We start from the raw sequence: 53,905 nt of genomic DNA, 5'->3' as shown, positions 1-53,905 counted from the left end.
GCGGTGTGTCAGTCGACATTTGCATCGTCTGACACACCGCTTTCGCGAGCAAGCCCGCTCCCACAGGGGGGGTTACTTGCAGACTGCGGCAATCGCCTCGGCCAGCAGATCCAGACGCGTGGCATCAATCCCCGCCACGTTGGCGCGGCCGGAGTTGACCATGTACACGCTGTGATGATCCCGCAGGTTCTTCACTTGCTCTGGCGACAGGCCTGTGTAGGAAAACATCCCGCGTTGCACGCCAATGTGCGCAAACCGCTCGCGCAAACCGTGAGGCTCCAGTGCTTCCACCAGACCGCTGCGCAGTTGGGCGATACGCAAGCGCATGCCTTCCACTTCGTCAGCCCAGAGATTTTTCAACTCCGGGTCGCCGAGGATGGTCGCGACCACGGCCGCACCGTGATCCGGCGGTGTCGACCACAGGTTGCGGGCGATGTTGGCCAGCTGGCTGCGGATATCGGTGAGCTTGTCGGCGCTTTTCGCACAGACAATCAGCGCGCCGGTGCGGTCGCGGTACAGGCCGAAGTTCTTCGAGCAAGAGCTGGTGATCAGCAGTTCCGGCAACTCGGCGGCGAACAGCCGGGTCGACCAGGCATCCTGCTCCAGGCCATCGCCGAATCCTTGATACGCGAAGTCGATCAGTGGCAGCAGTTCGCGCTTGCGTACTACCTCCAGCACCCGCTGCCAGTCATCCTGGGACAGGTCGAAACCGGTCGGGTTGTGGCAGCAGGCATGCAGCAACACCACGTCACCCTTGGGCGCTTCGTTGAGCACTGCCAGCATGCCATCGACATCCAGTCGGTTGTCGCTGCCGACGTAGGGGTAATGGCTGACCTTGACCTTGGCGGCGGCGAAAATGCTTTCATGGATCGGCCAGGTCGGGTTGCTCAACCAGACACCGCGCCCCGGCAGGCACTGGGCGATGAAGTCAGCGCTCAGGCGCAAGGCCCCGGTTCCGCCCGGAGTCTGGGTGGCGCCGGCGCGTTGTGCGCTGATCAGCTTCGAGTCGGCGCCCAGCACCAGCTCATTGATCGCCTTGCCGAACGCCGGTTCGCCGTGACCACCGATGTAGGTCTTGGTGGACTGGCCGTCCACCAGGCGCTGCTCGGCAAGTTTCACCGACTCGAGAATCGGCGTCAGGCCTTGGGCGTCTTTATAGACACCCACGCCCAAATCGAACTTGCGCGGGTTCGGGTCCTGCGCGTAGGCCTCCATCAGGCCCAGAATCGGGTCGCCGGGCACTCGGCCGATGGCGTCGAAGTGCATTACTTGCGCCCCTCGGCGTCCTTCGCTACTTCGTCAGTGCGCGCGGCCATGATGAAGTCGTTGCGGTGCAGGCCCTTGATCGAGTGGCTCCACCAGGTCACGGTCACTTTGCCCCACTCGGTCAGCAGGCCCGGGTGATGGCCTTCAGCCTCGGAGATTTCACCGACGGCGTTGGTGAAGGCCAGTGCATGTTTGAAGTTCTTGAACAGGAAGACCTTTTCCAGCTGCATGATGCTGTCACGTACTTCGATGTTCCAGTCCGGGATCTGCTTGATCAGGATCGGCAGTTCTTCGTCGCTGACTTGTGGGGCGTCGGCGCGGCAGGCTTCGCAATGGGCTTGGTTCAAGGTGGACATGGTGTGTTTCCTGTAATCGAGTGTTTTTATATCGGTCGACAGTGCCGTCACGCTAAACCAAAGCGACGGTGACTGACAGACTCACTTGTCAGCAAAAGTCGCGGTTCACGCGGCCTTTGGGGGGAATTTCGGCGTGTGCAGACCCATCTGCATCGCTTGCTTGACCATGCCCATGATGTCTTCGTGGGCCAGGTCGAACAGGCGCTTGAGGTTCGGCAGAACGAAATACAGGGGTTGCAGGATGTCGATGCGGTAAGGCGTGCGCATGCATTCCAACGGGTTGAAGGCTTGATGTTCAGGCTCGTTCGACAGGCTGTAGACGGTCTCTTTCGGTGAAGACAGGATGCCGCCGCCGTAGATGCGCTGGCCTTGCGGGGTGTCGACCAGGCCGAACTCGATGGTCATCCAGTACAGGCGCGCCAGGTACACGCGTTCTTCCTTGGACGCCTTGAGGCCGAGCTTGCCGTAGGTGTGGGTGAATTCAGCGAACCAGGGGTTGGTCAGTAGCGGGCAGTGACCGAAGATCTCGTGGAAAATGTCCGGCTCCTGCAAGTAATCAAGCTCTTCGCGGGTCCGAATAAAGGTCGCCACCGGAAACTGCTTGCTGGCCAGCAATTCGAAAAAGGTCTGGAAGGGAATCAGTGCGGGAACCCGGGCAACCTGCCAGCCGGTGGTTTCACCGAGGACCTTGTTGATTTCGCCGAGTTGAGGAATGCGGTCGTGGGGCAGACCGAGTTTTTCGATACCGTCCAGGTACTCCTGGCACGCACGCCCTTCGATCACTTTCAGTTGGCGAGTGATCAGCGTGTTCCACACCGCGTGTTCTTCGGCGGGGTAGTCGATAAAACCTTGCGCATCGGGCTCGCGAGCCACGTATTGCGTCTGCTTCATACTGCTCTCCTGCTAGGGGATTTCGTTCTTGTTATGTACTGCTATGGACCTAGAAATACCCCAAGGATTGCACTGTTGCAGCAGGTGATCGGCGTCACGCGTAGGAAAATCCATCGATATTCGTAAAGTTTTCGTTACAAAGTGATCGTGACCGCGCAGGTATTGAGATTTCTCGGTTTGAAAAACGCTTTGCCTGTCACATAATCTTGACGACTATCTGAGCGCCTCGAAAGAAAAATGCGATCGAGCGCGCACCGCAATACCCCTGTGGGAGCGGGCTTGCTCGCGAAAGCGGTCTGTCTGATACATCAATGTTGGCTATGCCGACGCCTTCGCGAGCAAGCCCGCTCCCACAGGTTGCGCGCCAGGCGTCACAACCTCAATCACTGCTTTTTCAGGCCTTTTTCATGCGTATCAAAGTCCACTGCCAGAACCGCATCGGCATCCTGCGCGACATTCTCAACCTGCTGGTGGAGTACGGGATCAACGTGGCCCGTGGTGAAGTGGGGGGTGAGCACGGCAACGCCATCTACCTGCATTGCCCGAACCTGATCAACATTCAGTTCCAGGCCTTGCGTCCGAAATTCGAAGCGATTGCCGGGGTCTTCGGTGTCAAGCGTGTAGGGCTGATGCCCAGCGAGCGTCGGCACATGGAGCTCAATGCCCTGCTCGGTGCGCTGGAGTTTCCGGTGCTGTCGATCGACATGGGCGGTTCCATCGTCGCGGCCAACCGGGCAGCGGCGCAGTTACTGGGTGTACGGGTCGACGAGGTGCCGGGTATTCCCCTGTCGCGCTACGCCGAAGACTTCGATTTGCCGGAACTGGTGCGCGCCAACAAATCGCGAATCAACGGGCTGCGGGTCAAGGTCAAGGGTGACGTGTTCCTGGCCGACATCGCGCCGTTGCAGTCGGAGCACGACGACAGCGAGGCCATGGCCGGTGCCGTGCTGACGCTGCACCGCGCCGACCGGGTGGGAGAGCGCATCTATAACGTGCGCAAGCAGGAATTGCGTGGCTTCGACAGCATCTTCCAGAGCTCGAAAGTGATGGCCGCGGTGGTGCGCGAAGCACGGCGCATGGCACCGCTGGATGCGCCGCTATTGATAGAAGGCGAAACCGGTACCGGCAAAGAGTTGCTGGCGCGGGCCTGCCACCTGGCCAGTCCGCGCGGGCAGTCGCCGTTGATGGCGCTCAATTGTGCCGGGCTGCCGGAGTCCATGGCCGAGACGGAATTGTTCGGTTATGGCCCCGGTGCCTTTGAAGGGGCGCGGGCCGAAGGCAAGCTCGGGCTGTTGGAACTGACGGCGGGCGGTACGCTGTTTCTCGATGGCGTTGGGGAAATGAGCCCGCGCTTGCAGGTGAAATTGCTGCGCTTTTTGCAGGACGGCTGCTTCCGTCGTGTCGGCAGCGACGAGGAGGTTTACCTCGACGTGCGAGTGATCTGCGCGACCCAGGTCGACCTGTCCGAATTGTGCGCGCGCGGCGAATTCCGCCAGGACCTCTATCACCGCTTGAACGTGTTGTCGCTGCACATCCCGCCGCTGCGCGAATGCCTCGACGGTTTGACGCCGCTGGTGGAGCACTTCCTTGATCAGGCCAGTCGGCAGATCGGTTGCCCGTTGCCCAAGCTCGCCCCGGCGGCCATGGAGCGGCTCAGCCACTACCATTGGCCGGGCAACGTGCGGCAACTGGAGAACGTGCTGTTCCAGGCGGTTTCCCTGTGCGACGGCGGCATGGTCAAGGCCGAGCATATTCGCCTGCCGGATTATGGCGTGCGTCAGCCCCTTGGCGATTTTTCGCTGGAGGGTGGGCTGGACGAGATTGTCGGGCGTTTCGAAAAGGCGGTGCTGGAACGGTTGTATTCCGAGCATCCGAGCAGTCGGCAGCTGGGTAAGCGGTTGGGGGTTTCGCATACCACCATTGCCAACAAGTTGCGTGAGTATGAGGTGGGCAAGAACGAGTCCTGACTCAAGCTTGCTGTGTTTGTGCCGGCCTCTTCGCGAGCAAGCCCGCTCCCACAGGTTTTGTGAACGCCGCAGATCACTGTGGGAGCGGGCTTGCCCGCGAAGGCGACAGATCAGTCACTCAAGAGGCCGGCACTTGCCACCCACCGGCATGACACCGCCGGTTTTTCGTCTTTGACACAAATCACCAATCCCCTTTGATCTCCTCAAGTCCCCTGTTTGCCGGGCCTCGCGCCGCCAAAAACAAGTTGGTCTGCAAATTGCTTATGGCTCAGCAACACAGCAGTGGGCGGCAAACGTCCGGCAGGCAGAGGAAAGAGTGTGGACAAGTACCTTTATGTGGCAATGACCGGCGCCAGCCAGAATGCACTGGCGCAAAAGGCGCATGCCAACAACCTCGCGAACATCTCCACCAACGGCTTCCAGAAAGACCTGGAGCAGGCCCGTTCGATGCCGGTGTTCGGTGACAGCTTTCCGGCGCGTGCGTTTGCCATGTCCGAACGCCCGGCCACGGATTTCTCCCCGGGTTCACTGGTGGAAACCGGCCGGGACCTGGACGTTGCCGTGCAGGGCGGCGGCTGGATTGCCGTACAGAATCCCGATGGTGGTGAAAGCTACGTGCGCACCGGCAGCCTGAATGTTGACGCCCTGGGCGTTCTGCGTGCCGGCAACGGTATGCCGGTCATGGGCAATGGCGGGCCGATTGCCGTGCCGCCGGAGCAGCAGATCGAAGTCGGCGAGGACGGCACCATCAGCATCCGCGCGATGGGCGAAGGTCCGCGGGTGATGGCTGAAGTGGACCGCATCAAGCTGGTCAACCCGGACCTGAAGAACATGACCAAGGGCCTGGATGGATCGATCCACACCAAGGACGGCCAGCCGGCGCAGGCCGATGCCGGCGTCAAGCTGGTGTCCGGGTTCCTCGAGTCGAGCAACGTCAATGCCGTGGAAGAGATGACCTCGGTACTGGCCTTGTCCAAGCAGTTCGAGCTGCACATCAAGATGATGAACACCGCCAAAGACGATGACCAGGCCATGGCTCGGGTCTTGCAGATCAGCTAATTACCAGAACGTCGCGCCGTAAAACAGGCACACGAGGAGAATCGAATGCTTCCGGCTCTATGGGTTGCCAAAACAGGCCTGTCCGCCCAGGACACCAACCTGACCACCATTTCCAACAACCTGGCGAACGTGTCGACCACGGGTTTCAAACGTGACCGCGCCGAGTTCCAGGACCTGCTCTACCAGATCAAGCGTCAGCCAGGCGCCCAGTCGACCCAGGACAGCGAACTGCCGTCGGGTCTGCAACTGGGTACCGGTGTGCGCATCGTCGGCACCCAGAAGAACTTCACCGCCGGCAGCCTGCAAACCACCGAGCAGCCACTGGACATGGCCATCGACGGTCGCGGTTTCTTCCAGATCCTGCAACCGGACGGCACCACGTCCTACACCCGTGACGGCACCTTCCACCTGGACTCCAACGGCCAGATCGTCAACGCCAGCGGCTTTGCCCTGGAGCCGGCGATTGTCATTCCGAACGATGCGCAGACCTTCACTGTCGGCCGCGACGGCACCGTGTCCATCACCGTTGCCGGCAACCCGGCTGCCCAGGTGATCGGCAACCTGCAGACCGCCGACTTCATCAACCCGGCCGGCCTGCAGGCAGTGGGCAACAACCTGTTCCTGGAAACCGCCGCCAGTGGTGCGCCGCAAGTCGGCACACCGGGCCTGAACGGTTTCGGCACCACGCTGCAGAACACCCTGGAAACGTCCAACGTCAGCACCGTTGAGGAGATGGTCAACATGATCACCACCCAGCGCGCCTACGAGATGAACTCCAAGGTGATCTCCACCGCCGACCAGATGCTCTCGTTCGTAACGCAGAACCTGTAATCAAGTCTATGTGGCGGCCTTGAGGCTGCCTGCAACACCGTGAGGTAGGGTCATGAATCGCTATGTATCTGTTCTGGCACTGAGTGGGATCGCCGCGCTCGCAGGTTGCGTGCCTGCGACGCCCAAACCCAATGACCCTTACTACGCCCCGGTGTTGCCGCGCACGCCGTTGCCGGCGGCCGCCAACAACGGCTCGATCTATCAGGCCGGTTTCGAACAGAACCTCTACAGCGACCGCAAGGCGTTCCGGGTCGGTGACGTCATCACCATCACCCTGAACGAAAGGACCCAGGCCAGCAAAAACGCCAACTCGCAAATTGGCAAGAACAGCAAGGCCAACATCGGCCTGAGTTCGCTGTTCGGCAGCAGCGCCACCACCAACAACCCGTTCGGCGATGGCGACCTGAGCCTGAGTGCCAGCTACGAAGGTGACCGCGCGACCAAGGGCGACAGCAAGGCGGCGCAGGGCAATACCCTGACCGGCTCGATCACCGTGACCGTTGCCGATGTGTTGCCCAACGGCATCATCGCGGTGCGCGGCGAGAAGTGGATGACCCTCAACACCGGCGATGAGCTGGTGCGGATTGCCGGCCTGGTTCGCGCCGATGACATCTCGACCGACAACACCGTGTCGTCGACCCGTGTCGCCGATGCGCGCATCACCTACTCGGGCACCGGTTCGTTTGCCGATGCGAGTCAGCCAGGCTGGTTCGACCGTTTCTTCCTCAGCCCGCTGTTCCCTTTCTAGGTGGCTTTCCAGTTGAGCATGTTGAACTTCAAACACCTTATGGTGGCCGCCCTGATGCTGTCGGCAGCCTTCAATGCTCAAGCCGAGCGCCTCAAGGACATCGCCAGCATTTCCGGCGTGCGTTCCAACCAGTTGATCGGCTACGGCCTGGTGGTCGGGCTTAACGGCACCGGCGACCAGACGACGCAGACACCGTTCACCCTGCAGACCTTCAACAACATGCTCTCGCAGTTCGGCATCAAGGTGCCGCCGGGTTCGGGCAACGTGCAGCTGAAGAACGTGGCGGCCGTGTCGATCAGCGCCGACCTGCCGGCGTTTGCCAAGCCGGGTCAGCAGGTCGACATCACTGTTTCCTCCATCGGCAACTCCAAGAGCTTGCGCGGCGGCACTTTGCTGCTGACGCCACTCAAGGGGATCGACGGCAACGTCTATGCGGTGGCCCAGGGCAACCTGGTGGTCGGCGGTTTCGATGCGGAAGGGCGCGATGGCTCGAAGATCACCGTCAACGTTCCGTCGGCCGGTCGCATCCCAGGCGGTGCCTCGGTTGAGCGCGCGGTGCCGAGCGGTTTCAACCAGGGCAACAGCCTGACGCTGAACCTCAACCGTTCCGACTTCACCACGGCCAAGCGCATCGTCGACAAGATCAACAACATGCTCGGCCCCGGCGTGGCCCAGGCCATCGACGGCGGTTCGATTCGCGTCACCGCGCCGCTCGATCCAAGCCAGCGGGTCGACTACCTGTCGATCCTGGAAAACCTCGAGATCGATCCGGGCCAGGCGGTGGCGAAAGTCATCATCAACTCCCGTACCGGCACCATAGTGATCGGCCAGAACGTCAAGGTTTCTCCGGCCGCCGTGACCCACGGCAGCCTGACCGTGACCATCACCGAAGACCCGATCGTCAGTCAGCCCGGCCCTCTGTCCAACGGCACGACGGCGGTGGTGCCGCGTTCGAAGGTCAATGCCCAGCAGGAAGCCAAGCCGATGTTCAAGTTCGGCCCTGGCACCACCCTCGACGAGATCGTGCGGGCGGTGAATCAGGTCGGCGCGGCACCGGGTGACCTGATGGCCATCCTCGAAGCGCTGAAGCAGGCCGGCGCCCTGCAAGCCGACCTGATCGTGATCTGAGGACGGCCATCGTGGATATGCGCAAGAGCGGTCTGGTCAGCAGCAGCGATTCGGGTTCCTACTCGGACCTCAATCGTCTGAATCAGCTCAAGGTCGGCGACAAGAACAGCGACGGCAACCTGCGCAAGGTGGCTCAGGAGTTCGAGTCGCTGTTCATCGGGGAAATGCTCAAGTCCATGCGTTCGGCCACTGACGCGCTGGGCCAGGACAATCCGATGAACACCCCGGCGGCCAAGCAATATCAGGAAATGTACGACCAGCAACTGGCCGTTTCCATGTCCCGCGAGGGCGGTGGTATCGGCCTGGCTGACGTGCTGATGCGCCAGATGTCGAAGAACAAACCGCTGGCGCCGGGTGAAGCCGCCGCCGCGTCTCTGGCCAGGCAAGAGGCCGCGAAAGCAGCCGTGCAAACGCCGGTGGCGGCCGGCACGGTGGCCATCAACGGACCGCTGTCGCGGGTCAATGGCCAGCGTCCGTTGTGGGCTTCGCGCTCGGTCCATGCGCCGCAGGAGGCGGGTGAGGGTGGTCATCGCAATGACATGGCGCTGATCAATCAGCGACGCCTGGCATTGCCGCCGAAGCTGGCTGATCGTCTGTTGGCAGGGCTGGTGCCTTCGGCGACGCCCGCTGCCACGACGATCAACAAGACCCCGTTGCCTGAGCGCGCGACAAACACCGGTACGGGACCGCTGTACAACGGTGACTGGCTGGCGACTGCGCAGCAATCCTCCTCTGGCGGCATGCAGATCTACGGTCGCGCCATGGCGCAGATTCCTCTGGCGCCAGCGAAGAAAGCCTTCGGTTCCGCCGACCAGTTCGTCAACACCATGTTGCCGATGGCCAGGGAAGCAGCGGCGCGGATTGGTGTCGATCCGCGTTACCTGGTGGCCCAGGCGGCCCTGGAAACCGGCTGGGGCAAGTCGGTCATGCGTGCTCAGGACGGCAGCAGCAGTCACAACCTGTTCGGCATCAAGGCCGGCAACAGTTGGCAGGGCAATTCGGCGCGAGCGATCACCAGCGAATTCCGAAACGGGCAGATGGTCAAGGAGACGGCCGAGTTCCGTTCCTACGACTCCTACAAGGACAGTTTCCATGACCTTGTAACTTTGCTGCAGACCAATAATCGCTATCAAGATGTCGTGAAGTCGGCCGATAACCCGGAACAGTTTGTACGCGAGTTGCAGAAGGCCGGTTACGCAACCGACCCGAACTACGCGAGCAAGATTTCGCAGATAGCCAAGCAGATGACGAGTTACCAGAACTACGCTGCGGCGGGCGTTTCCACTACGCCTTTATAGGCACAAGGTATAAGGTCTGAAACATGAGTTTGCTCAATATCGGGATGTCGGGGCTGAACGCCAGTCAAGTGTCGTTGGCGACTGTCGGCAACAACATTGCCAACGCCAACACGGCCGGCTACTCACGTCAGCAAACCATTCAGGGCAGTAATTCCTCGCACCTGAGCGGTGGCGTGTTTATCGGTAGCGGTACGACCCTGGCCGATGTGCGTCGGGTCTATAACGCTTATCTCGATAACCAACTGCAAACCAGCACCTCGCTGAGCAACGATGCCAATGCCTACCTTGATCAGGTGAATCCGCTCGACAAGCTCTTCTCCGACAAGACCACGGGGATCAGTGCGGTGTTGAGCAGCTTCTTCTCCTCGGTCCAGACATCCGCCGGTACACCGAGCGACACGGCCGCCCGGCAACTGCTGCTGACCAATGCGCAAACACTGAGTAATCGCTTCAACGCCCTGGCGTCGCAGATGACGCAACAGAACGAAGGGATCAACAGTCAGTTGACGACCTTGACCGGGCAGGTCAACCAACTGACGTCTTCGATTGCCTCGTTGAACCAGCAGATTTCCCAGGCCAGCACCTCGACAGGTAGTGGCCCGAGCAACTTGCTCGATGCGCGAAATGAAGCGGTTCGCTCACTCAATGAACTGGTCGGCGTCACGGTCCAGGAGCAAAACGGTAGTTACAACATCTCCCTGGGGAACGGCCAGACCCTGGTGTTGGGCAACACATCGAACACCCTTTCGACCGCCCGAACCGGGATCGACAAAAGCCAGCTGAATATTCAGGTCAACTCGCCGTCTTCAAACAGTGACATCACCTCTGTCATCAGCGGCGGCAAGATTGGCGGCCTGCTGCGTTATCGCGAAGACGTACTGGTGCCAGCGCAGAACGACCTGGGCCGCACAGCCCTGGTGATGGCCGACAAGATCAATAGTCAGTTGGGGCAAGGGCTGGATGCCAATGGCGAGTTTGGTGCTTCGCTGTTTTCCAACATCAACAGTGCGACCGCGATCAGCCAGCGCAGCCTGGCGTCGTCGAACAACAGTACCGGCTCGGGCAATCTGAATGTCACGATCACCAATTCCAGTGCGCTGACTACCTTCGATTATTCGGTCACCTTTACCGCTGCCGACAAGTACACAGTCAAGCGTTCCGACGGCAAGGATATGGGCGCTTTCGATCTGTCGCCGGCAGCCGAAATCGATGGTTTCAAGCTTGATCTGAATGGCGGCGCCCTCCAGGCCGGCGACACGTTCAAGGTGACGCCGACCCGCAACGCCGCGAGTTCCATCACCACCCAGATGACCGACTCGAACAAGCTCGCGTTTGCCGGCCCGCTGGTTGCGACCGGCAGCACGAGCAATGGCGGAACCGGTGCATTGACCCCTCCGGCGCTGTCCACTCCGTTGGATATCTATGGCGGTGCCGATCTGGCCACCCTGCAGGCGGGCATCAAGGATTCCACGCCGGTGACGCTGGCCTTCAAGGAGGCGGCGGGCGGCAGTCAAGCCTATGAAGTATTCAACTCGAAAGGGCAGAGCATCGGCACGGGCACCATCGTCCCCGGCCAAAGCAATGACCTGACCATCAATGTGCCGATGCTCGACGCCTCAGGCGCGCCGATCCCGGGCAAGTCGTTTTCTTTCAACACGACGGTCAGTGGCTCGCCGTCGAAGAATGACAAGTACGAAGTCGCGTTCAACGTCGACGGCAAGAAGGACAACAGCAACGCCAACCAACTGTTGGCGCTGCAAACCAAGGCGACGGTGGGTGTGACGGGCGGCAACGCCGGGATGAGCCTGACCACCTCCTACAGCCGTCTGGTCGAACAGGTGGGCGCCAAGGCCAGCCAGGCCCTGGGTGACAGCACCGCCAGTGGCGCGATTCTGTCCCGGGCCAAATCCGAAGTCGCGTCGGTGTCCCAGGTCAACCTGGACGATGAAGCCGCCGACCTGGTCAAGTTTCAGCAGTACTACACCGCGTCGTCGCAGATTATCAAGGCCGCGCAAGAAACGTTCAGCACGCTGATCAACAGTCTTTAAGGGAGTCTTCGACGATGCGAATTTCTACAGCCCAGTACTTTGAGGCAAGTGCGGCCAAGTACCAGAACAACTTCTCCTCGATTGTGAAGACTCAGGAGCAGATCACTTCGGGCGTGCGGATTCAGAGTGCCGGTGATGATCCTGTGGGGGCTGCGCAGTTGCTGATGTTGCAGCAGCAGAGGGAGATGTTGGGGCAGTACAGCAACAACATGGGCAGTATCAAGAATTCGCTGATGAACGAAGAGAGTGTACTCGATGCCGTCAATACGGCATTGCAGCGTGCTCGCGAGTTGGCCCTGAGTGCCGGTGATGGCAGCAAGAGCGACGCGGACCGCCAGTCGATTGCCGAAGAGTTGGGTGAGATTGAAGCCAACGTGTTGAGTTTGCTCAACAGCAAGGATTCGGCAGGCAATTACATGTTCTCCGGCTCGAAAACCTCGACGCCGCCTTACGTGCGCAACAACGACGGCACCTACTCTTATCAGGGTGACGATACCCAGTTGAGTCTGCAGGTGTCGGATACCTTGTCCATTGCCACCAATGACACCGGTAAAAGTGTCCTCGAATCGGCGATCAACTCTGGACGTACCCAGGCCGTACTCGATCCGTCGAAACCTAACGACGGGACTGTTTCGGTATCTGCAGGGTTGTTGAAATCGAGCGCGGCGTACACCAAGAACTTTGCTGCCGGAGAGCCCTACGAACTGAAGTTCGTGGACAGTACGCACTACACCATCGCGGATAAAGACGGTAATGACGTCACTGCCGAGGTGTCTGGTAACGGTACTTTCGATTCGAAGAAAGAAGGTGGATCGACCATCAGTCTGCGCGGTGTGGAGTTCGATATCACTCTGCGACTCAAAGCACCTGTCGATCCGGTGACCAACCTGCCAATGACGCCTGACGCAGAGGTCAAGGACCATATTTTCTCATTGGGCACCAAGCCCGACACCTTCAATGCTTCCCGGACCCCGAGCAATGGTTCAACGGCGCAGATCACGGGTTCTGGTGTGACTGACCAGGCCGCCTACGTCAGCGGATTCCCCAACAGTGGCGTGGTCATAAAATTTACCGACGCCACCAATTACAAAGTGTATGCCCAGCCTATGGGGGCAGACAGCAAGTCGATCGCCGATGGTGTGTTGGCGGGGGGATCTATCATGGTAGCGGGTGTGAAGCTTGATTTCACCGGAGCCCCAGGGGCGGACGATCAGTTCGTGGTGGGTGCCAGCAGCCATCAGACCCAGAGTGCCCTCGACACATTGAGTCAATTGCGCCAGACGCTGGAAACGCCTTCTGATGGCAACGACCTGGCTCAGATCAAGCTCAAGGATGCATTGAATTCGGCTGTCAGCAACCTGGCCAATGCCAGCGAACAGGTCCTGACAGTGCGTGGAGCGATAGGCGCGCGTCTGAATTCGGTTGATATCCAGACCTCGGAAAACATTAGTCTGGGGCTTTCGAACAACAGTACCCAGGCCGCTATTGGTAACACCGATGTGGCGACTGCCTCCATTGATCTGGCGTTTCAGCAATCCTTGCTGCAAGCCTCGCAACTGGCATTCGTCAAGATTGCCCAGTTGAGCCTGTTCAACAAGCTTTGATCCCCTTCGATTGCCGGCATCTTTGATGCCGGCAGCGCCTCGCCTGTCCGTAATTTGCTTTTCGACTCACTCACTGGTGTATTTTTCGTCATCCTCCAGGCGGATGATCGCTTGTTTGTGGCTGGATGTTTTGCGCAAGGCACGCATAATGCGTGACCTGCGAGTCATGAAGTGCATCTTCACTGTATTGTGTCAAAAAGGATGGGCAGGGGGTCGCCCCTTGCCAGGCGTGTTTTCAGGGTTTCTGGAGCGTCTGTGCCGTATTTTTTTCGCTCGGTGAAATCCAGTATTGTCGTACCGCTCGGTCATGCGAGCGGTGATCTCCAGCTATCTAGTATTGGGAAGCCACAATGATTGGCATAAAAAGCATTGCCAGCTACGTGCCAGCGAGTGGGCTGGATAACTATGCGCAGGGTGCGAAGTTCGAGAAGGATGAAGAGTTCATCCTCGGGAAAATCGGTTCGGCGTTCCTGCCGCGCAAGGATGCTGATCAGGAAACCTCCGACCTGTGTGTCGAAGCGGCCAATGCGTTGTTCGCCAACAACCCTCAGCTCGACCGTCAATCCATCGACGTGCTGATCGTCGTCACCCAGAACGGCGACGAAGAGGGCCTGCCGCACACCTCGGCCATCGTCCAGGACAAGCTCGGCCTGTCGACCAATGTCGCCGCTTTCGACATCTCCCTGGGTTGCTCCGGTTACGTCTACGGCATCTATGCGATCAAGGGTTTCATGGAAGCTGCCGGGTTGAAGAATGGCCTGCTGATCACCGCAGACCCGTATTCGAAGATCGTCGACCCGGAAGACCGCAACACCACCATGCTGTTCGGCGATGCCGCCACCGCCACCTGGATGGGTGAAGATGCAGTCTGGCAGCTGGGCAAGGCCAAGTTCGGCACCGACGGCTCCGGCGCTCCGCATCTGAAGGTGACCGACGGCGTGTTCTTCATGAACGGACGCCAGGTGTTCAACTTCGCCTTGCTCAAGGTACCGGCGCATTTGCATGAATTGCTCAATCAGTCAGGTCTTACGTCCCAGGACATCGATGCCTTCTGCATTCACCAGGGCAGCGCGGCCATCGTCGATGCAGTGGCACGTCGATTTGAAAACGAGCCGGAGAAGTTCATCAAGGACATGGTCGAGACCGGCAATACCGTCTCTTCGAGCATCCCCTTGCTGCTGGAAAAGCACATGTTCGACTCCAGCTGGAAACGTGTAGCGATCAGTGGTTTCGGCGTAGGCCTGTCCTGGGGCTCGGCGCTGATCCATCGCACCTGACGCGCCAGTTTAATAACGCCAAAAAAACGCCCATGGCCGCAAGTTCATGGGCGTTTTTGCGTTCAGGTGGCTAATCCAAGCCCTTGAAAACACAAGGGGTGGCACGGTGCTAGCAAAAAAAATGAAAAAAGCCCTCAAGCAACCTGCTTTCACGACGATAACCATTACGAAGGTTCTCTAGGCCATACCCGGCGGTTGCCAGGGCCGGAAGCCGCAGCACCCAACCAACGAGGAATTCGTCATGGCTTTATCTGTTAATACCAACATCACCTCCCTGGGCGTTCAGAAAAACCTGAACAAGGCTTCCGATGCCCTGAGCAACTCGATGAACCGTCTGTCTTCCGGCCTGAAAATCAACAGCGCCAAGGACGACGCAGCTGGCATGCAGATCGCCAACCGTCTGGGCAACCAGGTTAAAGGCTTGAACGTTGCCATCGCCAACGCCAACAACGGTGTATCGATCGCGCAGACCGCTGAAGGCGCGATGCAAGAATCCACCAACCTGCTGCAACGTCTGCGTGAGCTGGCCCTGCAGTCTGCGAACGGTGATAAAAGCGACGCTGACCGTGTTTCCCTGCAGCAGGAATTCACCGCCAAAGTGGGTGAGCTGACCCGTATTTCCAACACCACCACCTTCGGTGGCCGTAACCTGCTGGACGGTTCGTTCAGCAACGTAGGTTTCCAGATCGGCGCCAACGCCAACGAAACCATTTCGTTTGGCATGACCGACATCAGCGCTACTGGCCTGAAAGGTACCTACAGCGAAGCGAGCGTTAACAGCACTGCATTGGCTGGCTTGAGCGCTACCGCAACTGGTTCGGTTCTGGATAAAAAAGCTACCGTAACAGGTGCCGCGAACACTGCCACTCTTGCTACTGACGCGTTCACTATCAATGGTGTGGAGATCACTCTGACTGGTGCTGCTATTGGTGCTCCTGCAGGTGCGGATGGTGTGGCCGCAATTAACGCAAAAACTGCCCAAACCGGCGTTACAGCGACTGCCGGTGCTGGCGGCGTCCTGACCTTGACTTCGAAGTCGGACTTCACTCTTGGTGCTTCTTCTAACGGTGCTGCCACTGATGGTTTGGCCAGCCTGGGCTTGACGGCGGCTACGACTACTGCGGCAACTAAAACAAACGCGACCACCATGGATGCTGTTGGTGGTATCACGGTAAATGGCGCGGCAGTGTCGTGGACCGCAACCGACACACTGGGAACTGTCCTGACCGCTATTGCTGCACAGGCAGGCACGGGCGCTACAGCCGCTATCGTTGACGGCCGTGTGAAAGTGACCTCGGGTGACGGCGAAGACATCAAGCTGGCCAACACCGCTAGCGGCTCGCTGTCCCAGCTGGGTCTGTCGGCTGGCACTTCCCAGGCCAAGCTGACTGCTGATACTTCCATCGACCTGAACGGCGTAGAAGTTAAGTTCAAGAAAGGCGACACCAGCGACGCGATCGTTGCGTCGATCAACAGCGCCAGCACCGGCGTGAACGCCAGCAAAAACGCTGACGGCACCCTGAATCTGTTCGCTGACAAAGACATCACCGTCAAGGACGGCAGCGCGGGTACCGGTCTGGCCGCGCTGGGTCTGACCACTGTTTCCGCTGCTGGTACCAAGGCTGCAGTGACCATGGAAACCACCGTTTCCGATCTGAGCATCCTGACCAATGCCTCTTCGCAGCAAGCAGTTCAAGCTCTCGACGGCGCCCTGCAGCAGATCGACAGCCAGCGCTCCCAGCTGGGTGCGGTACAAAACCGTTTCGCCAGCACCGTGGCCAACCTGCAGAGCATTTCGCAGAACTCCACCGCCGCCAAAGGCCGTGTAGAAGACGCTGACTTCGCTTCTGAAGCGGCTGAGCTGACCAAGCAACAAACTCTGCAACAGGCTTCCACCGCGATCCTGTCCCAGGCCAACCAACTGCCATCCGCTGTTCTGAAGCTGCTTCAGTAATCTCGGTATCGGTTGAATAACGGAAGGGCGCGTTTACGTGCCCTTTCGTTTTTTTCAGTTTTGAGGTGATGACATGGACATGAGCATTAAGCTGAACGCGCATTACCCTGCCGGTACAACCCAGGCCACCAATGCCTCTGCCACTCAGGCGCCGCCTGTGGTTAAGAAAGAGCCGGCGGCGGCTGAAGAAAGCCAACGTGTGGCACTGGAAAAAGCGGTAACCGATATTCGCGAGTTCATTCAATCGACTCAGCGCAACCTCGACTTCTCCATCGATGACTCGACCGGCATGGTCGTGGTCAAGGTGGTTGCCACGGAAAGTGGCGAAGTGATCCGACAGATTCCATCAGAGACGGCGCTCAAGCTGGCGCAAAACCTGAGTGATGCCAGCAGCCTGTTGTTCGATTCCAAGGCCTGAGCTGGCATGAAATGTGTTTCTGGCTGCAGCTACGGCAGTATTCGCCAATAAAGCGGCAGCCACAGGACAAGGAGAATACCCATGGCGAGTTCAACGATTTCCGGCCCCGGTTCGGGCTACGACACCCAAGCCATCGTCAAGGCATTGGTAGGGGCTGAAAAGGCGCCTAAACAAGCGCAGATCACCAGTCAGCAAAAAGACACGACCATCCAGTTGTCGGGCGTCGGCTCGGTGAAAAGCGCGCTGGAAGCCTACCGGGCGGCAATCGCGAAGTTGAACAACGTGGCCGCGTTCAACGGCCTGGCTGCTACCTCGTCCGAAGAAAAGAACGTCAAGGTCACCCTGGGCGATGGCGCCTCCAGTGGCAAGTACGTGGTGGTCGTCAACGATCTGGCGACATCGTCGAAAGTCACCAGCAAGGTGTTCGAAGGTGGGGCTTCGGGTTCTGCCAACTCCACCGATGAAGCCCAGACACTGACCATCACCCAGTCGGGCAAGAGCTACGACGTGCTGGTGCCTGGCGGCGCAACCCTGCAAGAAGTGCGTGAGTCGATCAATACCCAGCTCTCGGCCCAGGGTATCAGCGCCAACGTCTTGAGCGATGCGAACGGCGCGCGCCTGGTGATCGGCTCGAATACCACGGGTGTGGACACCGATATCACCCTCAGCGGTGACTCGGAACTGGCCCAGGGTTATGACAAGGGCACACCAGCGCAAAACGCCAAGTACACCATCGACGGCATCGCGATGGAGTCCACCAGCAACAAGGTCACTTCCGCCATCAGCGGGGTGTCGCTGGAGCTGTTGGCAAAGGACAAGGACAAACCGGTCACCATCAGTGTGGCGAGCAACACCGACACGCTGAAAACCTCGGTCCAGTCCTTCGTCACGGCCTACAACGCGTTGATGACCAGTATCAATACCCAGACCAAGGTCACCGCCACCGGCGACTCCGCGACCACCACCGCGGGCGCCTTGACCGGTGACGCATCGATGCGTCAGTTGGTCAACAATCTGCGCAGCGAATTGGTTAACGGTTCGGGGGCGGGTGCAATCAGCAGCCTGGCACAGGTGGGCATTACCACCGACCAGAAAACCGGTCTGCTGAGTCTGGATGACAAGGTGTGGGACAAAGCTGTGGTCAAGGGCGCCGGTGATATTGCCAAAATGTTTACCGGTGATACTGGCCTGGTGAATCGCATGACCAAGGCCACTGCCTCGTATGTCGGCACGACCGGAACGCTGGCTAGTCGTGTGACAGACCTCAACAACAAGTTGACCGATCTCACTTCCCAGCAAACAGAGCTGGATCGGCGTATGGAAAGCCTGCAGTCATCCTTGACCGCCAAGTACACGGCCATGGACACCCTGATCGCCCAGCTCAACGCCAGCAGCTCCAGCATCATGACTACCCTCAACTCGCTGAATAATCCGAAATCGGATTAATGGTGGGCGGTGACATGGGCCTGAGGGCCCGGATTAAAGTTTTACGTGACGCAGTCGACAAACTTGATATTGAAAAATGTCCGACTGCGGCCGGTAACGAGGTAGAAGCATGAATCCGATGAAAGCCCTTCGCGCGTACCAGAAGGTCAACTCCCACGCTCAGATCTCCGAGGCCAGCCCTCATCGTCTGATCCAGATGCTGTACGAGGGCGGCCTTGATCGCCTGGCCCAAGCCAAAGGTGCAATGGCTCGTGGGGATATCGCGCAAAAGTGCCTGCTGATCAGCAAGGCGATTGACATCATCACTGGCCTGCGTCAGGGCCTCCATGAAGAGAAGGCCGAAGATCCTGCCACGATTCAGCAACTGGACAGTTTGTATGAGTACATGAACTCTCAACTGCTGAAGGCAAACGTCAATAACGATCCAGAAATCATCGACGAAGTCGCCCGCCTGCTGACCACTTTGAAAAGTGGTTGGGACGCGATTGCGCCGCAATAGGCCTGATGGTCAGAGGGTGATGTCATGAGTCAAGCACTGCAGCGGATTGAAGAGACGCGCGAAGCCCTGATCGACGCCCTGGAGGCGCGCGACTGGGATGCCATTGGCGAGCTGGATACGGCTTGCCGCGAATGCGTCGACGAGGTGCTCAGTGAAGCGCCGATCGACGAAGACGCGGTGCGCAGCAATCTGGAAGGGTTGTTGGCGGTGTACAAAGATTTATTGACGGCAACGATGGGCGAGCGTCAGGCAATAGTCGATGAGATGTCGCAGATGAACCAAGCACAAAAGGCATCAAAGGTTTACCATCTGTTTGGATAATTAACCCCAAGTTAATCCAGACATGTGCGCCATAAATTTGACTGTGCACGGTTTTTTGACTTAACTAGTGGCTGGTTCCAGAATTCAGTCGTCTTCAGGCGTATCAGGCCTGCAAGCGTTTAGCTTGCCCCAGCATTTTGGGCATTGAGTTGACTAGGGAAGTTGCTATTGCATGTGGCGTGAAACCAAAATTCTGCTGATTGATGACGATAGCGTCCGCCGCCGCGACCTGGCGGTGATTTTAAATTTTCTCGGCGAAGAAAATTTACCCTGCGGTAGCCATGACTGGCAGCAGGCTGTCGGCTCTTTGTCGTCAAGTCGTGAAGTAATCTGTGTCCTGATCGGGACGGTCAATGCTCCTGGTGCACTTCTGGGCTTGCTAAAGACACTCTCGACCTGGGATGAGTTCCTTCCGGTTTTGTTAATGGGCGATAATTCTTCCATTGACCTGCCGGAAGACCAGCGTCGCCGGGTGCTTTCGACCCTCGAAATGCCGCCCAGCTACAGCAAGCTGCTCGACTCGCTGCACCGTGCCCAGGTCTATCGCGAGATGTACGACCAGGCCCGCGAGCGCGGTCGTCATCGCGAACCCAATCTTTTCCGCAGTCTTGTCGGCACCAGCCGGGCGATCCAGCACGTCCGCCAGATGATGCAGCAAGTCGCCGATACCGATGCCAGCGTGCTGATCCTCGGTGAGTCCGGTACCGGCAAGGAAGTGGTTGCGCGCAACCTGCATTACCATTCCAAGCGTCGCGAAGCGCCGTTCGTGCCGGTCAACTGCGGGGCGATCCCGGCCGAGTTGCTGGAAAGCGAATTGTTCGGTCATGAGAAGGGCGCCTTCACCGGGGCAATCACCAGCCGTGCCGGTCGATTCGAGCTGGCCAATGGCGGCACCCTGTTCCTCGATGAAATCGGTGACATGCCGCTGCCGATGCAGGTCAAGCTGCTGCGCGTATTGCAGGAGCGCACCTTCGAGCGCGTGGGCAGCAACAAGACCCAGAGCGTCGACGTGCGCATCATTGCCGCGACCCACAAGAATCTCGAGAGCATGATCGAGATTGGCACCTTCCGCGAAGACCTGTACTACCGCCTGAATGTGTTCCCGATCGAGATGGCGCCGCTGCGAGAGCGCGTCGAGGACATTCCGCTGCTGATGAACGAGCTGATCTCGCGCATGGAGCACGAGAAGCGCGGTTCGATCCGTTTCAACTCGGCGGCGATCATGTCGCTGTGCCGGCATGGCTGGCCGGGCAACGTCCGCGAACTGGCCAACCTGGTGGAGCGCATGGCGATCATGCATCCCTATGGCGTGATCGGTGTGGTCGAGTTGCCGAAGAAATTCCGCTACGTCGACGATGAAGACGAGCAAATGGTCGACAGCCTGCGCACCGATCTGGAAGAGCGCGTGGCCATCAACGGCCATACGCAGGACTTCACGGCCAGCGCCATGTTGCCGCCGGAGGGCCTGGACCTGAAGGACTACCTCGGTGGACTGGAGCAAGGGTTGATTCAGCAGGCGCTGGATGATGCCAACGGCATCGTGGCCCGCGCGGCCGAGCGTCTGCGTATTCGTCGTACCACGCTGGTGGAAAAGATGCGCAAGTACGGCATGAGTCGTCGTGATGGAGACGAACAGGCGGATGATTGACGCCTGTTTTTCAACCCATTCATTTATAAGAAGTTTTTTTTAGGCATGGGTATTGCTTTGTCCCTCGCAACGTTCCGTTTCACTGACGGTCAGCCAAGCGAGAGAGCACAATGCCCCTATCCGCCCAGATATCTCCTGCCTCAGATGCTTTTGGGGATGCTTCGCGGCAGCCGTCGTCCGTAGAGCAGGCGAGCCGTCCGGGCCTTGAGCAGGCATTCGCGCTGTTCAATCAGATGTCCAGTCAGTTGACCGATTCCTACAGCATGCTTGAAGCCCGGGTCACCGAGCTCAAGGGTGAGCTGGCGGTGGTCAGCGCTCAGCGCATGCAGGAGCTGGCGGAAAAAGAACGCCTGGCCAACCGTCTGCAAAATCTCCTTGATCTGTTACCTGGCGGTGTCATCGTCATCGACGCCCAAGGCATCGTGCGCGAAGCCAATCCGGCGGCGTGCGAGTTGCTGGGCCTGCCGCTGGAAGGTGAATTGTGGCGCCACGTCATTGCCCGCTGTTTTGCGCCGCGCGAAGACGATGGCCATGAGGTCTCCCTCAAGGATGGCCGGCGTCTGTCGATCGCCACGCGCTCGCTGGACGCCGAGCCAGGCCAGTTGGTGTTGCTCAATGACCTGACTGAAACCCGCCATCTGCAGGATCAATTGGCTCGGCATGAGCGTCTGTCGTCGTTGGGGCGCATGGTCGCTTCCCTGGCTCATCAGATACGCACGCCGCTGTCCGCCGCGTTGCTGTACGCCAGTCATTTGACCGAGCAAGCGTTGCCGGTCGCTACCCAGCAGCGCTTTGCCGGGCGTCTCAAGGAGCGCCTGCACGAGCTCGAGCATCAGGTGCGCGACATGCTGGTGTTTGCTCGTGGCGAGTTGCCGCTGACCGACCGCGTAACCCCTGGCCAACTGATGCAATCGCTGCAGGCGGCCGCACTGACCCACGTGCAGGATCTGCCGATCCGCTGGCAGTGCGACAGTCATTCGGGGGAGTTGCTGTGCAATCGCGACACCCTGGTCGGCGCGATCCTCAACCTGATCGAAAACGCCATTCAGGCCGGTGCCGGTCAATTGCGCCTGAAGATTCACCTCTATACCCGCGGCAACACCCTGCGCCTGTGTGTCAGTGACAGCGGCTCGGGTATCGATGCCGCGGTTCTGGCGCGATTGGGCGAACCTTTTTTTACCACCAAAACCACCGGAACAGGTCTTGGCCTGACCGTGGTCAAGGCAGTGGCCCGTGCGCATCAGGGAGAATTGCAGCTGCGTTCGCGGCTCGGTCGCGGCACTTGCGCGCAGGTGATCCTGCCGCTGTTCAGTAACGCTCAGGGAGCGGAGTGACAGAGATGGGCATCAAGGTTCTGTTGGTCGAAGACGACCGCGCGTTGCGCGAGGCACTGGCTGATACGCTGTTGCTCGCGGGGCACGATTACAAGGCGGTGGGCTCGGCGCAAGAGGCGCTGGCAGTTGTCGGCGGCGAGGCCTTCAGCCTGGTGATCAGCGACGTCAACATGCCAGGCATGGACGGCCACCAGTTGCTGGGCCTACTGCGAGCGCGGCAGCCGCAGTTGCCGGTGTTGCTGATGACCGCTCACGGTGCGGTCGAGCGTGCAGTCGATGCGATGCGCCAGGGGGCGGCGGACTACCTGGTCAAGCCATTCGAACCCAAGGCGTTGCTCGATCTGGTGGCGCGCCATGCCCTGGGCAGTCTTGGCCTGGCCGAGGGTGAGGGGCCGGTAGCGTTCGAGCCGGCGAGCGCGCAGTTGCTCGAGCTGGCGGCGCGGGTTGCGCGCAGTGATTCCACGGTGTTGATCTCGGGGGAGTCGGGCACGGGCAAGGAGGTGCTGGCGCGTTACATCCATCAGCATTCTCATCGGGCCAGTCAGCCGTTCATTGCGATCAACTGCGCCGCGATCCCGGACAACATGCTCGAAGCGACCTTGTTCGGTCACGAGAAGGGTTCCTTTACCGGCGCCATTGCGGCGCAAGCCGGCAAGTTCGAGCAGGCCGATGGCGGCACTCTTTTGCTCGACGAAATTTCCGAAATGCCCCTGGGGCTCCAGGCCAAATTGCTGCGCGTGCTGCAGGAGCGCGAGGTCGAGAGGGTGGGGGCGCGTAAACCGATCGCGCTGGATATTCGCGTGGTGGCGACCACCAACCGCGACCTGGCGGGTGAAGTGGCGGCGGGGCGCTTTCGCGAAGACCTCTATTATCGCCTGTCGGTGTTTCCGCTGGCCTGGCGTCCGCTGCGCGAGCGCACCGCTGACATTCTGCCGTTGGCTGAGCGTCTGTTGGCCAGGCACGTCAATAAGATGAAGCATTCGGCTGCCAGGTTGTCACCCGAGGCTCAGGCGTGCCTGATCGGTTATCCGTGGCCAGGTAACGTGCGCGAACTGGACAACGCGATTCAGCGCGCGCTGATATTGCAGCAGGGCGGTCTGATCCAGCCGCAGGACTTCTGCCTGGCCGGGCCGGTGGCCTGCGCTCCGTTGCCTGTGTCTGTTCCGGTGCGGTCTGTGGAGGTCGAGTCCGAGTCGGCCGGCGCGCTGGGGGATGACCTGCGTCGCCGTGAGTTCCAGATGATCATCGATACCCTGCGCGCCGAACGCGGTCGGCGCAAAGAGGCGGCCGAGCGCCTGGGGATCAGCCCGCGCACCCTGCGCTACAAGCTGGCGCAGATGCGCGATGCCGGCATGGATGTGGAAGCGTATCTGTTCGCCACCTGACCGCTGGCCTGCGCCTTGGCCCTGTAGGAGCGAGCTTGCTCGCGAAGGTCGTTAACGATAACGCGGGGCTTCAGGATAAACACGTCGTTCTTGGGTCCATCGCGAGCGAGCTCGCTCCTACAGAAGATCGCGAGCTGATGAAGGCGTTTTGTTCGGCGTGGCCATGGAGCTGGCACCCTTGTTGCTAACACTCACTACCCGCCGAGTGAGCGTCAAAAAATTGCGGGTCGTCAAAGAGAGAAACCATGAGCCAAGGTATTGAATTCAATCGGTTGATGCTGGATATGCGCGCCATGCAAATGGATGCCATGTCTGCGCCGAAATCGACTGCCGCCCCTGAAGTGGCGGGCAGCAGCTTTTCCGACATGCTCGGCCAGGCCGTCAATAAAGTGAACGACACCCAACAGGCTTCCACTCAGTTGGCCAGCGCCTTCGAAATCGGCAAAAGCGGCGTCGACCTGACAGACGTGATGATTTCCTCGCAGAAGGCCAGTGTGTCATTCCAGGCGTTGACCCAGGTGCGCAACAAGCTGGTTCAGGCCTACCAAGACATCATGCAGATGCCGGTTTAAAGGACGAGATTGAGTCATGGCAGAAGCAGTCGCCGATAACGTTCCGGCCAAGGCCACTCCAATAGACGGCAAACCGCCTCTGTTCGGGTTGTCCTTCCTGGAAAACCTCTCCGAGATGACCATGTTGCGTCAGGTGGGCCTGTTGGTCGGTCTGGCGGCGAGCGTGGCGATTGGTTTTGCCGTGGTGTTGTGGTCTCAACAGCCGGACTACCGGCCTCTGTACGGCAGCCTTGCCGGCATGGACGCCAAGCAGGTCATGGATACCCTGGCCTCCGCCGATATTCCGTATACCGTCGAACCCAATTCCGGTGCCTTGCTGGTCAAGGCCGAGGACCTGTCCCGTGCGCGGCTCAAACTCGCGGGCGCTGGTGTCACTCCCAGCGACGGCAACATCGGTTTTGAAATCCTCGACAAGGAACAGGGGCTGGGCACCAGCCAGTTCATGGAAGCGACCCGCTATCGTCGCGGCCTCGAAGGCGAACTGGCCCGCACCATTTCCAGCCTGAACAACGTCAAGGGTGCCCGCGTGCACCTGGCGATCCCGAAGAGTTCGGTGTTCGTGCGCGACGAGCGCAAGCCGAGCGCTTCGGTGCTGGTTGAACTCTATTCCGGTCGCTCCCTCGAGCCAGGCCAGGTCGTGGCGATCATCAACCTGGTGGCGACCAGCGTTCCCGAACTCAGCAAGTCGCAGATTACCGTCGTCGACCAGAAGGGCAACCTGCTCTCGGATCAGGCGGAGAACTCCGAGCTGACCATGGCCGGCAAGCAGTTCGACTACAGCCGTCGCATGGAAAGCATGCTCACCCAGCGCGTGCACAACATCCTGCAGCCGGTGCTGGGCAACGATCGCTATAAAGCCGAAGTGTCCGCCGACGTGGACTTCAGTGCGGTCGAGTCGACTTCAGAGCAGTTCAACCCGGATCAACCGGCGTTGCGCAGCGAGCAGTCGGTCAACGAACAACGTACCGCCAGCAATGGTCCGCAGGGCGTGCCGGGTGCCTTGAGCAACCAGCCGCCATCGCCGGCCTCCGCGCCGCAAACCACAGGCGGCACGCCGGGTGCAGCTGGCATGGTGCAGCCAGGCCAGCCACTGGTTGATGCCAATGGCCAGCAAATCATGGATCCGGCGACCGGCCAGCCGATGCTCGCCCCGTACCCGGCGGACAAGCGTCAGCAATCGACCAGGAACTTCGAACTCGACCGTTCCATCAGCCACACCAAACAGCAGCAGGGCCGGTTGAATCGCCTGTCGGTGTCGGTGGTGGTCGATGATCAGGTCAAGACCAATCCGGCCAACGGCGAAACCACCCGTGCGCCCTGGACCGCCGATGAATTGGCGCGCTTCACCCGTCTGGTGCAGGACGCCGTCGGTTTCGACGCCAGTCGTGGCGACAGTGTCAGCGTGATCAACATGCCGTTCTCCGCCGAGCGCGGTGAGGTGATTGCCGATATTCCGTTCTACTCCCAGCCGTGGTTCTGGGACATCGTCAAGCAAGTGCTGGGTGTGCTGTTCATTCTGGTGCTGGTGTTCGGTGTCCTGCGTCCGGTGCTCAACAACATCACCGGTGGCGGCACAGGCAAGCAACTGGCCGGTATCGGCAGTGATATTGAGTTGGGCGGCATGGGTGGTCTGGATGGCGAGTTGGCCAACGACCGCATCAGCCTTGGCGGCCCGCAAAGCATTCTGCTACCGAGCCCGAGCGAAGGCTATGACGCTCAGTTGAACGCAATCAAGAGTCTGGTGGCAGAAGACCCGGGTCGTGTGGCCCAGGTCGTGAAAGAGTGGATTAACGCAGATGAGTGATAACCGAGCCGTTGCCGCCAAACTGTCCAAGGTCGACAAAGCCGCGATCCTGTTGCTGTCCCTGGGCTCCACCGACGCGGCCCAGGTGCTGCGCCACATGGGCCCCAAAGAGGTTCAGCGCGTGGGCATGGCCATGGCCCAGATGGGTAATGTGCACCGCGAGCAGGTCGAGCAGGTGATGAGCGAGTTCGTCGATATCGTCGGCGACCAGACCAGCCTGGGCGTCGGTTCCGACGACTATGTGCGCAAAATGCTCACCCAGGCCCTGGGCGAAGACAAGGCCAACGGCCTGATCGACCGCATCCTGCTCGGTGGCAACACCAGTGGCCTCGACAGCCTGAAGTGGATGGAGCCGCGCGCCGTCGCCGACGTGATCCGTTATGAGCACCCGCAGATCCAGGCGATCGTGGTGGCCTACCTCGATCCGGACCAGGCCGGCGAAGTGCTCGGCAACTTCGACCACAAGGTGCGACTGGACATCATCCTGCGCGTGTCCTCGCTGAACACCGTGCAACCGGCGGCCCTGAAAGAACTCAACCAGATTCTCGAGAAGCAGTTCTCCGGCAACTCGAATGCCTCGCGCACCACCCTGGGTGGCATCAAGCGCGCGGCGGACATCATGAACTTCCTCGACAGCTCGATCGAAGGTCAGCTCATGGATTCGATCCGCGAAGTCGACGAAGACCTGTCCGGTCAGATCGAAGACCTCATGTTCGTGTTCAACAATCTGGCCGATGTCGACGACCGCGGCATCCAGGCGCTGCTGCGCGAGGTGTCCTCCGATGTGCTGGTGCTGGCCCTCAAGGGGTCGGACGAAGGGGTCAAGGAGAAGATCTTCAAGAACATGTCCAAACGTGCCGCCGAACTGTTGCGCGACGACCTGGAAGCCAAGGGCCCGGTGCGCGTCAGCGACGTGGAAACCGCGCAGAAGGAAATCCTCACCATCGCCCGCCGTATGGCCGAAGCCGGAGAAATCGTTCTCGGCGGCAAGGGCGGCGAGGAAATGATCTAACACCATGGTCAAGAATGATGAAGCACCCACTGACCTGATCCGGGCCAGGGATGTCAGTGGCTTCGATACCTGGGCGTTGCCCAGTTTCGACCCGCCGCAACCCGAGCCGGAACCTGAGCCTGAACCCGAGCCGCCGGAAATGGAGGAAGTGCCGCTGGAGGAAGTCCAGCCACTGACCCTCGAAGAACTCGAAAGCATTCGCCAGGAAGCCTACAACGAAGGTTTCGCGGTGGGTGAGAAGGAAGGTTTCCACAGCACCACGCTCAAGGTCCGCCAGGAGGCCGAAGTGGCCCTGACCGCCAAGATCAGGGCGCTGGAGCAATTGATGACGCATCTGTTCGAGCCCATCGCCGAACAGGACACCCAGATCGAAAAGTCCCTGGTCGACCTCGTGCAGCACATCACCAGACAGGTGATCCAGCGCGAACTGGCCATCGACTCGACACAGATCGAACACGTCATGCGCGAAGCGCTCAAGCTCCTGCCGCTGGGCGTGGGCAATGTGCGGCTGTACATCAATCCGCAGGATTTCGAACAGGTCAAAGCCCTGCGCGAACGCCATGAAGAAACCTGGCGCATCGTCGAAGACGAGTCGTTGTTGCCCGGCGGCTGCCGGGTCGAAACAGAGCACAGTCGCATCGACGCCACGGTGGAAACCCGCATCGCGCGGGTGATGGACAAGCTGTTCGACCAGTTGCACGAGCAGGCCCTGCACCCGGCCGCGCCAGACCTGAGCCTGGAACTGCCGGTCGACAGCAAGCCTGCTGCCGCACCAGAGCCGGATGCACCTGATGCGCCTTGAACGCACCAGCTTCGCCAGGCGCCTGGGCAGCTACGCCGAGGCCACGGAACTGGAGGGCGCACCGATCCTCGAAGGCCGTCTGCTGCGCATGGTCGGCCTGACCCTCGAAGCCGAAGGCCTGCGCGCCGCCATGGGTAGCCGCTGCATGGTCATCAATGACGACAGCTATCACCCGGTGCAGGTGGAAGCCGAGGTCATGGGCTTCTCTGGCAGCAAAGTCTTTCTGATGCCGGTCGGCAGTGTCGCCGGCATCGCACCCGGCGCCCGAGTGGTGCCGTTGGCGGACAACGGTCGCCTGCCCATGGGCATGAGCATGCTCGGAAGGGTGCTCGACGGTGCCGGTCGCGCACTGGACGGCAAGGGCGGGATGAAGGCCGAAGACTGGGTGCCGATGGACGGCCCGACCATCAACCCGCTCAAGCGCGAGCCCATCAGTGAACCGCTGGACGTGGGCATCCGTTGCATCAACGGCATATTGACGGTCGGCCGCGGCCAGCGGCTCGGCCTGTTCGCCGGTACCGGTGTCGGTAAATCGGTGTTGCTGGGGATGATGACGCGCTTTACCGAGGCCGACATTATCGTCGTCGGTCTGATCGGTGAGCGGGGTCGTGAGGTCAAGGAATTCATCGAGCACATCCTCGGTGAAGAAGGACTCAAGCGTTCAGTGGTCGTGGCGTCCCCGGCGGACGATGCGCCGCTGATGCGATTGCGCGCCGCCATGTACTGCACGCGTATCGCCGAATATTTCCGCGACAAGGGCAAGAATGTCCTGTTGCTGATGGATTCCCTGACCCGTTTTGCCCAGGCCCAGCGGGAAATCGCCCTGGCCATCGGCGAGCCACCGGCGACCAAGGGCTATCCGCCATCGGTGTTCGCCAAATTGCCGAAACTGGTGGAACGGGCCGGTAACGCAGAAAAGGGCGGCGGTTCGATCACCGCGTTCTACACCGTGCTGTCCGAAGGCGACGACCAGCAGGACCCGATTGCCGACTCGGCACGGGGTGTGCTCGACGGGCACATCGTGCTGTCCCGGCGCCTGGCCGAGGAGGGGCATTACCCGGCCATCGATATCGAAGCGTCCATCAGCCGGGTCATGCCGGCGGTGGTGTCGTCGGAGCACATGGCTCGTGCGCAATATTTCAAGCAGTTGTGGTCGCGTTATCAACAGAGTCGCGACCTGATCAGCGTCGGCGCCTATGTCGCCGGCGGCGATCGCGAGACCGACCTGGCGATTTCCCTGCAACCGCAATTGGTCAAATACCTGCGGCAGGGCCTCAACGACAGCATCAGCCTGGGTGAAAGCGAAGCGTATCTCGCCTCGATCTTCGCGCCCGCGGCGGGCGGGTAAGCGGTCATGGCCCAGAGTCGGGCAGGCAGGCTGGCGCCGGTGGTGGAAATGGCCGAAAAGGCCGAGAAAACCGCGGTCCAGCGCCTGGGGCACTTTCAAGGGCAGGTTCGTCTGGCGCAAAGCAAGCTCGCCGACCTCGAAGCCTTCCGCCTCGACTATCAGGAACAATGGATCGTGCGCGGCAGTGGCGGCGTCTCGGGCCAATGGCTGCTGGGTTATCAGGGCTTCCTGGCGCAGCTGGGCACGGCCATCGACCAGCAGCGGCAAAGCCTGGCCTGGCATCAGAACAACCTGAACAAGGCCCGGGAAACCTGGCAGCAGGCATTTGCCCGGGTCGAAGGCCTGCGCAAGCTGGTTCAGCGCTATGCCGATGAGGCGCGGGCGCTCGAAGACCGGCGTGAGCAAAAGTTGTTGGACGAATTATCCCAACGATTGCCACGGCAGGATCAGTATTGAATCGGGTGGACCGCGTTATCGTTCATCGCGGGCAAGCCACGCTCCCACAGGATTTGCGCCATTTCCTGCCTTGCCCCAACCTCTACCAGCTGCTAAACCTTGTACAGCAGGTTTACAAATGACAAGGAAGCCATGACATGCCAGTTGTTACAGAAGTCTCACCCGATGGGCGAAAGCTGACGATCTCGGTCAAGGGGCGTTTCGATTTCGCCAAACATCAGGAGTTTCGTCAGTCCTACGAAGATAAACAGCTATCGGCGGTTGTGGTCGACCTGAAGGACGCCACTTACCTCGACAGCTCGGCCTTGGGCATGCTGCTTTTGCTGCGCGATCACGCCGGTGGCGACGACTCCGATGTGCGCGTGGTCAACAGCAATACCGACGTGCGCAAAATCCTCGCCATCTCCAACTTCGACAAACTGTTCGACATCAGTTGATTGCCATGCAGCCACTGGAGCCGCTGACGATCCTGATTGCCGAGGACAGCGCCGCCGATCGCCTGCTGTTGGCGAGCATCCTGCGCCGCCAGGGGCACGACGTGCTGACGGCGGCCAACGGCGCCGAAGCGGTCGACGCGTTTCGCCAGCAACATCCGCACCTGGTGTTGATGGATGCGATGATGCCGGTCATGGACGGCTTCGAGGCGGCCCGGCAAATCAAGGCCCTGGCCGGGGAAACCCTGGTGCCGATCATCTTCCTCACGTCCTTGTCCGAAAGCGAGGCACTGGCCCGTTGTCTGGAGGTCGGCGGTGACGACTTTCTGGCGAAACCCTATAACCAGGTGATTCTCGCGGCCAAGATCAAGGCGATGGATCGCTTGCGGCGCTTGCAGGACACCGTTCTGCAGCAGCGTGACCAGATCGCCCGGCACCACGACTACCTGCTCAACGAGCAGCGCGTGGCCAAGGCGGTTTTCGACAAGGTGGCGCACGCGGGCTGCCTGAACGCCGCGCCGAATATCCGTTATCTGCAATCACCCTATGCGCTGTTCAACGGCGACCTGTTGCTGGCCGCGTTCACCCCGGCCGGCGACATGCACATATTGCTGGGAGACTTCACCGGCCACGGTCTGCCGGCGGCCGTGGGCGCCATGCCCCTGGCCGAAGTCTTCTACGGGATGACCGCCAAGGGCTATGGCCTGGCGGAAACCCTGCGTGAAATGAATGCCAAGCTCAAGCGCATCCTGCCGGTGGACATGTTCTGCTGTGCCACGATGCTGTGCCTGAGTTTTCAGCGTCGTGCGGTGGAGGTCTGGAACGGTGGAATGCCCGACGGTTACCTGCATCGCATTACCAGTGGCGAGCGCACCCCTCTGCCGGCGCGGCACCTGCCTTTGGGGGTGCTGAGCCCGGAATCCTTCGATGAGCGCACCGAAGTGTTTCCCATGGCGCTCGGGGATCGGGTGTTCCTCCTGTCCGATGGGGTGATCGACACCTGCGGCGCCAATGAACAGTTGTTTGGCGTGCAGCGATTGCAGCAGGTGTTCGCCGCCAATCGTCAGCCGGATGCGCTGTTCGAAGAGATCGAGCAGGCGCTGCGCGATTTCGGTGGTCAAGCGCGCGACGATGTCAGCATGGTCGAAATCAGCCTGCTGGAGCCGGAGCAGGTCACGCCACCGGCATTGGTCTACTCCGACAGCGGCCAGTCGTGTCCGCTGGACTGGTCGGTGAGCTTCGAGTTCCGCGCCGCCACGCTCAAGCGATACAACCCCTTGCCCTATCTGTTGCAGTTGCTGCTTGAGGTGCATGGCCTTCGGGCTCAGAGCGGTGCGCTTTACAGTGTGTTGGCGGAGCTCTATTCCAATGCGCTGGAGCATGGCGTGCTGGGGCTGGATTCGAGCCTCAAGCGCAATGCATCGGGTTTTGCGCGATATTATCAAGAGCGCAATGCCCGGCTCGGCGAGCTGCAGGAAGGCTATGTGCGGGTCCATTTGCAGGTGGCGCCGACAGACGACGGCGGTTGCCTGACGATTCAGGTCGAAGACAGTGGCGAGGGGTTCGATGTCGAGCGGGTGATGGAAAGGCCTTTGGACGCCATCCGCCTGTCGGGACGCGGGATCAGCCTGATCCGCCAGTTGGGGCGTAATGCCTGCTGGACCGACAATGGTCGAAGTGCACGCGTGGAGTTTATCTGGGAGGCTCTGGCATAATCCGCGCATTCTTGATCAAGGAGTGAGCAAGTGGACGACGACACACATGTGGATCGCAACGTGCTGAGTGCGTTGCGGGAAGTGATGGAAGAGGGTTATCCGGATCTGCTGGATATCTTTCTTGCGGACTCCGAAGAGCGCCTGAAAGTCTTGAGAGCGGCTGACAGTGCCACCCTGCTCGTTGAAACCGCCCATAGCTTCAAGGGCAGCAGCAGTAACATGGGGGCCCTGCGGCTGACCGAGCTCTGCCACCAGCTCGAGCAACAGGCCACCAGTTTGCCAAGCGCGGCCGTTCTGGAACTGGTCGGCAAAATCGATCGCGAGTTCGCCGGTATCCGCCCTCTGTACGAAGCTGAGCGACAGCGTTGCCCGGCGAAAATCTGAGCAAGCGCTGCTTTTGGTCTCTATCGAGTGAAACTGGCTCGACCTTTGCAGTTATCTAACCCAACTGTACTTACGAGCCCTGTGCAGCGGAGACCGTTTCATGCCCGTTACCCCCAATATTCTGCTTCAGGCCGCCAGGCAGGCCAAGACTCAGGCTGCCTGCGCCAATCCCCCGGCAGTGGCCGCAGACCCCGGGGACAAGGCCGTAAGCTTCGCCCATGTCTACGCCAATCAGGCCCAAAACAAGCCCAATGCGTTGGCCGATGCTTCGTTCAAACCTGATCGTGACAAGACTTCCGGTGTCGGCGCGAAGAAGGACGCTGGCGACGACAAGTCTGCCGCGGGGGAACCAGTGGTTGCCGATGGCGGCAAATCCTTGCCTGCCGACCAATCGGTGCGGGCTGACGACAAGACCGCCGGCGAAGAGGCGTCAGAGGCCGAGCCGGCTCAGGTCGTCGATGCCGCGCCGGTCGATCCGGCGCTTGATCCCGCATTGCCGCAAGCCATACAGCCAGTGGTTTCAACGCCAGCGGCGCCTGCCGTAGCCGATGCGGTGCAGCCAACGGTTGAAGCGCCGGTAGCTGCGGCGCTCGCGGCTGCAAGCGTTTCGGCGCCGACCAGCGCTGACGGTGATTTCGATCCCGAGGCCGATCCACTCGACGCCCTGCCGGCGTTACGCCTGGCGATGGAGCAGAGCGGTCACGTGTCGGCTTCCAGTCAAGCGCAACCAAAGGCGGCACCAACACAAGCTGAGGGTGAGCTGACGTCGGCGCAAAACTTTGCCGCCGGCATGGCGACCATGCTGGATGTTCAGGCCGACAAGGACAGTACCGGCAATGGTGACGACAAGGCTTTCAGCGGCTTGATCGATGACGGTCTGAAGGATCTCAAGGCTGCCGGCAGCGACACCCGTGTCGATGATTTCGCCAACCGTCTGGCCGCGTTGACCCAGGCGGCCACACCGAAGACCGCCAATGCCTTGCCGGTGAACCAGCCGATCGCCATGCACCAGAGCGGCTGGACCGAAGAGGTGGTGAACCGGGTCATGTACCTGTCCAGCGCCAACCTCAAGGCCGCGGACATCCAGTTGCAGCCCGCTGAGCTGGGGCGTCTGGACATTCGGGTGAACATGGTTCCCGATCAGCAGACCCAGGTCACGTTCATGAGTGCGCATCCGGGCGTCCGTGAGGCGCTGGACAGCCAGGTCCATCGCTTGCGCGACATGTTTGCGCAGCAGGGCATGGGGCAGGTCGATGTCAACGTTTCTGACCAGTCCCGTGGTTCGCAACAAGGGCAGGAACAAGCCCGGCAAAGCCAGACCGGACGGGCCAGTGCCAACGGCGGCCGCCTCGACTCCATGGATGACGACCTGACGCCGGGCGTCGCTGAAGTGGTTGCCAATACCACCAGTGTGATCGGCTCCAGCGCGGTCGATTACTACGCCTGACGGCCGAAACAGAAACCCTGTGGGAGCGGGCTTGCTCGCGAAGAGGTCATCAGCTTCAACAACAATGTTGACTGATACACCGCCTTCGCGAGCAAGCCCGCTCCCACAGTGATTTGTGGTGTTCTCCGTGCTGCATACTCGCCTACCCATCCCTCCAACCGTTCTGGCATAACACTTGCTCTTGCCTTGCCGTGCGACTGTGAAACCCCGAATAGTGACGGATTATTGGCATGGCGAAGAGCGACGCAGCAGTAAAAGACCCCGCAACCAAAGGCAAACTCAAGCTGATCATCCTGATCGTGGTGGCCCTGCTGCTGGCGATCGGTGTGTCCGTGGGCGCGACCTGGTACTTCATGCACAGCGCTCAGAACAAGCCTGCCGCCGCCGTGGTGGACGCCGCTCCCGTCGGCAAGCAGCCAGCGATTTTCGAGCCGATGGCACCGGCTTTCGTGGCCAACTTCAACCAGAACGGCCGCCAGCGCTACATGCAGGTGAGCATCACCATGCTCGCGCGCAACCCGGCAGATCTGGAGGCGCTCAAGGTCCACATGCCGGTGATCCGCAACAACCTGGTCATGCTGTTCTCCGGCCAGGACTTTGCGACCCTCGCGTCGCCGGTCGGTCAGGAAATGCTGCGGCAGAAGGCCACCGCCAGCGTCCAGGAAGTGGCGCAGAAAGAGCTCGGCAAAGTGGTGATCGAACAGTTGCTTTTCACTAATTTCGTACTGCAGTAGGAACACGACATGGCCGTGCAGGACCTGCTGTCCCAGGATGAGATCGACGCGCTGCTGCATGGCGTCGACGATGGTCTGGTACAGACCGAAAACGCTGCCGAACCCGGCGCCGTCAAAAGCTACGACCTGACCAGCCAGGATCGCATCGTCCGTGGACGCATGCCGACCCTGGAAATGATCAACGAGCGTTTCGCCCGTTATACCCGCATCAGCATGTTCAACATGCTGCGTCGTTCGGCAGACGTAGCGGTGGGTGGCGTGCAGGTGATGAAGTTCGGCGAATACGTGCACTCGCTGTACGTGCCGACCAGTCTCAACCTGGTCAAGATCAAACCCCTGCGCGGCACCGCGCTGTTCATCCTCGACGCCAAGCTGGTATTCAAGCTGGTGGACAACTTCTTCGGTGGCGACGGCCGGCATGCCAAGATCGAAGGGCGTGAATTCACCCCGACCGAACTGCGTGTGGTGCGCATGGTGCTGGAGCAGGCGTTCGTCGATCTGAAGGAAGCCTGGCAAGCGATCATGGAAGTCAACTTCGAGTACATCAACTCCGAAGTGAACCCGGCCATGGCCAACATCGTCGGCCCGAGCGAAGCCATTGTGGTGTCGACCTTCCACATCGAACTCGATGGCGGTGGCGGCGACCTGCACGTGACCATGCCGTACTCGATGATCGAGCCGGTGCGCGAGATGCTCGACGCCGGCTTCCAGTCGGACCTCGACGATCAGGACGAGCGCTGGGTCAACGCCCTGCGCCAGGACGTGCTGGACGTCGACGTGCCGATCGGTGCGACGGTAGCCCGTCGTCAACTGCGCCTGCGCGACATCCTGCACATGCAGCCGGGGGATGTGATCCCGGTCGACATGCCGGAAGAAATGATCATGCGCGCCAACGGCGTGCCGGCCTTCAAGGTCAAGATGGGTTCGCACAAGGGCAACCTGGCGTTGCAAGTGATCGAGCCGATCGAGCGCCGTTGACCGGCGCTCTTACCCATTCGCGACTAACCGAATTCTGAACTTTTGCTCGCCGAGGACACTGACATTATGAACACGCAAGACGACCAGGCCCTGGCCGATGAGTGGGCCGCGGCCCTGGAAGAAACCGGTGATGCCGGGCAGGCCGACATCGACGCATTGCTTGCCGCCGATTCCGCCAATTCCGCGTCCAACCGCCTGCCAATGGAAGAGTTCGGCAGCGTGCCGAAAAACAACGATCCGGTGAGCCTCGAAGGCCCGAACCTGGACGTGATCCTCGATATCCCGGTGTCGATTTCCATGGAGGTGGGCAGCACCGACATCAACATCCGTAACCTGCTGCAACTGAACCAGGGCTCGGTGATCGAGCTGGATCGCCTGGCCGGCGAGCCGCTGGACGTGCTGGTCAACGGCACGCTCATTGCCCACGGCGAAGTGGTGGTGGTCAACGAGAAGTTCGGCATCCGCCTGACGGACGTGATCAGCCCAAGCGAACGCATCAAGAAGCTGCGCTGAGTGAAAAAGTTTCTCGGGGTTGTGGTGGGGAGCGCGCTGGCCATGCCGTTCGATGTGCTGGCGGCCGAGCCGGTCGCTACGGCGACCACGGCTGCTGCGCCAGCGGTGAGCAGTGGTGTGGCAGGGCAACTGACGCAGTTGGTGTTCGGCTTGCTGCTGGTGCTGGGGTTGATCTTCTTCCTCGCCTGGCTGCTGCGTCGGGTCCAGCAGGCCGGTCCGGCCGGCAAGGGGCAGGTGATCGAGATTGTCGGCTCCCGCGCGCTGGGGCCGCGCGACCGCCTGATGCTGGTGCAGGTCGGCAGCGAGCAGATTCTGCTTGGCCTGAGCCCTGGCAGCATCACTGCGCTGCACGTCCTCAAGGAGCCGGTGCAGGTGCCGGGCACCGAGAAGCCGACGCCGGAGTTTGCGCAGCGCCTGCTGGAGATGCTGGGTAAAGATCAGAAGGATAAGAAGTAATGGGTGCGCTACGCATCGTCTTGATGCTGACCCTGATGCTGGCCGCACCGCTGGCATTCGCCGCCGATCCGCTGTCGATCCCGGCCATCACCCTGGGCACCAATGCGCAGGGTGCGCAGGAATACTCGGTCAGCCTGCAAATCCTGTTGATCATGACCGCGCTGAGTTTTATCCCGGCGTTTGTCATGCTGATGACCAGCTTCACCCGGATCATCATTGTCTTCTCGATCCTGCGCCAGGCCCTGGGCCTGCAGCAGACGCCGTCGAACCAGATCCTCACCGGCATGGCGCTGTTCCTGACCCTGTTCATCATGGCGCCGGTGTTCGACCGGGTGAACCAGGACGCCTTGCAACCCTATCTGGCGGAAAAACTGACGGCTCAGGATGCGGTCGCCAAGGCGCAGGTGCCGATCAAGAATTTCATGCTCGCCCAGACCCGCACCAGCGATCTGGAGTTGTTCATGCGCCTGTCCAAGCGCACTGACATCGCGACACCGGATCAGGCGCCGTTGACCATCCTGGTGCCGGCCTTTGTGACCTCCGAGCTGAAAACGGCGTTCCAGATCGGCTTCATGATCTTCATTCCATTCCTGATCATCGACCTGGTCGTGGCCAGTGTGCTCATGGCCATGGGTATGATGATGCTCTCGCCGCTGATCATTTCCCTGCCGTTCAAGATCATGTTGTTCGTGCTGGTGGATGGCTGGGCGCTGATCATCGGCACCCTGGCCAGCAGCTTTGGTGGTGTGTCGCCATGACGCCGGAAGTTGCGGTCGACATCTTTCGTGAAGCGCTGTGGCTGACCACGTTGATGGTGGCCGTGTTGGTGATTCCAAGTTTGCTGGTGGGGCTGTTGGTGGCCATGTTCCAGGCGGCCACCCAGATCAACGAACAGACCCTCAGTTTCCTGCCGCGTCTGTTGGTGATGCTGGTGACGCTGATCGTTGCCGGGCCGTGGCTGGTGCAGACCTTCATGGAATACATCCAGCAGTTGTACGGCAGTATTCCGCAGGTCATCGGCTAAGCCATGTCATCGCTGCTGCAGTTGACGGATACCCAGATCAGCACTTGGGTAGCGACGTTCATGTTGCCGCTGTTCCGCATCGGTGCCTTGCTGATGGTCATGCCGGTGTTCGGCACCGCCCTGGTACCCAAGCGCATCCGACTGTATTTCGCCCTTGCCATCACCGTGGTCATCGCCCCGAACCTGCCACCCATGCCGCCAGTGAGCGCGCTGGATTTGAGCGGGCTGCTGCTGATTGCCGAGCAGATCCTGGTCGGCGCGATACTGGGCTTCTCCCTGCAGCTGTTTTTCCAGGCTTTCGTGGTGGCGGGGCAGATTGTCGCGATCCAGATGGGCATGGGCTTTGCCTCGATGGTCGACCCTGCCAACGGTGTGTCGGTGGCGGTGATCGGGCAGTTCTTCACCATGCTGGTGACACTGATGTTCCTGGCCATGAACGGCCATCTGGTGGTGTTCGAGGTGCTCACCGAAAGCTTCACTACGCTGCCCGTCGGCAGCGGCTTGATGGTCAATCATTTCTGGGAGCTGGCCGGCAAACTCGGCTGGGTGCTCGGCGCGGCGCTGTTGCTGGTGCTGCCGGCGATCACCGCGCTGCTGGTGGTGAACATCGCGTTTGGCGTGATGACCCGCGCCGCACCGCAGCTGAACATCTTCTCCATCGGCTTCCCGCTGACCCTGGTGCTCGGGCTGTTTATCGTCTGGGTCGGGCTGGCGGACATCGTTAATCAGTATCAACCGCTGGCCACGGAGGCCCTGCAGTTTTTACGCGAACTGGCAAAGGCGCGCTGAGTCATGGCTGAGAGCGAAAGCGGTCAGGACAAAACAGAAGACCCCACGGAGAAAAAGAAAAAGGACGCCCGTGAAAAGGGTGAGATTGCCCGCTCCAAGGAACTCAACACCCTGGCGATCATGCTCGCCGGTGCCGGTGCGCTGTTGGTCTTCGGTGGGGCGCTTGCCCAGGAGATGATGGACCTGATGCGCCTGAACTTTTCCCTGTCGCGCGACGTGGTGCTGGATCAGCGCGCGATGGGAACCTATCTGCTGCACTCGGGAAAGATTGCCTTGCTGGCGATTCAGCCGGTGATGATCACCTTGCTCCTGGCGGCGTTGATCGGGCCGATCTCCCTTGGAGGCTGGCTGTTCTCCGCCGGCACCATGGCGCCGAAGTTCAGCCGCATGAACCCTGGTGCCGGTCTCAAGCGTATGTTCTCGGGCAAGGCTGTGGCCGAACTGCTCAAGGCGCTGGCGAAGTTCATCATCGTGCTGTTCGTGGCCCTTGTGGTGTTGTCGGCGGATATCGACGACCTGTTACGCATCGCCCATGAGCCTCTGGACCGGGCGATCGTTCACAGCCTGCAAGTGGTTGGCTGGAGCACGCTGTGGATGGCCTGCGGGCTGGTCATTATCGCCGCCGTGGATGTGCCGATACAGCTGTGGGAAAGCATCAAGAAACTGAAGATGACCAAGCAGGAAGTGCGCGACGAGCACAAGGATCAGGAGGGGCGGCCGGAGGTCAAGCAGCGGATTCGACAGCTGCAGCGTGAGATGTCCCAGCGGCGGATGATGGCCGCCATTCCCGAGGCTGACGTGGTCATCACCAACCCGACGCACTACGCCGTGGCGCTCAAGTACGACCCGGAGAAGGGCGGTGCGCCGGTGTTGCTGGCCAAGGGCTCCGACTTCCTGGCCCTGAAGATCCGCGAGATCGCCGCGGCCAACGAGATCCTGCTGCTGGAGTCACCGGCGCTGGCGCGCTCGATTTATTACTCCACCGAACTGGAGCAGGAAATCCCCGGCGGGCTCTATCTGGCGGTCGCGCAGGTACTGGCCTACGTCTATCAGATTCGACAGTACCGGGCGGGCAAGGGCAAGCGGCCTGATCCGCTCAAGGATGACCTGCCGATTCCGCCGGATTTGCGCCGCGATTCCTGAGTCTAGCGCTGTCGCTGATGGCCCCTTCGTCGGAACGCCGCCCGGAGCAAGCCCGCTCCCACAGGTTCGGCGAACTCCTGTGGGAGCGGGCTTGCTCGCGAAGAGGCCAGTCCAGGCAGTACATATCCCCCTGAAAAAACACTCTATTTCTCCCTTTGCAAAAGTTGGAAAGCTTCTTGCAGTAGCCGCCCTGCGCCTGCTTCAGGCGTCAAAAGTTTGCTTTAAAGGAACGGGGAAAACCGGTGGATCGCTCTCAGTTAATCAACAGTGCCCGCAGCAACATTGCCGACCTCAGTCGGGGCAATCTGGGCGTGCCGCTGTTGTTGCTGGTCATGCTGGCGATGATGATGTTGCCGGTGCCGCCGTTCCTGCTCGACGTGTTCTTCACCTTCAACATTGCCCTGTCCATCGTCGTGCTGCTGGTGTGCGTCTATGCCTTGCGCCCGCTGGATTTCGCGGTGTTTCCGACCATTTTGCTGGTGGCGACGCTGTTGCGCCTGGCATTGAACGTGGCCTCCACGCGGGTGGTGATGCTCCACGGCCAGGACGGTCACGCGGCCGCCGGCAAGGTGATCCAGGCGTTCGGCGAGGTGGTGATCGGCGGTAACTACGTGGTCGGTATCGTGGTCTTCGCGATCCTGATGATCATCAACTTCGTCGTGGTGACCAAGGGTGCGGGGCGGATTTCCGAGGTCAGCGCGCGTTTCACCCTCGATGCGATGCCCGGCAAGCAAATGGCGATCGACGCCGACCTCAACGCCGGCCTGATCGATCAGGCCCAGGCCAAGGCCCGCCGCTCGGAAGTCGCCCAGGAAGCCGAGTTCTACGGTTCCATGGACGGTGCCAGCAAATTCGTCCGTGGTGACGCCATTGCCGGCCTGTTGATCCTGTTCATCAACCTGATCGGCGGCATGGCGGTCGGTATCTTCCAGCACGGCATGACCTTCGGCGATGCCGGCAAGGTGTATGCGCTGTTGACCATCGGTGACGGTTTGGTGGCGCAATTGCCATCACTGTTGTTATCGACAGCAGCGGCGATCATGGTGACCCGTGCGTCCGGTTCGGAGGACATGGGCAAACAGATCAATCGCCAGATGTTCGCCTCGCCCAAGGCGCTGGCGGTGGCGGCAGGTTTGATGGCGGTCATGGGCCTGGTGCCTGGCATGCCGCACTTCTCGTTCCTGAGCATGGCGGCCCTGGCGGCCGGTGGCGCCTACCTGTTCTGGAAAAAGCAGAACGTCGCCAAGGTTCAGGCCCTGCAAGAGGTCAAGCGCCAGCAGGAGCTGCTGCCGTCGCCGGCCCGCGCCCAGGAAACCAAGGAGCTTGGCTGGGATGACGTGACGCCCATCGACATGATCGGCCTGGAAGTGGGCTATCGCCTGATTCCGCTGGTGGACCGCAACCAGGGCGGCCAGCTGTTGGCGCGGATCAAGGGCGTGCGCAAGAAGCTGTCCCAGGATCTGGGCTTCCTGATGCCGACCGTGCACATCCGCGACAACCTCGACCTGGCGCCAAGTGCCTATCGCCTGACCCTGATGGGGGTGATCCTGGCGGAAGCGGAGATTTACCCGGATCGCGAGCTGGCGATCAACCCGGGGCAGGTCTACGGCACGCTCAACGGCATTACCGCCAAAGATCCGGCTTTCGGCCTGGAGGCGGTCTGGATTGAAATCAGCCAGCGTGCCCAGGCGCAATCCCTCGGTTACACGGTGGTCGATGCCAGTACAGTAGTGGCTACCCACTTGAACCAGATACTCTACAAGCATTCCAGTGAACTGATCGGTCACGAAGAAGTGCAGCAACTCATGCAATTGCTGGCCAAAAGCTCGCCCAAACTGGCGGAAGAGCTGGTGCCGGGCGTGGTTTCGCTGTCGCAACTGCTCAAGGTGTTGCAAGCGCTGTTGGCCGAACAAGTGCCGGTTCGCGATATCCGCAGCATTGCCGAGGCCATCGCCAACAATGCCGCCAAGAGTCAAGATACCGCCGCGCTGGTGGCTGCCGTGCGGGTTGGCGTCTCCCGCGCAATCGTCCAAAGCATTGTAGGCACTGAGTCGCAGCTGCCAGTTATCACGCTGGAGCCAAGGTTGGAACAGATATTGCTCAATAGTCTGCAAAAGGCAGGACAAGGCTCGGAAGAGGGCGTTCTGCTGGAGCCAAGCATGGCTGAGAAACTGCAACGCTCGCTGATCGACGCGGCGCAGCGCCAGGAGATGCAAGGTCAGCCGGTGATTCTGCTGGTGGCCGGTCCGGTTCGCGCGATGCTCTCGCGATTCGGCCGGCTCGCAGTCCCGGGTTTGCACGTGTTGGCTTACCAGGAAATCCCTGACAACAAGCAAGTGACCATCGTTGCGACAGTAGGGCCCAACGGCTGAGGTAGTGGTTTATGCAAGTTAAGCGTTTTTTCGCCGCCGATATGCGTCAGGCCATGAAGCTGGTTCGCGATGAGCTGGGCGCTGATGCAGCCATTATCGGCAACCGCCGGATTGCCGGGGGCGTCGAGCTGACGGCTGCGCTGGATTACAAGTTGTCGGCGCTGGCGCCGCGTGTTCCGAACATGGAGCTCGAAGACGAGCTGCGCAAGACTCAGTCGCGGATCGTCACCGCCCAGGCCGAATTGAGCCTGCGTGGCGATGGCGAGAGCGACAATGCGACCAACCGCCAGTTGTTCGCCGGCTTGCCGCTCACCGCAGCCGAGCCGCTGATCGAACCTACGTATGACCAACCTCGTCGCCCCGCACCGGCTGCTGTACCAGCGTCCGGTGGCGTGGACCCGCGTGCGTTTGACTCGATGCGCTTCGAGCTCAACAGCCTGCGCGAACTCATGGAAGTACAACTCGGGTCCCTGGCCTGGAACCAGCTGCAAGGCAGCCGTCCGGATCAGGCCAACCTCTGGCGTCGCCTGCAACGCATTGGCCTGTCCGGCCCGCTGTCGCGCGACCTGCTGGCACTGATAACCGAAATCCAGGAGCCTCGTCAGGCCTGGCGCATGTTGCTGGCGCACCTGGCGCGTATGATCGTTACCCCGGACGTCGAACCGCTGGAAGAGGGCGGAGTCATCGCCATGGTCGGCCCTGCCGGCATGGGCAAGACCACCACCCTGGCGAAGCTGGCTGCCCGTTACGTGCTCAAGTACGGCGCGCAGAACATTGCGCTGGTGAGCATGGACAGCTTCCGCATCGGTGCCCAGGAGCAACTCAAGACCCTGGGGCGCATTCTCAATGTGCCGGTGACCCACGTCGATCCGGGCCAGTCCCTGGTGCAGGCGCTCGATCCATTGCTGCGCAAGCGCGTGGTGCTGATCGATACCGCCGGCCTGCAGGCCAGTGACCCGGCCCTGCGCATGCAGCTCGAAAGCCTGGCCGGTCGTGGCATCCGCTCAAAAAATTATCTGGTCCTGGCAACCACCAGCCAGAAACAGGTTCTAACCGCCGCTTATCACAGTTACAAGCGTTGCGGGCTTGCCGGCTGCATCCTGACTAAACTGGATGAAACGGCAAGCCTGGGCGAGGTGTTGAGCCTGGCCATCAGTCATGAGTTGCCAGTGGCGTACCTGACCGATGGCCCGCGGATTCCGGATGATCTCCATCTGCCGCGCCGTCATCAGTTGGTCAGTCGCGCCGTCAGTGTGCAAATGCAGGAAGAACCCAGCGAAGAAGCCATGGCTGACATGTTCGCTGACATCTACCACAGTCCGACCAAGCAGGTTGGCTGAGGTATTTAATGAATAGTTTTTGTACCTACATCGATGGTCTGCCATGCATTGTTCCGTTTGTGAACGCGCAGCCAGTAATGTGGCCTCCGTCTATGCAAGACAAGGTAAAGAAATAACATGGGCAGCATGCATCCTGTACAGGTGATCGCGGTGACCGGCGGCAAAGGTGGCGTCGGGAAAACTAACGTGTCAGTGAACTTGTCCCTGGCTTTGGCTGAGCTTGGCCGGCGCGTCATGCTGCTGGACGCCGACCTGGGACTGGCGAACGTCGACGTTCTGCTGGGACTGACACCCAAACGTACCCTGGCCGACGTGATCGAGGGCCGCTGCGAACTGCGCGATGTACTGCTGCAGGGGCCAGGCGGCATCCGTATCGTTCCCGCCGCATCCGGCACTCAGAGCATGGTGCATCTGAGTCCTGCGCAACACGCCGGCCTTATCCAGGCCTTCAGTGATATCGGCGACAACCTCGACGTATTGGTGATCGACACCGCTGCCGGCATTGGTGAGTCGGTTGTCAGCTTCGTTCGCGCAGCCCAGGAAGTGCTGCTGGTGGTGTGCGACGAGCCGACCTCGATTACCGATGCCTACGCCTTGATCAAGTTGCTCAATCGCGACTACGGCATGAACCGCTTCCGCGTCCTGGCCAACATGGCCCAGAGCCCGCAGGAAGGGCGCAACCTGTTCGCCAAGTTGACCAAGGTCACGGATCGCTTCCTCGACGTCGCCCTACAATACGTCGGCGCGGTGCCCTACGACGAAAGCGTGCGCAAGGCTGTGCAGAAGCAGCGCGCCGTCTACGAGGCCTTCCCGCGTTCCAAGTGCTCGCTGGCGTTCAAGGCCATCGCGCAGAAGGTCGATACCTGGCCGCTGCCTGCCAACCCGCGCGGGCACCTGGAGTTTTTCGTCGAGCGTCTCGTGCAGCAAACAGCAGGACCTGTTCTATGACAGCCAGCGGTTACAACCTCTACAAAAAATCGGCTCGGGATGCGCAGTACGAGCTGATCGAGCGTTACGCGCCGCTGGTTAAACGCATTGCCTACCACTTGCTGGCGCGTTTGCCGGCCAGTGTCCAGGTCGAAGACCTGATCCAGGCCGGGATGATCGGCCTGCTTGAGGTATCGACCAAATATGACGCCAGCAAAGGCGCCAGTTTCGAGACGTACGCGGGCATTCGAATCCGCGGCGCCATGCTCGATGAAGTGCGCAAGGGGGACTGGGCGCCACGTTCGGTTCACCGCAATACGCGCATGGTCAGCGACGCCATTCGCTCGATTGAAGCGAAAACCGGCCGTGACGCTAAAGATCACGAAGTTGCGGCCGAACTCCAATTGAGTCTCGACGATTACTACGGAATTTTGAACGACACCCTGGGCAGCCGGTTATTCAGTTTCGACGATCTGTTGCAGGACGGCGAACACGAAGGGCTGCACGAGGATGGCGCGAGTGCTCATACCGAGCCGTCACGCGACCTGGAGGATGAACGCTTCCAGGCTGCGCTGGCGGATGCGATTGCCAATTTGCCGGAGCGTGAGCGACTGGTGTTGGCGCTGTATTACGACGAAGAGTTGAACCTCAAGGAAATCGGTGAGGTCCTGGGGGTCAGCGAATCGCGGGTCAGCCAGTTACACAGCCAGTGCGCGGCCCGCTTGCGGGGGCGTTTGGGGGAGTGGCGAGCGCGCTGAAGGCAGTGTGGGGACACTGCGAAAGAGGCGGGTGTGGTGTTGAACTGCGCCGGTCCCGATCTGTTGTGCTCCAGACAGTCATTGAGTGCTTTGCCGGATTGATTGAAATGGCGCGTCCAGGTGCTGGGCGCGTTTAAGACTGCTTGGAGGTCGAATTGGACAAGAACATGAAAATCCTCATCGTTGATGACTTCTCAACGATGCGGCGGATCATCAAGAACCTGCTGCGTGACCTTGGGTTCACCAACACCGTCGAGGCCGACGATGGCACTACCGCCATTCCGGTGCTCAACAGCGGAAGCATCGACTTTCTGGTAACGGACTGGAACATGCCGGGCATGACCGGCATCGATCTGCTGCGTCACGTGCGTGCCGATGAAAAGCTCAAGCACCTGCCGGTGCTGATGGTGACCGCTGAAGCCAAGCGTGAGCAGATCATCGAAGCGGCCCAGGCCGGCGTTAACGGCTATGTGGTCAAGCCCTTCACGGCCCAGGCGTTGAAAGAAAAAATCGAGAAGATTTTCGAACGCATCGGTTGATGACTGCGCCACGGGGGAGCTATGGGCAATAACGAAACTTCATTGGGCGACTTTGAATCGACCCTGAAAAAACACGCCGTCGAATTGGTCGCGAGCCTTGAAAAAGGCAAGTTCGGCGACGCGGTGCAATTGATCCATGAGCTCAACCAGACCCGTGACCGCGGCCTGTATCAGGAAGTGGGCAAGCTCACTCGCGAACTGCATAGCGCGATCGTCAATTTCCAGATTGACCCGCACATGCCGCAAGCCGAAGAAGTGTCGCAGATCACCGACGCCACCGAGCGCCTGGGCTATGTGGTCAAGCTGACCGAGGCCGCGGCCAACCGCACCATGGATCTGGTGGAAAATGCCACGCCGCTGGTCAACAGCCTGGCGGACGAAGCCCAGGCCTTGAGCACGGACTGGGGGCGCTTCATGCGTCGTGAAGTCGGTGCCGAAGAGTTTCGTGAACTGGCCCGGCGGGTCGACGGCTTCCTGGCGCGCAGCGGCACGGACAATCGCGCGGTGTCGGGCAACCTGAACGACATCCTGCTCGCCCAGGATTACCAGGACCTCACGGGGCAAGTGATCAAGCGTGTGACCCAACTGGTCACCGAAGTTGAAAGCAACCTGCTCAAGCTCGTGCTGATGGCCAGTCAGGTGGACCGCTTTGCGGGCATCGAGCATGACCGTGAAGCGATGCTTGCAGAAAAAGATCCACAAAAACATCTCTCTCAGGGTGAAGGTCCGCAGATTCATGCCGATAAAAGAGAAGACGTTGTGTCCGGTCAGGACGATGTGGACGATTTGCTATCCAGCCTGGGATTTTAGAATTTTAGGTATTTTGGGTTTTTAGACCTGTTAGGAGCACCCCCCTGATGAGCTTCGGCGCCGATGAAGAGATCCTTCAGGATTTCCTGGTTGAGGCCGGCGAGATTCTAGAGCAACTGTCCGAGCAACTGGTCGAGCTGGAAAGCCGTCCGGATGATGCGGATTTGCTCAATGCAATTTTTCGCGGTTTTCACACTGTAAAAGGGGGCGCCGGCTTCCTCCAGCTCAACGAACTGGTGGAGTGCTGCCACATCGCCGAGAACGTGTTCGACATCCTGCGCAAGGGTGAGCGTCGCGTCGACTCGGAACTGATGGACGTGGTTCTCGAAGCGCTGGACGCGGTGAACGGCATGTTCAGCGAAGTCCGCGAGCGCAGCCCGATCACGGCTGCGACACCTGAACTGCTGGCGGCGCTGGCCCGTCTGGCCGAGCCGCAATCGGCTGACGAAGGGGTTGCTGCACCTGTCGCCGCCGTGGTTGAAGCGCCGGTGGCTGAAGCCGATTCAGGCGATATTACCGATAACGAATTCGAGCAATTGCTGGACTCGCTCAATGCCGTCAAGGCACAGGCCGAGGCGCCGGCGGTTTCCCACGCACCTGTCAGAGAGGCACCTGCAAGCGAGACACCTGCAAGCGATGCGGCTGCCAGCGACGAAATCACCGATGCCGAGTTCGAGTCGTTGCTCGATCAGTTGCACGGTAAAGGCCAGTTTGCCGTCGATGCGATTGCGCAGGCTCCGGCTGCGGCAGAAGCCCCGAAAGCGTCGGGCGACAGTTCCGATATCACGGACGACGAATTTGAAGCACTGCTCGACCAGTTGCATGGCAAGGGCAACTTTGCTGTCGAGGCACTGGAGTCGGCCATTGCTTCGGTGCCTGCACCTGCTGCCCCAAGCGCGGTGGCGGCTGGCAGCGATCTGATTTCCGATCACGAGTTCGAAGCGCTGCTCGACGAATTGCATGGCAAGGGCAAGTTCAGCGAAGTCGGCACCGCGACGGCGGCCAACGGTTCGAACGCTGCGGTTGCGGCACCGGCAGCCAAGGCTGTGGCGCCCAAACCTGTGGCCAAGGCCCCCGAGCCAAAAGCCCAAGCCCCGGCCGCCGCTGCACCGGCTGCTGCCCGCGCCCCGGCCGCGCCACCGGCGGAAAAACCGGCGAGCGAAGCCGAGACCACCGTGCGGGTCGATACCGCGCGCCTCGACGAAATCATGAACATGGTCGGCGAGCTGGTGCTGGTGCGTAACCGCCTGGTCCGTCTGGGTCTCAACAGTGGCGACGAAGCCATGTCCAAGGCCGTATCGAACCTCGACGTGGTCACCGCCGACCTGCAAACCGCGGTCATGAAGACCCGGATGCAACCGATCAAGAAAGTCTTCGGGCGCTTCCCGCGTCTGGTTCGTGACCTGGCTCGCCAGCTCAAGAAAGAGATCAACCTGGAGCTGGTCGGTGAAGAAACCGACCTCGACAAGAACCTCGTCGAGGCCCTGGCCGACCCGCTGGTCCACTTGGTGCGCAACGCCGTCGACCACGGCATCGAGTCGCCGCAAGAACGCGAAGCCTCGGGCAAGGCCCGTGGCGGCAAGGTGATCCTGGCGGCCGAGCAGGAAGGCGATCACATCCTGCTGTCGATCTCCGATGACGGTAAAGGCATGGACCCGAATGTCCTGCGTTCCATCGCGGTCAAACGCGGCGTGATGGACAAGGACGCGGCCGATCGACTGAGCGACACCGAGTGCTACAACCTGATCTTCGCCCCGGGTTTCTCGACCAAGACCGAGATCTCCGACGTGTCGGGTCGCGGCGTGGGCATGGACGTGGTGAAAACCAAGATTTCCCAGCTCAACGGTTCGATCAACATCTACTCGGCCAAGGGCCAGGGGTCGAAGATCGTCATCAAGGTGCCGCTGACCCTGGCGATCATGCCGACGCTGATGGTCATGCTCGGCAACCAGGCGTTTGCGTTCCCGTTGGTGAACGTCAACGAGATCTTCCACCTCGACCTGTCGACCACCAACGTCGTGGACGGCCAGGAAGTGGTGATCGTGCGGGACAAGGCGCTGCCATTGTTCTACCTCAAACGCTGGCTGGTCAGCTCAGCCGCTCACGAAGAGCAGCGCGAGGGCCATGTGGTGATCCTTTCGGTGGGCACACAGCGGATCGGCTTTGTCGTCGATCAACTGGTGGGCCAGGAAGAAGTGGTCATCAAGCCATTGGGCAAAATGCTCCAGGGAACGCCGGGCATGTCCGGCGCCACCATCACCGGTGACGGCCGCATCGCGCTGATTCTCGATGTTCCGAGCATGCTCAAGCGTTACGCCACGCGGCGTATTTGATTCTGGTGGAGCGGGGCGCCTGGCCTCGCTCCATCTAATGGAGTGTTTATGGCAGTCAAAGTCCTGGTGGTGGACGATTCGGGGTTTTTCCGCCGCCGCGTCTCGGAAATTCTTTCAGCGGATTCCAATATCCAGGTCGTCGGCACGGCGACCAACGGCAAAGAGGCGATCGATCAGGCGCTGGCCCTCAAGCCCGACGTGATCACCATGGACTACGAGATGCCGATGATGGACGGCATCACGGCCGTGCGGCACATCATGCAGCGCTGCCCGACCCCGGTCCTGATGTTCTCCTCACTGACCCATGAAGGCGCCCGGGTCACCCTCGATGCGCTGGATGCCGGTGCAGTGGACTTCCTGCCGAAGAATTTCGAAGACATTTCGCGCAACCCCGAGAAGGTCAAGCAACTGCTGTGCGAGAAGATTCTCAGCATCTCGCGCAGTAATCGTCGTGTCAGTCACTACAGTGCTCCGGCGCCTGTCGCTGCGCCAGCGCCGACGCCTGTGCCTTCCAGCGTGGGCAGTTTTGCCAGCAGCGCGCCCGCGCGTCCGGCACCGGCACCGATCCCGGCGCGTACGCATGCACCCGCTACGGCGTCGCCCGCGCCAAAACGCAAGGCCTACAAACTGGTGGCCATCGGTACGTCCACCGGCGGCCCGGTGGCCCTGCAACGGGTGTTGACCCAATTGCCGGCCAACTTCCCGGCCCCGATCGTGCTGGTTCAACACATGCCGGCCGCCTTCACCAAGGCCTTCGCCGAGCGCCTGGACAAGCTCTGCCGCATCAGCGTCAAGGAAGCCGAGGATGGCGACATCCTGCGTCCGGGCCTGGCGCTGCTGGCGCCGGGTGGCAAGCAGATGATGATCGACGGTCGCGGCGCGGTGAAAATCCTCCCGGGTGACGAGCGCCTCAACTACAAGCCGTGCGTGGACATCACCTTCGGTTCGGCAGCCAAGACCTACGGTGACAAAGTTCTGGCGGTGGTCCTGACCGGCATGGGCGCCGATGGCCGCGAAGGCGCGCGTCTGCTCAAGCAGGGCGGCAGTTCGATCTGGGCGCAGGACGAAGCCAGTTGCGTGATCTACGGCATGCCGATGGCCATCGTCAAAGCTGAACTGGCCGACGCGGTGTACAGCCTCGACGACATTGGCAAGCACCTGGTCGAGGCGTGCATCTGATGGATGTTCTAAGCCTGATCGGCATCATCATGGCCTTTGTCGCCATCATCGGCGGCAATTACCTTGAAGGCGGTCATCTGGGCGCCCTGGCCAACGGTCCGGCAGCGTTGATCGTGCTCGGTGGCACCATTGGCGCGGCGCTGCTGCAATCACCGATGAGCGCCTTCAAGCGCGCCATGCAGATCCTCGCCTGGATCCTGTTCCCGCCTCGCGTCGACCTGGCCGGTGGCATCGATCGCGTGGTGAACTGGAGCCTGACTGCCCGCAAGGAAGGCCTGCTGGGTCTTGAAGGTATCGCCGACGCCGAGCCTGACAATTACGCCCGCAAAGGCCTGCAACTGCTGGTCGACGGCGCCGAACCGGAGGCGATCCGCAGCATTCTGGAAGTGGATTTCTACACCCAGGAAAGCCGCGATATCGAAGCGGCCAAGGTCTTCGAAAGCATGGGCGGTTACGCGCCGACCATCGGCATCATCGGTGCGGTGATGGGCCTGATTCACGTCATGGGCAACCTGGGTGATCCGTCGCAACTGGGTAACGGCATCGCCGTGGCCTTCGTCGCCACCATCTACGGCGTGGCCAGTGCCAACCTGGTGCTGCTGCCGATTGCCGCCAAACTCAAAGCCATCGCGCTGCGCCAATCGCGTTATCGCGAAATGTTGCTGGAAGGGCTGCTGTCGATCGCCGAAGGTGAAAACCCTCGTTCCATCGAGTTGAAGCTTCAGGGCTTCATGGATTGATGGGAGACATGGATCATGGCACGTCGTCGCCAACATGAAGAGCATGTAAACCATGAACGCTGGCTTGTTTCCTATGCCGACTTCATCACCTTGCTGTTCGCCTTTTTCGTGGTGATGTACTCCATCTCTTCGATCAACGAAGGCAAGTACAAGGTCATTTCCGAAGCCCTGATCGGCGTCTTCACCGATTCCGATCGTGCGCTCAAGCCGATCCCCATCGGTGACGAGCGGCCGAAGACCGTGACCCCGGCCAAGCCGCTGGTCAAGGACAGTGACCAGGTCGATGCCGGTGTCTCCGGCGCCAGCGATCCGCTCAAGAGCATCGCCGACGACATCAGCGCGGCGTTCGGTGACCTGATCAGCTCCAACCAGATGACGGTGCGCGGCAACGAGCTGTGGGTCGAGATCGAGCTCAATTCCAGCCTGTTGTTCGGCAGCGGCGATGCCATGCCCAGCGACATCGCGTTCAACATCATCGACAAGGTCGCAGCGATCCTGAAGCCCTTCGACAACCCGATTCATGTCGAAGGCTTCACCGACGATCAACCGATCCGTACCGCGCAGTACCCGACTAACTGGGAGCTGTCCTCGGCGCGCTCGGCCAGCATCGTGCGCATGCTGGCGATGCAAGGGGTGAATCCCGGTCGCCTGGCGTCGGTGGGCTACGGCGAGTTTCAGCCGGTGGCCAACAACGCTACCGCCGAAGGCCGCGCCCGCAACCGTCGCGTGGTGCTGGTGGTGTCGCGCAACCTCGATGTTCGCCGCAGCCTGACCGGCACCGGAACCGCCCATGCGCAACCGGATGCCGCATTGAAGCGTGCTGGCACACAAACTGCACCGACCCCGGTCAAGTCGCCGGTACGAGAGAACGCCGTCAATTCTCCGTCACCCGCATTAACACGTTGAGCTATTTCTCGGTCGATCCGTGCGACCGGGAGGAACAATCCGAATGAGAGTCTGGGCAGTCGCCAATCAAAAGGGTGGTGTCGGTAAAACCACTTCCTCCATCGCTTTAGCCGGGTTGCTGGCCGAGGCGGGCAAGCGCGTGGTCGTGGTCGATCTCGACCCCCACGGCTCCATGACCAGCTACTTCGGCTACGACCCCGACAGCCTGGAACACAGCAACTACGATCTGTTCCTGCACAAGGGCAACGTGCCACAAGGCCTGCCGGGTCAACTGTTGCTGTCGACCAGCGACGAACGCATTTCCCTGTTGCCGTCCAGCACCGCGCTGGCCACCCTCGAGCGCCAGTCTCCGGGGCAGAGTGGTTTGGGCCTGGTGATTGCCAAGAGCCTGGCGCAACTGTGGCAGGACTTCGATTACGCCGTGATCGACAGCCCGCCCTTGCTCGGCGTGCTGATGGTCAATGCCTTGGCGGCGAGCCAGCAACTGGTGATCCCGGTGCAGACCGAACACCTGGCGGTCAAGGGTCTGGAGCGCATGGTCAACACCCTGGCGATGATCAACCGCTCGCGCAAGCAGGCACTGCCTTTCACCATCGTGCCGACCCTGTTTGACCGTCGCACCCAGGCGTCCCTCGGAACCTTGCGCGTGCTGCGCGACAAATTCCCCGACGAAATCTGGCAAGGCTATATCCCGGTGGACACGCGCCTGCGCGATGCCAGTCGTGCCGGGCTGACGCCTTCGCAGTTCGACGGCAAGAGCCGTGGCGTTCTCGCTTACCGTGCGTTGCTCAAGCATCTGCTGGCAGCGCAACTTGTTGCGCAGGTGGCGTGACATGACCTCGATCCCTGTAGGAGCGAGCTTGCTCGCGATGGTCGTCAACGATGACGCGGGAAACCTGGCACCCCGTTGCGCTCTCAGGTTCATCGCGAGCAAGCTCGCTCCTACAGGTGCGTGCGGATGAACCGGCCATTGAAGACAACATCGCGCCCGCAACTGGCGTTGCAGTCGTATCTGGACAGCCTGCTGCAGGAAGTGACCGAAGAGTTGGCGCTGCCCCCGGAGGAAGTGGTCGAGGAGATCGCCGCCGAAGCGGTGCTGGACGAATTCCAGGCAGCGGTGCTCGAAGAGCAGGCCCGTGATGCCGCGGCGGCCGCGCCGGTGCCGGCATCCGTAGCGCCAGTGTTCAAGGCGCCGGTGATCGAAGCCCCGGCGCCGGTCATGGCGTCCGTTTCGACCATCGCTCCGCTGCTGCAAGTCTTGGTACCGCCACCTGTTGAAGCGCAACCAGTCGCTGTCGAAGTGCCGCAAACCCTGGTACCGCCCGTCGTCGAAGTGCATCTGCCACCAAGCAATACGCCGCCACCGGTGGACACCGAGGGTCGTCCGTCCTGGGCCGCCGAGCCTTTCGAATGCCTGTTGTTCGATGTCGCCGGCTTGACCCTGGCAGTGCCGCTGGTGTGCCTGGGATCGATCTATTCCCTGGCCGGTCACGAGCTGACGCCTTTGTTCGGCCAGCCGGAGTGGTTCCTGGGCATCCTGCCGAGCCAGGCCGGCAACCTCAAGGTGCTCGATACCGCGCGTTGGGTCATGCCCGACCGTTACCGCGACGATTTCAAACAGGGCCTGCAATACGTGATTTCGGTCCAGGGCTATGAATGGGGCCTGGCGGTGCATCAGGTCAGCCGCTCGTTGCGTCTGGACCCGAATGAAATCAAATGGAGAAGTCACCGGGGCCAGCGGCCATGGCTCGCCGGCACGGTGATTGAGCACATGTGCGCCTTGCTCGACGTGGCCTCCCTGGCGGAGTTGATCGCCAGTGGCGGGGCAAAGCACATGTCCGGCAGCAAACCGAACCACAAACCGACAAACATTAAATAAACAACAGGTGACGTCACTCGATGGCGTTGCACGGAACACACACCGCCAGGGCGGTTTCTTGAGGGGTCAGGGTATGAATGACAAGGCAACGGCGGCAAAAGGTTCCGAAGATCCGATCCTGCAATGGGTCACCTTCAAGCTGGACAACGAGACCTACGGCATCAACGTGATGCGCGTCCAGGAAGTCCTGCGCTACACCGAAATCGCTCCGGTCCCGGGTGCCCCGAGCTACGTGCTGGGCATCATCAACCTGCGCGGCAACGTCGTCACCGTGATCGACACCCGTCAGCGCTTCGGCCTGATGAATGCCGAGATCAGCGACAACACCCGTATCGTCATCATCGAAGCCGACAAGCAGGTGGTCGGGATCATGGTCGACAGCGTGGCCGAAGTGGTTTACCTGCGTCAGTCGGAAATCGAAACCGCGCCGAACGTGGGTAACGAAGAGTCCGCCAAGTTCATTCAAGGCGTGTGCAACAAGAACAACGAATTGCTCATCCTGGTCGAGCTGGACAAGATGATGAGCGAAGAAGAATGGTCGGAACTGGAGAGTATCTGATTGATTCTCGAGGTTGCGGTCATTGTCCTGTTCCTGTTCTGGGCAGGCACGCTGGCGATGTTCCTGGCCTACATTCGCGCCCAGAAGCAGATCGCCGCACAACAGGCCCAGGGCGATGCGCAGCGCGACCAGCGCATCAAGGACCTGGGCAAACGCGTTGACAACTACCAGAACGGCAACGTGCGCATGGGCGAAGACCTGCATGAACTGCGGGCGATCGTTGCGCCGTTGCCGGACAAACTCGCACAGCTGGAACAGCGCGACCCGACCAGCCTGTCGTTTGCCCAGGCAGCGCGACTGGTCGGGATGGGCGCCAGCGTCGACGAACTCACCCAGTCCTGCGGCTTGACCCAGGCTGAGGCGGAGTTGATGAGCAAAGTGCACAAGAACTAGTTACCTGTAGGAGCGAGCCTGCTCGCGATGGACGTCAACGATAACGCGGGCATTCTGAATAAACGCGTCGCACTTGAGTCC

52 protein-coding genes are annotated in these 53,905 nt (G+C 60.6%); 49 read left to right on the top strand and 3 right to left on the bottom strand.

The features are described from left to right. Positions 1 to 72 precede the first annotated feature (72 nt). From AC3WN7_RS24330 to phhA, 3 genes are all read right to left on the bottom strand, one after another. On the bottom strand, positions 73 to 1,266 hold the full coding sequence (locus tag AC3WN7_RS24330) for an amino acid aminotransferase (protein WP_102674980.1): 1,194 nt from the start codon (positions 1,264 to 1,266) through the stop codon (positions 73 to 75). Beyond that, a complete protein-coding gene (locus AC3WN7_RS24325; RefSeq protein ID WP_007975310.1) occupies positions 1,266 to 1,622 on the bottom strand; it encodes a 4a-hydroxytetrahydrobiopterin dehydratase in 357 nt (118 codons plus the stop codon). The genes AC3WN7_RS24330 and AC3WN7_RS24325 overlap by 1 nt, the downstream gene beginning before the upstream one ends. Before the next feature lie 105 nt (positions 1,623 to 1,727). Beyond that, positions 1,728 to 2,513 (bottom strand): phenylalanine 4-monooxygenase, encoded by a 786-nt coding sequence (phhA, locus tag AC3WN7_RS24320; protein WP_102674979.1) that lies wholly within the window; start codon positions 2,511 to 2,513, stop codon positions 1,728 to 1,730. A gap of 407 nt (positions 2,514 to 2,920) precedes the next feature. Between phhA and AC3WN7_RS24315 the strand changes: the two genes are divergently transcribed. From AC3WN7_RS24315 to AC3WN7_RS24075, 49 genes are all read left to right on the top strand, one after another. Next, positions 2,921 to 4,480, top strand: a complete 1,560-nt coding sequence (locus tag AC3WN7_RS24315) for a sigma-54-dependent transcriptional regulator (RefSeq protein ID WP_095963832.1) — start codon at positions 2,921 to 2,923, stop codon at positions 4,478 to 4,480. Positions 4,481 to 4,798: 318 nt separating this feature from the next. Continuing rightward, entirely contained in the window at positions 4,799 to 5,539 is a 741-nt protein-coding gene (locus AC3WN7_RS24310) for a flagellar basal body rod protein FlgF (RefSeq protein WP_007975314.1), read from the top strand. A 45-nt stretch (positions 5,540 to 5,584) separates the two neighbouring features. Next, positions 5,585 to 6,370, top strand: a complete 786-nt coding sequence (gene flgG, locus AC3WN7_RS24305) for a flagellar basal-body rod protein FlgG (RefSeq protein WP_007975316.1) — start codon at positions 5,585 to 5,587, stop codon at positions 6,368 to 6,370. Positions 6,371 to 6,422: 52 nt separating this feature from the next. Continuing rightward, positions 6,423 to 7,118, top strand: coding sequence for a flagellar basal body L-ring protein FlgH (flgH, locus tag AC3WN7_RS24300; RefSeq protein ID WP_015096281.1), 696 nt, complete (start codon positions 6,423 to 6,425; stop codon positions 7,116 to 7,118). 18 nt (positions 7,119 to 7,136) lie between these two features. After that, positions 7,137 to 8,246 (top strand): flagellar basal body P-ring protein FlgI, encoded by a 1,110-nt coding sequence (locus tag AC3WN7_RS24295; protein WP_095963833.1) that lies wholly within the window; start codon positions 7,137 to 7,139, stop codon positions 8,244 to 8,246. 11 nt (positions 8,247 to 8,257) lie between these two features. Then, positions 8,258 to 9,544, top strand: coding sequence for a flagellar assembly peptidoglycan hydrolase FlgJ (flgJ, locus tag AC3WN7_RS24290; protein ID WP_102674978.1), 1,287 nt, complete (start codon positions 8,258 to 8,260; stop codon positions 9,542 to 9,544). Between the two features lie 23 nt (positions 9,545 to 9,567). Further along, entirely contained in the window at positions 9,568 to 11,592 is a 2,025-nt protein-coding gene (flgK, locus tag AC3WN7_RS24285) for a flagellar hook-associated protein FlgK (RefSeq protein WP_102674977.1), read from the top strand. A gap of 14 nt (positions 11,593 to 11,606) precedes the next feature. Beyond that, on the top strand, positions 11,607 to 13,196 hold the full coding sequence (locus AC3WN7_RS24280; protein ID WP_102674976.1) for a flagellar hook-associated protein 3: 1,590 nt from the start codon (positions 11,607 to 11,609) through the stop codon (positions 13,194 to 13,196). A 350-nt stretch (positions 13,197 to 13,546) separates the two neighbouring features. Next, positions 13,547 to 14,473 (top strand): ketoacyl-ACP synthase III, encoded by a 927-nt coding sequence (locus AC3WN7_RS24275; protein WP_095963837.1) that lies wholly within the window; start codon positions 13,547 to 13,549, stop codon positions 14,471 to 14,473. 241 nt (positions 14,474 to 14,714) lie between these two features. Further along, positions 14,715 to 16,427 carry a flagellin N-terminal helical domain-containing protein gene (locus AC3WN7_RS24270; protein WP_102674975.1) on the top strand — a complete coding sequence of 571 codons (1,713 nt, stop codon included), beginning with the start codon at positions 14,715 to 14,717 and terminating at the stop codon, positions 16,425 to 16,427. A gap of 73 nt (positions 16,428 to 16,500) precedes the next feature. Next, the gene (locus AC3WN7_RS24265; protein ID WP_102674974.1) at positions 16,501 to 16,845 is read left to right on the top strand and encodes a flagellar protein FlaG; all 345 of its coding nucleotides are present in this window, start codon (positions 16,501 to 16,503) and stop codon (positions 16,843 to 16,845) included. A gap of 81 nt (positions 16,846 to 16,926) precedes the next feature. After that, complete coding sequence (fliD, locus tag AC3WN7_RS24260) at positions 16,927 to 18,291, top strand: flagellar filament capping protein FliD (RefSeq protein ID WP_102674973.1); 1,365 nt, start codon at positions 16,927 to 16,929, stop codon at positions 18,289 to 18,291. 109 nt (positions 18,292 to 18,400) lie between these two features. After that, a complete protein-coding gene (gene fliS / locus AC3WN7_RS24255) occupies positions 18,401 to 18,790 on the top strand; it encodes a flagellar export chaperone FliS (RefSeq protein ID WP_102674972.1) in 390 nt (129 codons plus the stop codon). A gap of 24 nt (positions 18,791 to 18,814) precedes the next feature. Then, positions 18,815 to 19,111 carry a flagellar protein FliT gene (fliT, locus tag AC3WN7_RS24250; protein ID WP_102674971.1) on the top strand — a complete coding sequence of 99 codons (297 nt, stop codon included), beginning with the start codon at positions 18,815 to 18,817 and terminating at the stop codon, positions 19,109 to 19,111. A gap of 172 nt (positions 19,112 to 19,283) precedes the next feature. Beyond that, complete coding sequence (locus AC3WN7_RS24245) at positions 19,284 to 20,759, top strand: sigma-54 dependent transcriptional regulator (protein ID WP_095963843.1); 1,476 nt, start codon at positions 19,284 to 19,286, stop codon at positions 20,757 to 20,759. A gap of 128 nt (positions 20,760 to 20,887) precedes the next feature. Further along, a complete protein-coding gene (locus AC3WN7_RS24240) occupies positions 20,888 to 22,093 on the top strand; it encodes a sensor histidine kinase (protein WP_173862119.1) in 1,206 nt (401 codons plus the stop codon). A gap of 5 nt (positions 22,094 to 22,098) precedes the next feature. Beyond that, a complete protein-coding gene (gene fleR, locus AC3WN7_RS24235) occupies positions 22,099 to 23,478 on the top strand; it encodes a sigma-54-dependent response regulator transcription factor FleR (protein ID WP_102674969.1) in 1,380 nt (459 codons plus the stop codon). Between the two features lie 245 nt (positions 23,479 to 23,723). Next, positions 23,724 to 24,050 (top strand): flagellar hook-basal body complex protein FliE, encoded by a 327-nt coding sequence (gene fliE / locus AC3WN7_RS24230; RefSeq protein ID WP_102674967.1) that lies wholly within the window; start codon positions 23,724 to 23,726, stop codon positions 24,048 to 24,050. Positions 24,051 to 24,066: 16 nt separating this feature from the next. Then, positions 24,067 to 25,854 (top strand): flagellar basal-body MS-ring/collar protein FliF, encoded by a 1,788-nt coding sequence (gene fliF, locus AC3WN7_RS24225; protein WP_095963846.1) that lies wholly within the window; start codon positions 24,067 to 24,069, stop codon positions 25,852 to 25,854. Next, positions 25,847 to 26,866 carry a flagellar motor switch protein FliG gene (fliG, locus tag AC3WN7_RS24220; protein ID WP_095963847.1) on the top strand — a complete coding sequence of 340 codons (1,020 nt, stop codon included), beginning with the start codon at positions 25,847 to 25,849 and terminating at the stop codon, positions 26,864 to 26,866. The genes fliF and fliG overlap by 8 nt, the downstream gene beginning before the upstream one ends. Positions 26,867 to 26,870: 4 nt before the next feature. Beyond that, on the top strand, positions 26,871 to 27,668 hold the full coding sequence (gene fliH / locus AC3WN7_RS24215; RefSeq protein ID WP_102674966.1) for a flagellar assembly protein FliH: 798 nt from the start codon (positions 26,871 to 26,873) through the stop codon (positions 27,666 to 27,668). Further along, on the top strand, positions 27,658 to 29,016 hold the full coding sequence (fliI, locus tag AC3WN7_RS24210) for a flagellar protein export ATPase FliI (RefSeq protein WP_102674965.1): 1,359 nt from the start codon (positions 27,658 to 27,660) through the stop codon (positions 29,014 to 29,016). The genes fliH and fliI overlap by 11 nt, the downstream gene beginning before the upstream one ends. A gap of 6 nt (positions 29,017 to 29,022) precedes the next feature. Continuing rightward, positions 29,023 to 29,472 (top strand): flagellar export protein FliJ, encoded by a 450-nt coding sequence (fliJ, locus tag AC3WN7_RS24205; RefSeq protein ID WP_015096248.1) that lies wholly within the window; start codon positions 29,023 to 29,025, stop codon positions 29,470 to 29,472. 137 nt (positions 29,473 to 29,609) lie between these two features. Continuing rightward, on the top strand, positions 29,610 to 29,909 hold the full coding sequence (locus AC3WN7_RS24200) for an STAS domain-containing protein (RefSeq protein WP_095963850.1): 300 nt from the start codon (positions 29,610 to 29,612) through the stop codon (positions 29,907 to 29,909). A 5-nt stretch (positions 29,910 to 29,914) separates the two neighbouring features. Further along, the gene (locus AC3WN7_RS24195) at positions 29,915 to 31,621 is read left to right on the top strand and encodes an ATP-binding SpoIIE family protein phosphatase (RefSeq protein WP_102674964.1); all 1,707 of its coding nucleotides are present in this window, start codon (positions 29,915 to 29,917) and stop codon (positions 31,619 to 31,621) included. Between the two features lie 84 nt (positions 31,622 to 31,705). Continuing rightward, positions 31,706 to 32,005 carry an Hpt domain-containing protein gene (locus tag AC3WN7_RS24190; RefSeq protein WP_095964053.1) on the top strand — a complete coding sequence of 100 codons (300 nt, stop codon included), beginning with the start codon at positions 31,706 to 31,708 and terminating at the stop codon, positions 32,003 to 32,005. Between the two features lie 100 nt (positions 32,006 to 32,105). Further along, positions 32,106 to 33,452 carry a flagellar hook-length control protein FliK gene (locus AC3WN7_RS24185; protein ID WP_102674963.1) on the top strand — a complete coding sequence of 449 codons (1,347 nt, stop codon included), beginning with the start codon at positions 32,106 to 32,108 and terminating at the stop codon, positions 33,450 to 33,452. A 230-nt stretch (positions 33,453 to 33,682) separates the two neighbouring features. Further along, positions 33,683 to 34,186, top strand: a complete 504-nt coding sequence (gene fliL / locus AC3WN7_RS24180; protein ID WP_095963853.1) for a flagellar basal body-associated protein FliL — start codon at positions 33,683 to 33,685, stop codon at positions 34,184 to 34,186. Between the two features lie 9 nt (positions 34,187 to 34,195). Further along, complete coding sequence (gene fliM / locus AC3WN7_RS24175) at positions 34,196 to 35,164, top strand: flagellar motor switch protein FliM (RefSeq protein WP_008052878.1); 969 nt, start codon at positions 34,196 to 34,198, stop codon at positions 35,162 to 35,164. A 66-nt stretch (positions 35,165 to 35,230) separates the two neighbouring features. After that, the gene (fliN, locus tag AC3WN7_RS24170) at positions 35,231 to 35,677 is read left to right on the top strand and encodes a flagellar motor switch protein FliN (RefSeq protein WP_095963854.1); all 447 of its coding nucleotides are present in this window, start codon (positions 35,231 to 35,233) and stop codon (positions 35,675 to 35,677) included. Further along, positions 35,678 to 36,133, top strand: a complete 456-nt coding sequence (fliO, locus tag AC3WN7_RS24165; RefSeq protein ID WP_102674962.1) for a flagellar biosynthetic protein FliO — start codon at positions 35,678 to 35,680, stop codon at positions 36,131 to 36,133. Beyond that, complete coding sequence (gene fliP / locus AC3WN7_RS24160) at positions 36,133 to 36,891, top strand: flagellar type III secretion system pore protein FliP (protein WP_102674961.1); 759 nt, start codon at positions 36,133 to 36,135, stop codon at positions 36,889 to 36,891. Before fliO ends, fliP begins: the two co-directional genes overlap by 1 nt. After that, a complete protein-coding gene (gene fliQ / locus AC3WN7_RS24155) occupies positions 36,888 to 37,157 on the top strand; it encodes a flagellar biosynthesis protein FliQ (RefSeq protein WP_007975354.1) in 270 nt (89 codons plus the stop codon). Before fliP ends, fliQ begins: the two co-directional genes overlap by 4 nt. A 3-nt stretch (positions 37,158 to 37,160) precedes the next feature. Further along, positions 37,161 to 37,946, top strand: coding sequence for a flagellar biosynthetic protein FliR (fliR, locus tag AC3WN7_RS24150; RefSeq protein WP_095963856.1), 786 nt, complete (start codon positions 37,161 to 37,163; stop codon positions 37,944 to 37,946). Between the two features lie 3 nt (positions 37,947 to 37,949). Continuing rightward, a complete protein-coding gene (gene flhB, locus AC3WN7_RS24145; RefSeq protein WP_095963857.1) occupies positions 37,950 to 39,089 on the top strand; it encodes a flagellar biosynthesis protein FlhB in 1,140 nt (379 codons plus the stop codon). A gap of 242 nt (positions 39,090 to 39,331) precedes the next feature. Beyond that, positions 39,332 to 41,461, top strand: a complete 2,130-nt coding sequence (gene flhA, locus AC3WN7_RS24140) for a flagellar biosynthesis protein FlhA (protein ID WP_015096235.1) — start codon at positions 39,332 to 39,334, stop codon at positions 41,459 to 41,461. An 11-nt stretch (positions 41,462 to 41,472) separates the two neighbouring features. Beyond that, positions 41,473 to 42,801 carry a flagellar biosynthesis GTPase FlhF gene (gene flhF, locus AC3WN7_RS24135; RefSeq protein WP_095963858.1) on the top strand — a complete coding sequence of 443 codons (1,329 nt, stop codon included), beginning with the start codon at positions 41,473 to 41,475 and terminating at the stop codon, positions 42,799 to 42,801. A gap of 117 nt (positions 42,802 to 42,918) precedes the next feature. Beyond that, a complete protein-coding gene (gene fleN, locus AC3WN7_RS24130) occupies positions 42,919 to 43,749 on the top strand; it encodes a flagellar synthesis regulator FleN (RefSeq protein WP_007975361.1) in 831 nt (276 codons plus the stop codon). Then, positions 43,746 to 44,486: an RNA polymerase sigma factor FliA gene (gene fliA, locus AC3WN7_RS24125; RefSeq protein WP_007975362.1), complete on the top strand. Its 741-nt coding sequence runs from the start codon at positions 43,746 to 43,748 to the stop codon at positions 44,484 to 44,486. The genes fleN and fliA overlap by 4 nt, the downstream gene beginning before the upstream one ends. 167 nt (positions 44,487 to 44,653) lie before the next feature. Beyond that, complete coding sequence (locus AC3WN7_RS24120; RefSeq protein WP_003183998.1) at positions 44,654 to 45,025, top strand: chemotaxis response regulator CheY; 372 nt, start codon at positions 44,654 to 44,656, stop codon at positions 45,023 to 45,025. A 21-nt stretch (positions 45,026 to 45,046) separates the two neighbouring features. Next, complete coding sequence (locus tag AC3WN7_RS24115; protein ID WP_102674960.1) at positions 45,047 to 45,835, top strand: protein phosphatase CheZ; 789 nt, start codon at positions 45,047 to 45,049, stop codon at positions 45,833 to 45,835. A 47-nt stretch (positions 45,836 to 45,882) separates the two neighbouring features. Beyond that, positions 45,883 to 48,168 carry a chemotaxis protein CheA gene (locus AC3WN7_RS24110; protein WP_102674959.1) on the top strand — a complete coding sequence of 762 codons (2,286 nt, stop codon included), beginning with the start codon at positions 45,883 to 45,885 and terminating at the stop codon, positions 48,166 to 48,168. 48 nt (positions 48,169 to 48,216) lie between these two features. Next, positions 48,217 to 49,347 carry a protein-glutamate methylesterase/protein-glutamine glutaminase gene (locus AC3WN7_RS24105; protein WP_102674958.1) on the top strand — a complete coding sequence of 377 codons (1,131 nt, stop codon included), beginning with the start codon at positions 48,217 to 48,219 and terminating at the stop codon, positions 49,345 to 49,347. After that, entirely contained in the window at positions 49,347 to 50,087 is a 741-nt protein-coding gene (locus tag AC3WN7_RS24100; RefSeq protein ID WP_007980738.1) for a flagellar motor protein, read from the top strand. The genes AC3WN7_RS24105 and AC3WN7_RS24100 overlap by 1 nt, the downstream gene beginning before the upstream one ends. Before the next feature lie 15 nt (positions 50,088 to 50,102). Continuing rightward, a complete protein-coding gene (motD, locus tag AC3WN7_RS24095) occupies positions 50,103 to 50,993 on the top strand; it encodes a flagellar motor protein MotD (protein WP_007980739.1) in 891 nt (296 codons plus the stop codon). Positions 50,994 to 51,036: 43 nt separating this feature from the next. Further along, positions 51,037 to 51,825 (top strand): ParA family protein, encoded by a 789-nt coding sequence (locus AC3WN7_RS24090; RefSeq protein WP_007980740.1) that lies wholly within the window; start codon positions 51,037 to 51,039, stop codon positions 51,823 to 51,825. Positions 51,826 to 51,951: 126 nt separating this feature from the next. Continuing rightward, entirely contained in the window at positions 51,952 to 52,872 is a 921-nt protein-coding gene (locus AC3WN7_RS24085; RefSeq protein WP_102674957.1) for a CheW domain-containing protein, read from the top strand. 73 nt (positions 52,873 to 52,945) lie between these two features. After that, positions 52,946 to 53,431 (top strand): chemotaxis protein CheW, encoded by a 486-nt coding sequence (locus AC3WN7_RS24080; RefSeq protein WP_007980742.1) that lies wholly within the window; start codon positions 52,946 to 52,948, stop codon positions 53,429 to 53,431. Further along, the gene (locus AC3WN7_RS24075; RefSeq protein WP_007980743.1) at positions 53,432 to 53,824 is read left to right on the top strand and encodes a DUF2802 domain-containing protein; all 393 of its coding nucleotides are present in this window, start codon (positions 53,432 to 53,434) and stop codon (positions 53,822 to 53,824) included. Positions 53,825 to 53,905 lie beyond the last annotated feature (81 nt).

The organism is Pseudomonas sp. FW305-70 (genome assembly GCF_058783925.1).
The sequence above is the reverse complement of the archived record's forward strand: the minus strand, read 5'-3'. Positions and strand labels throughout refer to the sequence as shown.

Bases quoted from the DNA above. Each gene is read 5' to 3' on its own strand.
- AC3WN7_RS24100 (WP_007980738.1), top strand. From the start codon at position 49,347: ATGGATGTTCTAAGCCTGATCGGCATCATCATGGCCTTTGTCGCCATC.
- fliS (WP_102674972.1), top strand. From the start codon at position 18,401: ATGAATCCGATGAAAGCCCTTCGCGCGTACCAGAAGGTCAACTCCCAC.
- AC3WN7_RS24245 (WP_095963843.1), top strand. From the start codon at position 19,284: ATGTGGCGTGAAACCAAAATTCTGCTGATTGATGACGATAGCGTCCGC.
- fliE (WP_102674967.1), top strand. From the start codon at position 23,724: ATGAGCCAAGGTATTGAATTCAATCGGTTGATGCTGGATATGCGCGCC.
- flgK (WP_102674977.1), top strand. From the start codon at position 9,568: ATGAGTTTGCTCAATATCGGGATGTCGGGGCTGAACGCCAGTCAAGTG.
- fliJ (WP_015096248.1), top strand. From the start codon at position 29,023: ATGGCCCAGAGTCGGGCAGGCAGGCTGGCGCCGGTGGTGGAAATGGCC.
- AC3WN7_RS24280 (WP_102674976.1), top strand. From the start codon at position 11,607: ATGCGAATTTCTACAGCCCAGTACTTTGAGGCAAGTGCGGCCAAGTAC.
- flgG (WP_007975316.1), top strand. From the start codon at position 5,585: ATGCTTCCGGCTCTATGGGTTGCCAAAACAGGCCTGTCCGCCCAGGAC.
- AC3WN7_RS24085 (WP_102674957.1), top strand. From the start codon at position 51,952: ATGAACCGGCCATTGAAGACAACATCGCGCCCGCAACTGGCGTTGCAG.
- flhF (WP_095963858.1), top strand. From the start codon at position 41,473: ATGCAAGTTAAGCGTTTTTTCGCCGCCGATATGCGTCAGGCCATGAAG.
- AC3WN7_RS24200 (WP_095963850.1), top strand. From the start codon at position 29,610: ATGCCAGTTGTTACAGAAGTCTCACCCGATGGGCGAAAGCTGACGATC.
- fleR (WP_102674969.1), top strand. From the start codon at position 22,099: ATGGGCATCAAGGTTCTGTTGGTCGAAGACGACCGCGCGTTGCGCGAG.
- AC3WN7_RS24195 (WP_102674964.1), top strand. From the start codon at position 29,915: ATGCAGCCACTGGAGCCGCTGACGATCCTGATTGCCGAGGACAGCGCC.
- AC3WN7_RS24270 (WP_102674975.1), top strand. From the start codon at position 14,715: ATGGCTTTATCTGTTAATACCAACATCACCTCCCTGGGCGTTCAGAAA.
- AC3WN7_RS24190 (WP_095964053.1), top strand. From the start codon at position 31,706: ATGGAAGAGGGTTATCCGGATCTGCTGGATATCTTTCTTGCGGACTCC.
- motD (WP_007980739.1), top strand. From the start codon at position 50,103: ATGGCACGTCGTCGCCAACATGAAGAGCATGTAAACCATGAACGCTGG.
- AC3WN7_RS24295 (WP_095963833.1), top strand. From the start codon at position 7,137: ATGTTGAACTTCAAACACCTTATGGTGGCCGCCCTGATGCTGTCGGCA.
- fliI (WP_102674965.1), top strand. From the start codon at position 27,658: ATGCGCCTTGAACGCACCAGCTTCGCCAGGCGCCTGGGCAGCTACGCC.
- AC3WN7_RS24330 (WP_102674980.1), bottom strand. From the start codon at position 1,266: ATGCACTTCGACGCCATCGGCCGAGTGCCCGGCGACCCGATTCTGGGC.
- fliD (WP_102674973.1), top strand. From the start codon at position 16,927: ATGGCGAGTTCAACGATTTCCGGCCCCGGTTCGGGCTACGACACCCAA.
- AC3WN7_RS24315 (WP_095963832.1), top strand. From the start codon at position 2,921: ATGCGTATCAAAGTCCACTGCCAGAACCGCATCGGCATCCTGCGCGAC.
- fliF (WP_095963846.1), top strand. From the start codon at position 24,067: ATGGCAGAAGCAGTCGCCGATAACGTTCCGGCCAAGGCCACTCCAATA.
- AC3WN7_RS24105 (WP_102674958.1), top strand. From the start codon at position 48,217: ATGGCAGTCAAAGTCCTGGTGGTGGACGATTCGGGGTTTTTCCGCCGC.
- fliR (WP_095963856.1), top strand. From the start codon at position 37,161: ATGTCATCGCTGCTGCAGTTGACGGATACCCAGATCAGCACTTGGGTA.
- fliT (WP_102674971.1), top strand. From the start codon at position 18,815: ATGAGTCAAGCACTGCAGCGGATTGAAGAGACGCGCGAAGCCCTGATC.
- fliA (WP_007975362.1), top strand. From the start codon at position 43,746: ATGACAGCCAGCGGTTACAACCTCTACAAAAAATCGGCTCGGGATGCG.
- fliQ (WP_007975354.1), top strand. From the start codon at position 36,888: ATGACGCCGGAAGTTGCGGTCGACATCTTTCGTGAAGCGCTGTGGCTG.
- fliN (WP_095963854.1), top strand. From the start codon at position 35,231: ATGAACACGCAAGACGACCAGGCCCTGGCCGATGAGTGGGCCGCGGCC.
- fliH (WP_102674966.1), top strand. From the start codon at position 26,871: ATGGTCAAGAATGATGAAGCACCCACTGACCTGATCCGGGCCAGGGAT.
- AC3WN7_RS24090 (WP_007980740.1), top strand. From the start codon at position 51,037: ATGAGAGTCTGGGCAGTCGCCAATCAAAAGGGTGGTGTCGGTAAAACC.
- phhA (WP_102674979.1), bottom strand. From the start codon at position 2,513: ATGAAGCAGACGCAATACGTGGCTCGCGAGCCCGATGCGCAAGGTTTT.
- AC3WN7_RS24265 (WP_102674974.1), top strand. From the start codon at position 16,501: ATGGACATGAGCATTAAGCTGAACGCGCATTACCCTGCCGGTACAACC.
- flgH (WP_015096281.1), top strand. From the start codon at position 6,423: ATGAATCGCTATGTATCTGTTCTGGCACTGAGTGGGATCGCCGCGCTC.
- AC3WN7_RS24275 (WP_095963837.1), top strand. From the start codon at position 13,547: ATGATTGGCATAAAAAGCATTGCCAGCTACGTGCCAGCGAGTGGGCTG.
- fliG (WP_095963847.1), top strand. From the start codon at position 25,847: ATGAGTGATAACCGAGCCGTTGCCGCCAAACTGTCCAAGGTCGACAAA.
- AC3WN7_RS24080 (WP_007980742.1), top strand. From the start codon at position 52,946: ATGAATGACAAGGCAACGGCGGCAAAAGGTTCCGAAGATCCGATCCTG.
- fliM (WP_008052878.1), top strand. From the start codon at position 34,196: ATGGCCGTGCAGGACCTGCTGTCCCAGGATGAGATCGACGCGCTGCTG.
- AC3WN7_RS24185 (WP_102674963.1), top strand. From the start codon at position 32,106: ATGCCCGTTACCCCCAATATTCTGCTTCAGGCCGCCAGGCAGGCCAAG.
- fliP (WP_102674961.1), top strand. From the start codon at position 36,133: ATGGGTGCGCTACGCATCGTCTTGATGCTGACCCTGATGCTGGCCGCA.
- flhB (WP_095963857.1), top strand. From the start codon at position 37,950: ATGGCTGAGAGCGAAAGCGGTCAGGACAAAACAGAAGACCCCACGGAG.
- fleN (WP_007975361.1), top strand. From the start codon at position 42,919: ATGGGCAGCATGCATCCTGTACAGGTGATCGCGGTGACCGGCGGCAAA.
- AC3WN7_RS24325 (WP_007975310.1), bottom strand. From the start codon at position 1,622: ATGTCCACCTTGAACCAAGCCCATTGCGAAGCCTGCCGCGCCGACGCC.
- AC3WN7_RS24110 (WP_102674959.1), top strand. From the start codon at position 45,883: ATGAGCTTCGGCGCCGATGAAGAGATCCTTCAGGATTTCCTGGTTGAG.
- AC3WN7_RS24115 (WP_102674960.1), top strand. From the start codon at position 45,047: ATGGGCAATAACGAAACTTCATTGGGCGACTTTGAATCGACCCTGAAA.
- AC3WN7_RS24120 (WP_003183998.1), top strand. From the start codon at position 44,654: ATGAAAATCCTCATCGTTGATGACTTCTCAACGATGCGGCGGATCATC.
- fliL (WP_095963853.1), top strand. From the start codon at position 33,683: ATGGCGAAGAGCGACGCAGCAGTAAAAGACCCCGCAACCAAAGGCAAA.